50 protein-coding genes (2 of these 50 cut by a window edge) are annotated in these 57,671 nt (G+C 44.6%); 29 read left to right on the top strand and 21 right to left on the bottom strand.

Features of this window, described 5'->3' with window-relative positions; genetic code table 11:
* The 4 genes from ACFQ21_RS09985 to ACFQ21_RS10000 form a co-directional block, all read left to right on the top strand.
* Positions 1-429: the end of an eCIS core domain-containing protein gene (locus tag ACFQ21_RS09985; protein WP_377578495.1), read on the top strand. The gene continues 1,248 nt to the left of window position 1, outside the view; 429 of the gene's 1,677 nt are visible here — the last part of the coding sequence; the start codon falls outside the window, past its left edge; its stop codon occupies positions 427-429.
* A gap of 344 nt (positions 430-773) precedes the next feature.
* Positions 774-2,879, top strand: a complete 2,106-nt coding sequence (locus ACFQ21_RS09990) for a T9SS type A sorting domain-containing protein (protein WP_377578497.1) — start codon at positions 774-776, stop codon at positions 2,877-2,879.
* A 196-nt stretch (positions 2,880-3,075) separates the two neighbouring features.
* Complete coding sequence (locus tag ACFQ21_RS09995) at positions 3,076-3,537, top strand: (2Fe-2S)-binding protein (protein ID WP_377578499.1); 462 nt, start codon at positions 3,076-3,078, stop codon at positions 3,535-3,537.
* A gap of 2 nt (positions 3,538-3,539) precedes the next feature.
* The gene (locus tag ACFQ21_RS10000; protein WP_377578501.1) at positions 3,540-5,705 is read left to right on the top strand and encodes a xanthine dehydrogenase family protein molybdopterin-binding subunit; all 2,166 of its coding nucleotides are present in this window, start codon (positions 3,540-3,542) and stop codon (positions 5,703-5,705) included.
* A 104-nt stretch (positions 5,706-5,809) separates the two neighbouring features.
* On the opposite strand, the gene ACFQ21_RS10005 is transcribed toward ACFQ21_RS10000, so the two are convergent.
* The 3 genes from ACFQ21_RS10005 to ACFQ21_RS10015 form a co-directional block, all read right to left on the bottom strand.
* A complete protein-coding gene (locus ACFQ21_RS10005) occupies positions 5,810-6,292 on the bottom strand; it encodes a YHS domain-containing (seleno)protein (RefSeq protein WP_377578503.1) in 483 nt (160 codons plus the stop codon).
* A 267-nt stretch (positions 6,293-6,559) separates the two neighbouring features.
* Positions 6,560-7,828, bottom strand: coding sequence for a M57 family metalloprotease (locus tag ACFQ21_RS10010; protein WP_377578505.1), 1,269 nt, complete (start codon positions 7,826-7,828; stop codon positions 6,560-6,562).
* Positions 7,829-8,048: 220 nt separating this feature from the next.
* On the bottom strand, positions 8,049-8,501 hold the full coding sequence (locus ACFQ21_RS10015; RefSeq protein ID WP_377578507.1) for an SRPBCC family protein: 453 nt from the start codon (positions 8,499-8,501) through the stop codon (positions 8,049-8,051).
* 257 nt (positions 8,502-8,758) lie between these two features.
* On the opposite strand from ACFQ21_RS10015, the gene ACFQ21_RS10020 reads away from it, so the two are divergent.
* The 4 genes from ACFQ21_RS10020 (at position 8,759) to ACFQ21_RS10035 (ending at position 15,991) form a co-directional block, all read left to right on the top strand.
* The gene (locus tag ACFQ21_RS10020; RefSeq protein WP_377578509.1) at positions 8,759-11,215 is read left to right on the top strand and encodes a carboxylesterase family protein; all 2,457 of its coding nucleotides are present in this window, start codon (positions 8,759-8,761) and stop codon (positions 11,213-11,215) included.
* A 347-nt stretch (positions 11,216-11,562) separates the two neighbouring features.
* Positions 11,563-14,127, top strand: coding sequence for an XrtN system VIT domain-containing protein (locus tag ACFQ21_RS10025; RefSeq protein WP_377578511.1), 2,565 nt, complete (start codon positions 11,563-11,565; stop codon positions 14,125-14,127).
* Positions 14,124-15,482 (top strand): exosortase N, encoded by a 1,359-nt coding sequence (gene xrtN, locus ACFQ21_RS10030; RefSeq protein WP_377578513.1) that lies wholly within the window; start codon positions 14,124-14,126, stop codon positions 15,480-15,482. Before ACFQ21_RS10025 ends, xrtN begins: the two co-directional genes overlap by 4 nt.
* A gap of 5 nt (positions 15,483-15,487) precedes the next feature.
* Positions 15,488-15,991 (top strand): hypothetical protein, encoded by a 504-nt coding sequence (locus ACFQ21_RS10035; RefSeq protein ID WP_377578515.1) that lies wholly within the window; start codon positions 15,488-15,490, stop codon positions 15,989-15,991.
* Between the two features lie 3 nt (positions 15,992-15,994).
* On the opposite strand, the gene ACFQ21_RS10040 is transcribed toward ACFQ21_RS10035, so the two are convergent.
* On the bottom strand, positions 15,995-16,594 hold the full coding sequence (locus ACFQ21_RS10040; RefSeq protein WP_377578517.1) for a hypothetical protein: 600 nt from the start codon (positions 16,592-16,594) through the stop codon (positions 15,995-15,997).
* A gap of 358 nt (positions 16,595-16,952) precedes the next feature.
* Here ACFQ21_RS10040 and ACFQ21_RS10045 point away from each other — a divergent pair, with 358 nt between their 5' ends.
* The 3 genes from ACFQ21_RS10045 (at position 16,953) to ACFQ21_RS10055 (ending at position 20,426) form a co-directional block, all read left to right on the top strand.
* A complete protein-coding gene (locus ACFQ21_RS10045; RefSeq protein WP_377578519.1) occupies positions 16,953-19,622 on the top strand; it encodes an alpha-L-rhamnosidase in 2,670 nt (889 codons plus the stop codon).
* Positions 19,623-19,773: 151 nt separating this feature from the next.
* Entirely contained in the window at positions 19,774-20,226 is a 453-nt protein-coding gene (locus tag ACFQ21_RS10050; protein ID WP_377578521.1) for a DUF6934 family protein, read from the top strand.
* A 32-nt stretch (positions 20,227-20,258) separates the two neighbouring features.
* Positions 20,259-20,426 (top strand): hypothetical protein, encoded by a 168-nt coding sequence (locus ACFQ21_RS10055; protein WP_377578523.1) that lies wholly within the window; start codon positions 20,259-20,261, stop codon positions 20,424-20,426.
* A 276-nt stretch (positions 20,427-20,702) separates the two neighbouring features.
* Here the strand turns inward: ACFQ21_RS10055 and ACFQ21_RS10060 are convergent, their stop codons facing one another.
* Both ACFQ21_RS10060 and ACFQ21_RS10065 read right to left on the bottom strand, forming a co-directional pair.
* Entirely contained in the window at positions 20,703-21,911 is a 1,209-nt protein-coding gene (locus tag ACFQ21_RS10060) for an IPT/TIG domain-containing protein (protein ID WP_377578525.1), read from the bottom strand.
* A gap of 689 nt (positions 21,912-22,600) precedes the next feature.
* The gene (locus tag ACFQ21_RS10065; RefSeq protein WP_377578527.1) at positions 22,601-22,810 is read right to left on the bottom strand and encodes a Sec-independent protein translocase subunit TatA/TatB; all 210 of its coding nucleotides are present in this window, start codon (positions 22,808-22,810) and stop codon (positions 22,601-22,603) included.
* Positions 22,811-23,152: 342 nt separating this feature from the next.
* Between ACFQ21_RS10065 and ACFQ21_RS10070 the strand changes: the two genes are divergently transcribed.
* The gene (locus ACFQ21_RS10070; RefSeq protein ID WP_377578529.1) at positions 23,153-24,415 is read left to right on the top strand and encodes a hypothetical protein; all 1,263 of its coding nucleotides are present in this window, start codon (positions 23,153-23,155) and stop codon (positions 24,413-24,415) included.
* On the opposite strand, the gene ACFQ21_RS10075 is transcribed toward ACFQ21_RS10070, so the two are convergent.
* From ACFQ21_RS10075 to ACFQ21_RS10090, 4 genes are all read right to left on the bottom strand, one after another.
* Entirely contained in the window at positions 24,416-26,053 is a 1,638-nt protein-coding gene (locus ACFQ21_RS10075; RefSeq protein ID WP_377578531.1) for an ABC-F family ATP-binding cassette domain-containing protein, read from the bottom strand.
* 157 nt (positions 26,054-26,210) lie between these two features.
* On the bottom strand, positions 26,211-27,242 hold the full coding sequence (locus ACFQ21_RS10080; protein ID WP_377578533.1) for an LLM class flavin-dependent oxidoreductase: 1,032 nt from the start codon (positions 27,240-27,242) through the stop codon (positions 26,211-26,213).
* A 93-nt stretch (positions 27,243-27,335) separates the two neighbouring features.
* Positions 27,336-29,321 (bottom strand): ATP-binding protein, encoded by a 1,986-nt coding sequence (locus ACFQ21_RS10085; protein WP_377578535.1) that lies wholly within the window; start codon positions 29,319-29,321, stop codon positions 27,336-27,338.
* Between the two features lie 204 nt (positions 29,322-29,525).
* Positions 29,526-29,915, bottom strand: coding sequence for a hypothetical protein (locus ACFQ21_RS10090; protein WP_377578537.1), 390 nt, complete (start codon positions 29,913-29,915; stop codon positions 29,526-29,528).
* A gap of 138 nt (positions 29,916-30,053) precedes the next feature.
* On the opposite strand from ACFQ21_RS10090, the gene ACFQ21_RS10095 reads away from it, so the two are divergent.
* Entirely contained in the window at positions 30,054-31,031 is a 978-nt protein-coding gene (locus tag ACFQ21_RS10095; RefSeq protein ID WP_377578539.1) for an ABC transporter ATP-binding protein, read from the top strand.
* Between the two features lie 5 nt (positions 31,032-31,036).
* Here the strand turns inward: ACFQ21_RS10095 and ACFQ21_RS10100 are convergent, their stop codons facing one another.
* The 6 genes from ACFQ21_RS10100 to ACFQ21_RS10125 form a co-directional block, all read right to left on the bottom strand.
* Positions 31,037-32,170 (bottom strand): hypothetical protein, encoded by a 1,134-nt coding sequence (locus ACFQ21_RS10100; RefSeq protein ID WP_377578541.1) that lies wholly within the window; start codon positions 32,168-32,170, stop codon positions 31,037-31,039.
* The gene (locus ACFQ21_RS10105; protein ID WP_377578543.1) at positions 32,167-32,796 is read right to left on the bottom strand and encodes an ABC transporter ATP-binding protein; all 630 of its coding nucleotides are present in this window, start codon (positions 32,794-32,796) and stop codon (positions 32,167-32,169) included. Before ACFQ21_RS10105 ends, ACFQ21_RS10100 begins: the two co-directional genes overlap by 4 nt.
* A gap of 82 nt (positions 32,797-32,878) precedes the next feature.
* Positions 32,879-33,697: a DUF6597 domain-containing transcriptional factor gene (locus tag ACFQ21_RS10110; protein WP_377578545.1), complete on the bottom strand. Its 819-nt coding sequence runs from the start codon at positions 33,695-33,697 to the stop codon at positions 32,879-32,881.
* Between the two features lie 129 nt (positions 33,698-33,826).
* Positions 33,827-34,450 carry an NAD(P)-dependent oxidoreductase gene (locus ACFQ21_RS10115; protein WP_377578547.1) on the bottom strand — a complete coding sequence of 208 codons (624 nt, stop codon included), beginning with the start codon at positions 34,448-34,450 and terminating at the stop codon, positions 33,827-33,829.
* Positions 34,451-34,533: 83 nt separating this feature from the next.
* On the bottom strand, positions 34,534-35,034 hold the full coding sequence (locus tag ACFQ21_RS10120) for an anthrone oxygenase family protein (RefSeq protein WP_377578549.1): 501 nt from the start codon (positions 35,032-35,034) through the stop codon (positions 34,534-34,536).
* Between the two features lie 53 nt (positions 35,035-35,087).
* Positions 35,088-35,402: a c-type cytochrome gene (locus tag ACFQ21_RS10125; protein ID WP_377578551.1), complete on the bottom strand. Its 315-nt coding sequence runs from the start codon at positions 35,400-35,402 to the stop codon at positions 35,088-35,090.
* Positions 35,403-35,601: 199 nt separating this feature from the next.
* On the opposite strand from ACFQ21_RS10125, the gene ACFQ21_RS10130 reads away from it, so the two are divergent.
* From ACFQ21_RS10130 to ACFQ21_RS10155, 6 genes are all read left to right on the top strand, one after another.
* A complete protein-coding gene (locus ACFQ21_RS10130) occupies positions 35,602-36,261 on the top strand; it encodes a BON domain-containing protein (RefSeq protein ID WP_377578553.1) in 660 nt (219 codons plus the stop codon).
* 116 nt (positions 36,262-36,377) lie between these two features.
* Positions 36,378-36,794, top strand: a complete 417-nt coding sequence (locus ACFQ21_RS10135) for a DUF1801 domain-containing protein (RefSeq protein WP_377578555.1) — start codon at positions 36,378-36,380, stop codon at positions 36,792-36,794.
* A gap of 164 nt (positions 36,795-36,958) precedes the next feature.
* Positions 36,959-37,774 carry an AraC family transcriptional regulator gene (locus ACFQ21_RS10140; RefSeq protein ID WP_377578557.1) on the top strand — a complete coding sequence of 272 codons (816 nt, stop codon included), beginning with the start codon at positions 36,959-36,961 and terminating at the stop codon, positions 37,772-37,774.
* Between the two features lie 87 nt (positions 37,775-37,861).
* Positions 37,862-38,341, top strand: coding sequence for a VOC family protein (locus tag ACFQ21_RS10145; RefSeq protein WP_377578559.1), 480 nt, complete (start codon positions 37,862-37,864; stop codon positions 38,339-38,341).
* Between the two features lie 184 nt (positions 38,342-38,525).
* Positions 38,526-40,370 carry an Ig-like domain-containing protein gene (locus ACFQ21_RS10150; RefSeq protein WP_377578561.1) on the top strand — a complete coding sequence of 615 codons (1,845 nt, stop codon included), beginning with the start codon at positions 38,526-38,528 and terminating at the stop codon, positions 40,368-40,370.
* Positions 40,371-40,418: 48 nt separating this feature from the next.
* Positions 40,419-40,865, top strand: coding sequence for a DUF1579 family protein (locus ACFQ21_RS10155; protein ID WP_377578563.1), 447 nt, complete (start codon positions 40,419-40,421; stop codon positions 40,863-40,865).
* Between the two features lie 247 nt (positions 40,866-41,112).
* Here the strand turns inward: ACFQ21_RS10155 and ACFQ21_RS10160 are convergent, their stop codons facing one another.
* Positions 41,113-43,407, bottom strand: coding sequence for an ABC transporter permease (locus tag ACFQ21_RS10160; RefSeq protein ID WP_377578565.1), 2,295 nt, complete (start codon positions 43,405-43,407; stop codon positions 41,113-41,115).
* A 333-nt stretch (positions 43,408-43,740) separates the two neighbouring features.
* On the opposite strand from ACFQ21_RS10160, the gene ACFQ21_RS10165 reads away from it, so the two are divergent.
* From ACFQ21_RS10165 to ACFQ21_RS10180, 4 genes are all read left to right on the top strand, one after another.
* Positions 43,741-44,325, top strand: a complete 585-nt coding sequence (locus tag ACFQ21_RS10165; protein ID WP_377578567.1) for a DinB family protein — start codon at positions 43,741-43,743, stop codon at positions 44,323-44,325.
* A gap of 257 nt (positions 44,326-44,582) precedes the next feature.
* Positions 44,583-44,912, top strand: coding sequence for a PadR family transcriptional regulator (locus tag ACFQ21_RS10170; protein ID WP_377578569.1), 330 nt, complete (start codon positions 44,583-44,585; stop codon positions 44,910-44,912).
* Positions 44,909-47,557, top strand: coding sequence for an ABC transporter permease (locus ACFQ21_RS10175; RefSeq protein WP_377578571.1), 2,649 nt, complete (start codon positions 44,909-44,911; stop codon positions 47,555-47,557). Before ACFQ21_RS10170 ends, ACFQ21_RS10175 begins: the two co-directional genes overlap by 4 nt.
* A gap of 32 nt (positions 47,558-47,589) precedes the next feature.
* Complete coding sequence (locus ACFQ21_RS10180; RefSeq protein ID WP_377578573.1) at positions 47,590-48,057, top strand: hypothetical protein; 468 nt, start codon at positions 47,590-47,592, stop codon at positions 48,055-48,057.
* Positions 48,058-48,069: 12 nt separating this feature from the next.
* On the opposite strand, the gene ACFQ21_RS10185 is transcribed toward ACFQ21_RS10180, so the two are convergent.
* Positions 48,070-49,095, bottom strand: coding sequence for a phosphotriesterase family protein (locus ACFQ21_RS10185; protein ID WP_377578575.1), 1,026 nt, complete (start codon positions 49,093-49,095; stop codon positions 48,070-48,072).
* Between the two features lie 185 nt (positions 49,096-49,280).
* Between ACFQ21_RS10185 and ACFQ21_RS10190 the strand changes: the two genes are divergently transcribed.
* From ACFQ21_RS10190 to ACFQ21_RS10215, 6 genes are all read left to right on the top strand, one after another.
* Positions 49,281-49,586 (top strand): ArsR/SmtB family transcription factor, encoded by a 306-nt coding sequence (locus ACFQ21_RS10190; protein ID WP_377578577.1) that lies wholly within the window; start codon positions 49,281-49,283, stop codon positions 49,584-49,586.
* A gap of 19 nt (positions 49,587-49,605) precedes the next feature.
* Positions 49,606-50,097 (top strand): SRPBCC family protein, encoded by a 492-nt coding sequence (locus ACFQ21_RS10195; RefSeq protein ID WP_377578579.1) that lies wholly within the window; start codon positions 49,606-49,608, stop codon positions 50,095-50,097.
* A gap of 169 nt (positions 50,098-50,266) precedes the next feature.
* Complete coding sequence (lgt, locus tag ACFQ21_RS10200; protein WP_377578581.1) at positions 50,267-51,103, top strand: prolipoprotein diacylglyceryl transferase; 837 nt, start codon at positions 50,267-50,269, stop codon at positions 51,101-51,103.
* A 50-nt stretch (positions 51,104-51,153) separates the two neighbouring features.
* Entirely contained in the window at positions 51,154-51,654 is a 501-nt protein-coding gene (locus ACFQ21_RS10205; protein WP_377578583.1) for a hypothetical protein, read from the top strand.
* A gap of 153 nt (positions 51,655-51,807) precedes the next feature.
* Positions 51,808-52,356, top strand: coding sequence for a hypothetical protein (locus ACFQ21_RS10210; RefSeq protein ID WP_377578585.1), 549 nt, complete (start codon positions 51,808-51,810; stop codon positions 52,354-52,356).
* A gap of 220 nt (positions 52,357-52,576) precedes the next feature.
* Positions 52,577-54,796 carry an FG-GAP-like repeat-containing protein gene (locus ACFQ21_RS10215; RefSeq protein ID WP_377578587.1) on the top strand — a complete coding sequence of 740 codons (2,220 nt, stop codon included), beginning with the start codon at positions 52,577-52,579 and terminating at the stop codon, positions 54,794-54,796.
* Between the two features lie 71 nt (positions 54,797-54,867).
* Here ACFQ21_RS10215 and ACFQ21_RS10220 read toward each other — a convergent pair whose 3' ends face one another.
* The 3 genes from ACFQ21_RS10220 to ACFQ21_RS10230 form a co-directional block, all read right to left on the bottom strand.
* Positions 54,868-55,674 carry a hypothetical protein gene (locus ACFQ21_RS10220; RefSeq protein WP_377578589.1) on the bottom strand — a complete coding sequence of 269 codons (807 nt, stop codon included), beginning with the start codon at positions 55,672-55,674 and terminating at the stop codon, positions 54,868-54,870.
* Between the two features lie 67 nt (positions 55,675-55,741).
* A complete protein-coding gene (locus ACFQ21_RS10225; protein ID WP_377578591.1) occupies positions 55,742-56,263 on the bottom strand; it encodes a DinB family protein in 522 nt (173 codons plus the stop codon).
* Between the two features lie 937 nt (positions 56,264-57,200).
* Positions 57,201-57,671: the 3' portion of a hypothetical protein gene (locus tag ACFQ21_RS10230; protein WP_377578593.1), read on the bottom strand. 378 nt of this gene lie beyond the right edge of the window; the window shows 471 of its 849 coding nt (coding positions 379-849); its start codon lies off the right edge, out of view; its stop codon occupies positions 57,201-57,203.

Genomic DNA, 57,671 nt, shown 5'->3' on the forward strand with positions numbered 1-57,671 from the left:
GACACAGACCGTGCCCTTGCACTTGAAATGGCCCGCCTTGCACAAAGCCGTGGTGCAGCTGTCAGTGGTAATCGTTTAGGTTCGCAAAATGAAAACACCACGTATGCCCTGGATCCTCCTATTGCTCAGGCAGGGCAGAGACAGACGCGAAGCAGAGGACAAGCATCTACAGATCATCGCGGTGAAGGCGTTAGCCTGGGAGGGTGGGGCAGTACAGCCGTATGCGATGCAGCGCATCCCGAAAGAAACCGTTCTGCTATGCGGATCATCACCATAGAAATGCCACGCGGTCAGCGCTCGCAAGACATGCAGACGCAGGCACAACGTGATGCCAGACGTGTTGTTGTACAAGCCCATGTTGATGCTATACGTGAAATATTTCTGGGACCTCACCAGGTTGAGACAAATACTCCGCCCCGGTGTCCATAGGTATATAGTATTATAATTCAACTACACTGTCCCAAGGCAACCCATATAATAATGAATACTATAATAGTACCAAGGCATCCACCGCCAAGCTTTTTTGCTCCATAACCAGCTATCATTGCACGGAAAAAATTGTTCATAGAATTTAAGATAAAATGTTCAAAGACTTTTACGCATAGTGTATCTAAATTTTAATGCCAGACGTAAGTATGCAGTACTTGTTGTATTCTAAAAATATTGTGTGTAATTGATTTATGTATTCATCCTGCTTTATAAAGCATACTGTCCTATAGGTATAGGGCGTATCGTTGTGATTAACTCTGTATTATTTAATAAACCCCTCTTTTATGAAAATCAAATTTTATGTATCCCTCGCTGTGGTGGCATGCCTCAGCGTACATGTTGCCCTGGCGCAAATTGACATCGTTCCTGTTTCTGACCCTATGTCGGATCGCAAGTTCAAAAGTGTTGTATACGACTCAAAACTATACGTCTCTGAAAATGGTATCTCATTTCTCCGATCGTATAATGGCACCACAGTAAACAACTACGCTTACCCGGTTGTTGGCAGCTATCAGCTAACCGTGAATCGTCACGATCAGTTAAAACAACCGTTCACCGTTTTTAATAATAATCTTTACGCGGTATTGTCTCATTATGCTATAGATAACTATCTGTATAAGTTTAACGGCTCTGTATATACGAACATACCGTTGCCTCATCAACCTGTATCAAATCCCGTGGTATACAATGGACAACTACACGTGCTGACCAAAACACCAACCGGCCTCGAACTGCTCCGGTATGATGGCACTACGGTCAGTGCTGCACTTCCTATTGCAGCGACAGTCATCGATTCAGAATATGAACTGTTTGTCGCAGGAGAGTATCTTTATATACTCTTCGCAGCTGATACACCGGATGGCGCCAACGCAAGAATCGTTCGGTATGATGGAAGTAGTTCCGTTACACTTCCGGATATTCTCCTGTGGGACGTCAATGACATTGTGGGAATGCCTGGTACGCCTAATGTCCTGATTGTACAGGACGCGTACATGGTATATCATTTTGACGGAACTACGCTTACAACCCTGGACAGCGAATATGGCTATCAGACCACTGGTATACTAACGTGGCAAAATGCATTTTACTACCAGCGAAGTTATGAACCTGTATTGTCCGGAACAGTATATAAATATAAAGATGGCGTGCTGTCTGTCGTTTCTCTACCTGGAGCACAACCCATGTTCGATGGTGAAATGGTTGTTTACAACGATGAGCTATATATACCCGCCAGTGCCAATGACGGCACCATCACGATATATAAATACAATGGCACTTCTGCTACATTGTTCTATTACTTCGCCGGGTTGATTGAAGAGATTTCGCCTGCCACCTGGCTGGGTGTCCGGAACGGAAATTTATTGATTATTCCCTATACGAAAAAGCATGATTATGCATTTGAATATAACGGCTCTACATTCACGTTACTTCAGACAACCGGAGGAGAACACATCACAAAGTATATAACCACGATTGGATGTCAGCATATGTGGGCGCTTAACCAGTATTCTCCTTCGACTAGCTATCAGTATCAGATTGGAATTGAAGATGCCGTAAGCTGCGGCATGCCGATCATCCCGGTAAAGCTGTGGGAGTATGAACGTTTCCGCATCGCTACCTATACGAATAACCGTAAATGGAGCTGGGCAGGTATAGATCTTGATTTCGCTATTGATACATTGTGTGCTTTTCCTCCGTTATGTCCTGATCCGAAGATGCAAGTATCTCTTTACGACAAACCGGGAAGTTCTGTATGGCAAAAAATATTTGATGCTCCGTTCAGTGAAAAATTCCCTGTAGCGGACAAGCCGTATACGTTAATCACCGGTATCGATAATTTTAATACTGATTTTCAAAATATAGTTTCACTGGATGGTTCGCTGGTGCCGAAAGGTGTTGAAGAAGTGATCATCGATATAAAACCGGATCAGCGCTATTTTAATCTGAATGTAAAGACGAAGCATAATAAGAAAGTTTCGTTTTCTATATCACTGCTGAACGCGAAAGGAAAAACGATATGGAGCGAAAATCTGATGGCACCGGTTAGCAAACAACTCAACGGTATCGTTCGCGAACCGGGGGCATCGCTTCATATAGCACCTGTGTCACGCTCCTGCAAGCATTTTCTCGCTCACAATATTCGTTATTATCCGAATCCCGTACGAGGCAAACTCAGCATCGATATCGATCGGGAAGATGAAAGCACAGACCGACTCAGCACACCGGTACAAATTACAATTACTGATTTCAAAGGATCCCGAATTGTATCGGAGCAATATGAAGATGCCGGTACCAAACAACTCGATCTGGCAGGCCATAAATCAGGCCTATATATTCTTACGATTACTACCGGTGATGAAATCCGTAAGGAACTCATCCAGGTAAAATAACAATAAAGTAATTTTGAATTTTGTATAGCCTGTGCATCGCAGTACAGGCTATATTTTTTTTCCTGTTCCGATGCGTTTTTCATCGGGTACAATTCAACGCCTGGTGGACGTATATTACCATCCATCCAAATGCACTTCGTGTTGCTACTTCCAGCGAAGATATTTTCCTACCTTCAACATCTAAATTCATACACGAATGGCTCATTACAAATTGCAAATTAACGGACGGAGTTACGAGACGGATGCTGATGCCGATACTCCGTTGCTGTGGGTGTTGCGCGATAATCTTGGCATGGTAGGAACGAAGTATGGCTGTGGCATTGCGCAGTGTGGTGCGTGCACGGTACATCTCAATGGAAATGCAGTGCGTTCCTGTTCATTGCCGGTGTCGGCTGTAGGAACAAAAGCCGTTACTACCATTGAAGGACTTTCTGCGCAAGGCGATCACCCGGTGCAGCAGGCGTGGCATGAAGTGGACGTAGCACAATGTGGATATTGTCAGGCAGGACAGATCATGTCTGCAGCAGCATTGCTTGCTAAAACTCCCAGGCCAACCGAAGAGCAAATATATACTGCCATGAACGGTAACATCTGCCGTTGTGGAACCTACCATCGTATTCGCGAAGCAGTTATACTGGCATCATCAAAAACCAAATAGTCATGTCTATACTACCGAAAACAAACAGACGCGATTTCATCAAGCTGGCAGCAACAGCAGGCGGTGGTCTTTTACTTGGCTTTCACTGGAGCAGTGCTGCTCCGGCATCTGCAGGTGTAATCAGCCATGTATCCGATCTGCCTGCCGGTACAATTGATTTCAATAGTTATCTCTCGATAGCACCCGATGGTGTTATTACGATTCTGTCTCCGAATCCGGAACTCGGACAAAATATAAAAACTTCATTTCCCATGATCGTAGCGGAAGAGCTTGACGCTGATTGGACAAAAGTGAAAGTAATTCAGGCAGCACTCGACACAAAAAAATTCGAGCGACAAGTAACGGGGGGAAGTGGGGCGATTCCCCATTCATGGGAGCGTCTGCGCAAAGCGGGTGCTACAGCGCGACAGATGCTAGTAGAAGCTGCTGCGAAACGATGGAATATACCGGCAACTTCATTAACAACGGATAAAGGTTATGTACTGGATTCCGGCAACGGACGCAAACTTACTTATGGAGAACTTGCTACGGAAGCTTCTGCTATACCTGTACCGGCTGATGTAAAATTAAAGTCGATCAAGGATTTCAAACTTATCGGTACGGCTATACGCAATGTCGATAACCAGGAGATGATCACGGGTAAACCGCTCTATGGTTTGGATTTCTATCGTGAAGGAATGTTGTTTGCCATGATACAACGGCCGCAGTCCTTTGGTACAAAGATAAAATCAGTCGATGCTGCTGCAGCCAAAGCAATGCCCGGTATCGTGGATGTGGTTACGTTCAAGAATAATGTCGCGATCGTAGGCAAGTCTACCTGGCAGGTAAACAAGGCACGTAAAGCTTTGAAAGTTGAATATGAAGCAGACGGTGCTATCGAAAGTACAGCAGATCATGATCGTATACTCAAGACATTACTGGATAGTAAAGAGACTACCATAAAACGTAAAGACGGTGATGTTGATGCTGCATTCAAGTCAGCAGCGAAAGTAATTACACGTGAGTATCAGTGTCCTTTCCTCTCGCATACACCTATGGAGCCGATGAACTTTTTTGCGCACGTACGCGCGGATGGAGCTGAGTTGATCGGTCCGACACAAACTCCGGAGATGGCACGCAATGAGACAGCCAAACTATTGGGACTCGCACCCGAGCAAGTTACTGTTGAGCTGACAAGACTTGGTGGCGGATTCGGTCGCAGACTGAAAGCTGACTATGTATTGGAGGCTGCTGAACTTTCGAGTATCATCAAAGCGCCTGTAAAAGTAATCTGGACACGTGAAGATGATATGACCGGGGGAAGCTATCGTCCTGCCGTGCGCTATAGATTTGACGCAGCACTAGATGCCCAGGGAAATCTCATCGGGTATAAATTACGCGGTGTAGGTATAAATGCAGGTAACACAACACGTGAGGATAATTTCCCTTCGGGTGCTGTTGATAATTTACTGATTGAGACAATCGAACATAAATCACCGGTTACTACCGGGGCCTGGCGTGCACCGATCACAAACTTTTTAGCATTTGCCGAGCAGGCTTTCCTCGATGAAGTAGCATCAGCTTCCGGACAGGATCCCGTTGCGTTCCGACTTAACCTCCTGAACAAAGCGAAGCAATCACCGGTAGGTGCTATCAAATATGATATCGACCGGATGAAAGGTGTGATTGAGTTGGCCGCTGAAAAATCACAATGGGGTAAGAAGAAAAATATAGCACAAGGCTTTAGTGTATATTTCTCACATCGTTCGTATGTAGCACAAGTAGCAGAAGTTGCCATGAAGAAGGGAACTCCAGTGCTGCAAAAGATACATGCTGCGGCAGACTGTGGTGTAGTGGTAAACCTGAGTGGTGCGAACCAGCAGGTGAGGGGCGGTATAGTAGATGGATTAGGACACGCGTTCTATAGCAATCTCACTTTCAAAGACGGGGCAGCGGAACAAAAGAACTTCAATACGTATCGGTTGATCCGAATGAAAGAGATTCCTGAAATTGATGTACACTTTGTGAAGAATGAAATCAGTCCAACAGGACTCGGTGAGCCTGCATTGCCACCAACGGGTGGAGCAGTAGCCAATGCGTTGTTCAAGGCAACCGGCAAGCGTCTCTACAATCAACCCTTTATCAAACAGGAAGAATTGAAAGGCGTAAACCTGGGTGAGCGCATGTAATACTTGATAACGAGGTTATAGTTTAGTTTCTTACTGAAGACACAGCTGTTCAGACCATTGTCCGAATGCTGTGTCTTTCAGTTAAAAAAAGTTGCTGCTATATCTTAGCGCATTTTCTGTACCCAGAGTTTATCGGCTTTCTCTTTGTTTTTCTTTTCATCGGTATTCCAGGCGCGCAAGTGATTCTTGCCGTTGAAATTATAGAAGAGATATACTTTGCCATTAATGATCTTGTACGTAGAAGGATCAACTTTTACACGTTGTCCATCAACCGCCATTGAATACGCATCCCATCCTCCATACGCAGGCTCGTATTTGGCAGGAGATTTTTTAAACTCTTCAAGATTTTCGTTGTTCACAAAATAGTAGGTGAGTCCTTTGTGTGTATAGGCGAAGTCTTCGGTGCCTTTGGCAGCTTTTCCTTTGAAGTAACTTACCGGGTCAAAGTCTTTTATGGCAATGCCGTTGTCGTTATTATAGTTTCGCAGGCGCGTGGCATTTTCAGTTTGCGCCATAGCTCCAATCGATACGAAAAGTGCAAAAATGGTCAGGTATAGTTTCATGATGTTAGAGATTATTCCTGCCATCAAAGATAAAATGATGATGCCTGACTCAATTGAGACTTTGGCGACTAATCAGGCAGCATGCCGTGGAAAAATCTTTCCCGGATTATTTTCCCGCAGAGGGCGCTGATTTACGCAGAGCAATTCCGGTGAAGCGAAATCTATACCTTTAAGAAAATGATTCTGCGATTTCTGCGGGCTTGATTTTTTTACGGACATAAAAAAACTTCAAGCCACGGTAACTAGTACCGAGCCTGAAGTTTAGCAATCAACACTACTATATCTTATCTGTTAAGGATATCCATAGAAGCCTACACCTTCATAGGTATAGCCGCCACCACCTGCACCAAGCTCTGCCCAGTTCGTTGTGTAGAAGTGATCTCCGTTACCTCCGTTGTAATAACGATATACCGGTGCCGTGCCGCTTGCCTGTGTAGTAAAGGCATAGAAAGCTACACCTTCATACACGTAGCCACCACCACCGCCACCTAATTCACTCCAGCTTGTTGTATAGAAGTGATCGCCATTGCCACTGTTGTAATAACGATATACCGGAACAGTGCCCGATGCCTGCGTGGTATTGGCAAATATAGCTATACCTTCCAACACATATCCGCCACGGCCACCACCGAGTTCGCCCCAGTTGGTTGTATAGAAATGATCGCCATTGCCGCTGTTGTAATAACGATACACAGCAGATGTTCCTGCTGGTATAGTGCGACTTGGATATACTGTTGTAAGCGCTGTTACATCTGCACTGGTAAAAGGACGATCTGTTCCGTTGGAACATGCGAGCATCCATGAGTTAGCAGACGGTGTAGTAGGAGTGCCGGGAATGTGATTGGCGCCAACACCTGCATCACCTTCGTTGCCACCACTGCCGCAGCTAAATGCACGGTTCATATAGTCGGTGTGACGGAAGCCGATCGCATGACCAATTTCGTGTGCTATAACGGTAGTAGCATCAGCACGGTTGGATGAATTGTTATAGTAGTACGTGTTCAGCCTGATAGGACTTGCCGGGTTTCCGTTTGACGGGAAGCCTGCGCTATATCCGAGCGTGTTACTTACTTCATAGAAAGAAAGTATACTGATATCTGCTGCAGAAGAATTGGTTGTACGTTGAAACGTGAGACCAAGTCCCTGCGCATTGTAGCGTGCCAGCGCTGCGTCAAAGGAGCTCTGCATATAGGAGCCAAATCCGGCATCCATATATACCTGCAATACACGTGGCGTGGCAATAACCAACTGATTGGTTCGGTAGTGTTCTTCTCTGCCGGAAGCCAACGGTGGTTGTGATGCTTCAACGAGTTCATCAATCTGCGCCTCCGTTAAAAACATATCGTATTCTACCAGGTATCCGTTTTCAAATTTTCGGAATCCTTCGCTTGTATCAAATCCTGCTTCCTTCAGCTTGAGGGCAACCCGATTAAGCGCTTCATCCTCAGAGGATGTTTCTACTTTCTCGTTTTCGCAGGAAGCAACGAATAATACCATACACATTGCAAACAGGCATGACAGTAACGTACTCCTCCCGGGAGTTCTTCTTTTTAAATTCATAATAACGTGTGGTTTAAAGGTTGAAAAAACAATAACTAACAATGATTACAATAACGATGCAATGATAGGTAGAAAGATCTGTACTTTTCCAAACGGATGTGAAATAAATTTTATAAAGTAAATATATACCTGAAATATCCGGTATAGTATACTATATCAGCGCTGTATACATATATATAGTATATAAATGTTACAACGGCACAGCGCTGATATACCTATATTATTGTTTCTCAACAAGGTCTTTGATCTGTTCCAGTATACCGGCCCAGCCGCCTTCCTGTTGCGCATCCTGGAATCGTTTTTCTCCATCGGCAACTTTTGCAAAATCTCCCTGTGTTACAGCGAAGTGAGTTTTTCCATTTTCTTCTTTTAAACTATACGTAACGGTTGCGTAGTTCTCGGGTATATCTTCGGTTGTCGAGTTCGGATCGAATGTCGTATAGGCCAGATATTTACCTTCCTGTATGGCAACAATGTTACCCTTCACGGCAACCAGTTCCTTGCCATCAAAGACTCCTTTCCATAGCATCGGACTTCCAGGTTTCCAATCTGTTACCGGTTCACAACCAAACATATATTTTTTGGTTTGTAGCGGATTGGTGAGCGCATTCCACACCACAGATGCCGGAGCGTTAATCGTGATGTCGTTTTTAATGATGAGTTGTTTGTCCATGACCATAGGTGTTTGTTGTTTTAATTCAATAATTTCAAGTCCACGAATCAAATCATCGGTATTGACAATAGTATGTCAGCAGCGGATCGGGCACCTCAAATTATTGAGACGAAAGTATACGAAAACAACGGTGCACGACAAACGGAAAACGATATGCCTGTCGGAACGTTTTTATTCCATCAGTATAAATCCACCATGAACTTCCTGCATTTGGTAGGAATTTCGTGATCCATGTTTAATCATCTAACCCGGAATTAATGTATAAGCATTTTACACTCACTGTTTTAATCTGTTTCTGCTTCGCAGCTTCCTTCGCGCAGGAAACCTACCGCTTCACCAAAGGTCTGGTGGCAGGGCCCGTGCATCAGTATGGTCGCGAAGCTCTCGTAAAAGACCTGTTAGCCCACCAGTTGTACACCGGTGCATTTAAAACTCCAGTAGCCGGTCAGACATTACTGACTGACGACAAAGGACAGGCCATCACCTGGAAGTCACTGGAAGTTGATACAGCAGGTCTCTTTAAAAATGAATTACTGTCCAATGGATATTTATACCTTACCTATGAGGCGAAACAGGAACAGTCTGCACTGCTTCATGTGAAAGGACATAACATGGTGTTTGTAAACGGAGCACCACATGCCGGAGATATATACTGGCATGGCTACCTGTATATACCTGTAAAGTTGAAGAAGGGCACGAACGAATTCTTGATCCGCTGCTCACGCTGGGCACGGTGGCAAGGCGTAAACACCACGTTGTTGTTCCCTGGCAAACCGGCTACCATCAGCACAGACGATCCTACCTTGCCGCACGTTGTGTTGAATAATACATCCGAAGAACTTTGGGGCGCGGTAGTCGTGATCAATACAACGGACAAAGCATTGACCAATCTGTCTATCAAAAGCACACTGGAAGGTAAAGAGTATACCACCAATCTGCCTGCAGTACCGCCATTGACATCCCGTAAGGTTGGCTTCCGGATAAATGCTACCGGTGTCTCACAAAAGAACAGTTATACCTGTGCCCTGAAGCTATCACAGAAGGGAAATATACTTGATGAAAAATCCGTTACGATTGATGCGGTGAATGCCGATGAACATCACAGCAAAACGTTTATCAGTGCTATTGACGGAAGCGTTCAGTATTATGGTGTAGCTCCACAAAGTAAACCGGATGGCAAACAACCTGCATTGTTCCTGTCGGTACACGGAGCAGGTGTTGAAGCGATAGGACAAGCACGTGCTTATCAACCGAAAGAATGGGGTGTATTGGTAGCCCCCACCAACAGACGTCCGCGTGGTTTTAACTGGGAAGATTGGGGAAGGCTCGATGCCCTTGAAGTGTTAACCATCGCGAAGAAAAACTATAACCCGGATCCGCAGCATATATACCTTACGGGACACTCGATGGGTGGACACGGTACATGGTACCTCGGTGCAACCTACCCGGGCAAATGGGCAGCGATAGCACCCTGCGCAGGATACCCGACCTTGACCGGATATGGTTCTGCTGATGGAAAAATTCCGGGACAAGGCGCATCACCTGCAGAGAACATGTTATTGCAGGCGAGCAACCCGAGCAACATTATTGAACTGGCTCAAAACTACAAGACTGCCGGTATATATATACATCATGGCGACAGCGACCGCGTTGTATCGGTTGACTATGCACGACAGATGCGTGAACTGTTAGGAAAATTCCACAAGGACTTCAGTTACTATGAATATCCCGGAGGTTCACACTGGTTCGGAAATGAAAGTGTGGATTGGAAACCGATCTTCGATTATTTTAAGTGGCATACAATCCCTGCGGATAGTTCTATGAATGTGGTTGATTTTTCTAGCGCCAGTACTTCGATTTCTTCCCAGTTTCATTGGGTATCAGTACTGCAGCAACAGCAGTCCTATAAATATAGCCGCATACAACTGAAACGCGATAAGAAGAACGGACGCATTACCGGAACTACCGATAATATAGCAGCACTGGCGTTTTCGCTGAAAGACTTTGCTCCGAATACAACGGTACAGATTTCACTGGATAAACTTGAATCCATAAAGTATACTGTTAAATCCGCTGATGATATAGTTTATCTTTATAAGGATACCAATTGGAAAGTAGGGCAGAAGCCTTCCGTAAAACAAAAAGGTGTGAATCGCAATGGTTCATTCAAAGAAGCCTTTAACTACAGAATGGTGTTTGTATATAGCACCGCAGGCACAAAAGCCGAGAACGAATGGTCTTACAACAAAGCACGCTACGATGCAGAAGTGTGGTACTACCGTGGAAACGGAGCCGTTGATATTATCGCTGATAAAGACTTTACTCCGGGCGCATACCGCGACCGTGGTGTGATCATCTATGGTAACGCTACAACCAACACAGCCTGGAAGAAAGTATTGGCAGATTGTCCAATCAACGTTCAACGCGGAAGTATAAAAGCGGGGGCAAAGACGTATACCGGTGACAACCTCGCTGCCTATTTTACATGGCCGCGTGCTGACAGCGATATAGCATCGGTCGGTGTGATCAGCGGAACTGGCTTACCGGGACTTCAGGCTACCGAAGCCAATCAATACTTTGCTGCCGGCAGTGGTTTCCCTGATTACCTCATCTTTACAACCGACATGTTAAGGGATGGAGCCAAAGCCATCAAACTCACCGGCTTTTACGGCAACGACTGGACACTCGAAAAAGGACAACAGGTAGGAAATTAAAGTATTGCTTCCCTATAACTGCACGCTCGAAGTAACGTTAGCACCGTCATTTCGAGCGTGTTGCATTTCCTGTAAAATGCACATTACCCACGAGAAAACTCTAAAGCCATAATTTTCAATTTAATGTGATGCTTCGATAACGTTGCTCCGACAAGGGGGCTTCTCGCAGGTGAATAAGAAGACATGACCCTCAATTCGCACGTTCGAAGTGACGCTAACGCTGGTCGGTAACTCCACAAACTTTTAAATACAACCACTTTTAACAACAACCAAAATTAACCGGGTCCGTACAAGGCTATAAATAAACTTTGAATTGCAAAGTACTTTTAAATAACAGAAGCCAAACTATGGAAACCCTGCAGGAGCCTTACGTGCGAACGAACCACATTCACAATGCCTCAACAGAACGGCCACAATTACTTACGTATACAATCGGCTATGCTTTACTGGCGCTGTCATGTGTACTATATACTCTTTTCACGGCGCTTGAACTTGATGGAGGGGAGGCATTTACCTCGTTTATCGTTCAGTACATGCTGGCATTTTTATATACCGTCATACTCATTGTAGATGGCTCCTACGGCATTCGAAAAAGCTGGCGCAAGGCAAACATCCACAAGACCATAATCCTGCTCAACCTGTTTCTGATCAGTGCGTACTCACTCAACCGGAATTTAGCAGTGTTCCAGGATTCCACCAACTGGCTTTGTGTATACCTGGCTGTTACTTCACTGACTACGCTCAGCTATCGTTTCTATCCTAAACTTCCGGCATGGGTCAACAAACTGCAGCATATTATCCTTGGAAGCGCTATCGTGCTATATCTATACCTGGCACTATATGTAGCCCATCTTTACGCCATGGGCACTGTCGGCATACTGTTCTTTGGCATTGGTATGCATATCTTTGTTCCGCTTACGCTATTGATTGCCTGCATCTTTCTATTAGTACACACCTGCGGCAGAAACAAATCACTGTATTACCCGGTAATTGTAGGCGCATTGGCTACTGTAGCCTACGCAGCAAGCTTCGCCATTGAATGGAGTAACCGCAATGCGAAAATCGAGCGGATCGTGAATCAGTCCGTTATATATAACGATGTAGAATTACCGGCATGGGTAACGATCGCACAGTCTGTGGAGAGCGATTGGATAACCGAACGTATCTTAAAATCTGATCTTGTCTATACTACACCAAACATAGGAGGCGATTGGGACTTCATGCCTAACGGGGTTTCCTGGAGTGAAGTCAAGAAGCATGATCCCCTGGTATATATTGCCAGTCGATTTTCGAAAAATTCTTTATCCAAAGAAGATCGTGTAAAAATTCTTCAGTCATTCTTCCGTGGCAGACACCAGGCACAGGAGCGTTTATGGTCTGGTGACAATCTCTCGACATCTTACGTTGTGTCTGATGTCGATATATATACCGGTCTTCGTATTGCTTATACTGAAAAGTATATCAACGTTCGTAACAACGCAACACCGCAGCGCTGGTGGGGTGATACGGAAGAAGCGATCTATACATTTCAATTACCGGAGGGTTCCGTGGTAACATCGCTTTCACTCTGGATCGGTGGAAAGGAAGAGAAAGGTATACTCACCTCGAAACAGAAGGCAGCAAAGGCCTATAAAACAGTTGTAGGTATAGAACAGCGCGACCCTTCAGTCATTCATTGGCAGGAAGGCAATACGGTGTCGGTGCGTGTGTTTCCCTGCAACCGCGATGAAGAACGTAAATTCAAGATCGGCATTACATCGCCATTAACCGAAACAGACGGCAAAATATACTATAACAATATAACTTTCCTCGGCCCGAATGCCTCCGATGCAACGGAGACAACCCGCGTGCGATTCATCGGCCCGCAGAAGCATATTGAACTACCGGATGGTTTCACTGTGGATAAGAAAGGAGACTATATTTCAGAGCACACGTACAATCCCGATTTTTCGTTCTCGTTTAAAGCTCTTCCGCTACAGGAAAATCATTTTACCTTCAATGGCTATACCTATTCACTGGCAAAACATCAGCCGCGACTGGAGTTGGTTACGCTGAACACACTATACCTGGATATAAACAATAGCTGGAATCGTGAAGAGCTAGATGCGCTGTCGAGACTGACGAACCGTTATAAAATATATGCCTATAACGGGCAAGAGATGGTGCAACTTAATGATGTTGACTGGAAGCCGGTTACCGATGCTTTACTGGAACAGAGATTTTCTTTGTTTCCATTTCACCAGGTTGAAAACAGTCGTACATCGCTTGTCGTTACCAAAGGAGAAGAGCTGTCGCTGCATTTGAAGGATTTCAAGGAAAGTAAATTTGCAGAAAGTATTCGTAAATATTTCGCCTCCGGAAAGAAAGTGCGTGTATTCAATCTTGGCAAGAATACGTCCACCTATATCAATACGTTTCGCGAGTTGCGCGGACTTGCCTTTACCGATGGGACTGTGGCCGGTCTGTTGGATCACCTGGCTGATCAGACTTTCCCGTTAACCGAAGAATCGGATGAAAGTATAGTCTTGCACGCAGCTGACATGACCATTACTAAAGTCAAGGCAAAGGAAGAACTTGAGAATAACGCTCCGGATCATCTCGCACGACTCTATGCATACAATAACATCATGAGAAAAGTCGGTACAGATTACTTTAACGATGACTATATAAATGAATCGCTGGTTGATGAAGCCGCTACAGCGTATGTAGTTTCACCAGTATCAAGTCTCATAGTATTGGAGACCCAAGCAGATTATGAACGTTTCGGTATTACCGAAAAAGACAATAGCTTGCTGAATGCATCCAAAGATTCTGCAGGCGCCGTACCTGAGCCGCACGAGTGGGCGTTGATCATCCTGTTTGCGTGCTTTGTAGTATATACTATATATCAATCAAAACTTCGGGTATCATGATCAACATACTGTTGATATACATCCGGATCATCTGGAGCCGCGAGCTTGGTTGGCTTATCGGCTGGGCAGGACTGGCAGTGGCGGGAGGAGCTATTGCCTTTCCGCCCGAATTTCTTGCGGGCAGCAATGTGTTGATCGGCTTCTGTCTTTTTCCGTTTGTGCTCTTCGTACACGGAAAGCAACGAGTTAACTATATATACCTGGCCGTTGTGTTTCTGTTGGGCATAACAGCCTGTGTCTATGGCGTGCGTACATTTTACTTCCTGACGCTATTCTTTTTTATCTTGTTTCTGCTGGAAATGCATTGGGGACAACTTGACGGCCTGGTGCTCTTTCTGCTTTTGTTTATGTCGCCCTTCATTCAACAGATTATTGTCATCCTTAGCTTTCCGATCCGGTTACAACTGAGTGGCTGGGCGGGATATCTGCTCGCACAAGTTGGTATGGATGTGCAGGTAGAAGGAAACGTCATGATTCTGAATGGCGGTGCGTTCAGTGTCGATCAGGCTTGCATCGGGTTGAACATGCTGGCCACATCATTGCTGATGGGTGTATTTCTTCTCGCGCATCAGTATCGTACGCGTAAGCTTTCACTTTCGTTTCCATACCTGCTGTTGTTCTTCTCCATTGTATTTATACTCAATATCGGCAGTAATCTCTTACGCATTATTATACTGGTATTGTTCCGGATAGGACCGGAGCACGCACTGCATGCATGGGCGGGTATAGCGTGCATGGTTATCTATATTGTGATGCCGCTATATTTTATAGGCAAGGGCATGGTAGGTAAATTCGGAAAGCCTTTGATCCATGATGATGCAGACGCTCCGCTGAGAATCACAATGCGGGGAAGGATCGCGCTCACCATCGTCAGTATACTCATTTTCATTGCCGGTTTTGGTATACGACAAAACAGATCAACGTCTACTTTGCCGCATATATTGTTTCACCGTGAAGGGTTTGAGACAACCCTGCTGGATGGCGGTGTCACCAAAGTGTATAACCGTAACCTGTTGCTATACTTCAAAACAATTCCCGAGTTTTTTTCTGCTGAACACACACCGCTATTTTGCTGGAGAGGTACAGGCTATACTTTCCGCGAAATCAAAAAAACGACCATACTGGGACATGAAATCTACATTGGCCGCCTGCGAAAGACAGAAGGGAATCTATACACAGCGTGGTGGTATAGCAACGGAACGCTTCATACAATCGATCAGATAACATGGCGTTTACACATGCTAACCGGCAAGCCGCGTTTTGCGCTGATCAACGTCACCGCCAGTTCAGAAAATGTATTGCTAAAGGAATTAAATACGCTTTTAAGCAGAGAGAACTTATTTGTTAACCCGTAGTTTCTATGCGAGCATCTGAATCCGATCAACTGAAAAAACGAATCCGCGTGCTGATCATCGCGTTTATGGGAGCACTGATTTTCAGCGGCATCACCGCATTTCCTATCGAATGGGAGTTGCGTATAGCCCACACGTGGATACAGCAATGCGCATGCAGCAACACGGTAACACAGTGGCTTGAAAAGGTTTATACCGGTGTATGTGATACCAATGCCCGCTACCCGTTCATTTCGTATGGTACCGACTGGCTCGCGTTTGCACACATTGTTATCGCGATTGCATTCATCGGCCCGCTGCGTGACCCCGTGCGAAACATATGGGTCATTGAATTCGGAATGATTGCGTGTGTATGCATCTTTCCATTGGCATTTATTGCTGGTGCAGTGCGTGGTATACCGGTATATTGGCGTATACTCGACTGTCTATTCGGGGTTGTAGGAGGATTGCTTTTAGCTGCCTGCTATATCCGCGTCAAACAACTCGAACGACTGCAAACTATACATTTATGACGATTAGTATTTGCGGCAGTATAATGCAACGTCCTTGATCATATTCTTCGCGAACGCATAGGAGAGTCCTTTGCCCACATACGACTTGGCAGGATCATCGAAGAAGAATGAAGCCGAGTTTGGAACATTAAAACCCCATGAGCCTGAATAGTCAAGCTTACCGGGAAGGATAAGCGCTATATGCTTGCCACCGGTTGCTGTTGTATACAAAGCGATCACGGCTTTGCTGGCGTTGGCACTTTGCTGTGCTTCATTCAAAGCTTTTTGCTCATAGGCATAACCAAGCAAAGTCCATTGATCACCATCGATCATTGACTTTGAAATTTCATAGATCTTTAAATGACGTTTCAGTTTATCAGAATAAAACGCATTTACTTTATATACCTGGGCGAGTGATTCACTGATGAAAGAACTGCATTGAGATTTGTCAGGCGATGTAGTAGCACAGTTCATAAACTCCGTCATGGAACTGGTCAGCTCCTGTTGCCAGTTCTCGTTGAGCGTTTGTCCGTATGAAGAAAATGCGCAACACACTACCGATGCTATTGCCAGGAATGTTTTTGAAAACGAGCGCGTGCGAGCCAAACTATCAGACCTATACATATTGAAAACGTTTAGTCGGCAAACAAAATAATTTTTAATGCAACCCCGAAATTCAACCGTGCTCTAGCCGCCCCGTTGTGCACACAGTGAAGTAACAATTTCACCGGATTGCCAGGCTTTACGTCATAAATACAGAAGTTATACAACAGCTTTCGCCTGATTCACACCAGGGGTCAATTGAATATCAGCCTGAAACACCTGTATTATATACCGTTCGCGATTGACCACACAGATGTAAGAATAATACTGCTTTCGAATAACGAATGCCGGTAGATGCGCGTGAACTTTATGCAAGTACAGGATACTACCTGCTGCATAAAATTCTATATTGATCCGTTATTTCATCAACCCCGGTAAAATGTACAGGTTCACCGTCATCCTGCTGTTTAGCATTATCGTTCATCCTGCTTTGGCACAGGAGCAACATTTTCGTGCTGCTGATCTGAGAACAGAATATCTTCACAATCCGCTTGGTATAGATTGCCCGCAGCCCAGGTTTACCTGGCGATTGAATGATGCGCGACACGGTGCACGACAAACCAGCTATCGCGTTATAGTGGATACCGATTCGCTTGCATTGGTTGCCGATCGTGCCGGTATATGGAGCAGTGGCTGGGTTGAATCCGGAGATACACGTGTGATATATACCGGTCCCCAACTCAATCCTTTTACACGCTACTACTGGCGTGTTGATGTAGCCGATCATGACCGCACCAAGACTGCCAAGGGAGCTATAGCGTGGTTTGAAACAGGTATGCGAACCGTTAGCAACTGGCAAGGTGCTTGGATCAGCGATGAACATAACGAACATCAAAAAGCAGCTCCGTATTTCCGGAAAGAATTCCGTGCTTCTAAAAAGATACGTTCTGCAAAAGTATATATAGCGGCTGCCGGATTGTTTGAACTCTATATGAACGGGAAGAAGATCGGTGATCATGTGCTCGATCCGATGTATACCCGTTTCGACAGAAGAATACTGTACATCACGCACGATGTAACCCGGCAAGTGCAAAACGGAGACAACGCCCTCGGTGTTTTACTCGGCAATGGCTGGTATAACCATCAGTCAACAGCCGTGTGGAATTTTCATACAGCACCGTGGCGCGCACGACCGGCCTTTTGTCTTGACCTGCGCATTACGTATGACGATGGCAGTATAGAAACCATCACCTCGGGCAAAGGATGGAAAACATCGTTGAGTCCTGTAATCTTTAACAGCATCTATACCGCGGAACATTACGATGCGCGACAGGAGCAACCCGGATGGAATGCACCCGGTTTCAACGAAAACAATTGGAAAGATGTGATTTACCGGCAGGCGCCTGCTGAACAGATTGTGTCGCAAACCATGCACCCGGTGCGGCATGTTGAAGAAATACCGGCCCGCAGTTTTCGAAAGCTGAATGATACAACTTATATCTTCGACCTGGGCCGAAATATAGCAGGAGTAACCAAGCTACGCATACACGGTGCTGCCGGCACAACGGTACGGCTAAAGCATGGCGAGCGTCTCGCTGCAAACGGACATGTCGATCAATCCAACATCGATGCCCATTATCGCCCGGTCGGAACAAGCGATCCGTTCCAGACCGATATATATACCTTGCGAGGAACTAGTGCTGAAGAAGAGTTCATGCCACGCTTCAATTACAAGGGCTTTCAATATATAGAAGTCTCCAGCCGTGTACCCATAACGTTGAACCAGCAAAGTATAACCGGTTACTTTATGCACAGTGATGTTCCCGTTGCAGGCAGGATTCGATCTTCCAACCCGGTCATTGACAAGATCTGGTATGCTACAAACAATTCGTACCTGTCCAATCTTTTCGGTTACCCTACCGATTGTCCACAACGCGAAAAGAACGGCTGGACCGGTGATGCACAAATTGCCATTGAAACCGGCCTCTATGGATTTGATGGCATTACAGTATATGAAAAATGGATGGCCGATCATCGCGATGAACAACAACCCAACGGTGTGTTGCCATCCATCATTCCCAGCAATGGTTGGGGATACGAGTGGGGCAACGGTCCGGATTGGACCAGCACCATTGCGATCATTCCCTGGAATATATACCTGTTCTATGGCGATACCCGTATCCTTGCCGATTGCTATGATAACATGACGCGGTATATCAATCATATCTCAGCCCTGTATCCAACCGGACTCACAACGTGGGGGCTAGGCGATTGGGTGCCGGTAAAATCAAAATCTCCGGTGGAACTCACATCTACCTGCTATTACTACGCGGATGCTGTGATTGCAGCCAAAGTTGCACATATACTCGGGCATAAAGAAGACCACGTGAAATATATCGCGCTCGCTGCCAAAATCCGGGATGCTTTCAATACCAAGTATCTTCATGTAAAGACCGGTATATACAACACGGGACTGCAAACAGAACTAAGCGCACCGCTTTTCTGGGGTCTTGTACCAGACTCGCTGCGGCCAATGGTAGCCGCCAATTTAGCGAAGCGTGTAGAAGCCGATCAGTTTCACCTGGATGTTGGTCTTTTGGGACAAAAAGCAATTCTCAGTGCGCTGAGTGAAAACGGTTATGCCGATATAGCATACCGGGTAGCTGCACAGGAAACCTATCCTTCGTGGGGCTGGTGGATACGCAACGGTGCCACTACACTATATGAAAACTGGAACATACAGGCCGAACACGACATCTCCCTGAATCATATTATGTTTGGTGAAATAGGAGCATGGTTATACAAAGGTATCGGTGGCATTAAACCTGATCCGGAGAAGCCGGGCTTTAAAAACATTATCCTGCAACCCAACTTTGTGAGTGGACTGAATCAGTTTGAAGCCACACACAACGGGCCACAGGGCACCATCGTATCATCCTGGAAGCGCGATGGGAAACGCATAACCTATACGGTTGTCGTGCCCGCCAACGCAGAGGCTACTGTTTATCTGCCGGAAGTAAGCAAGCGCAAGGTATATATGGACAAGCGGGAGATCACCGCATCGCCTCAGCAATTGAAAGCCGGAACGTATACCTTTCTCTGGAAGTAAATATTATGCCTTGTGCAGTGCGATAGATGCACTGAACGGAAAGAAATTGCAGGCCGTTCGGAAATATAGTATACTTACTGTACGATGATATGTGTACGAAGCTCATATCCTGTTTATCATATAGTTATCAAGTAAGTCAGAAAAGCGTTAGATGAATTCGTTGCCCTATAACCTGGAAGCCAGTCCGCATTTTCTTGATTTTGAATTCAGCAGTACAGGCCCGAAAGGAGAAATCCGCAAGATCGTGCGGTTTACCAAAATGAAGATCGCAGATGCGAGCATCGAGGTGTATAATATAGGATTTGGAGACTATAACAAGGCTGAAGACCGGATCGATGACCTCATCGTAACCGACAATAAGGATTCGGACAAAGTAATGGCTTCAGTCACTGCAGCGGTGATGGCATTTACCGATCAGCGTCCCGAAATACTCGTGTTCGCGCAGGGTAGCACAGCGGCACGTACGCGGTATTACAATATGGTTATCGCGTACCATCACACGTCAATCAATGCAGTCTTTGATATTTGGGGACATCACGCAGGCCAGTGGGAAGTATTCAAGCGAAATAAACCCTATACGGCTATCTTGGCAAAACGCAAATAAAGTCGTAATTTTGATTTACTAAACGATTGGCCATGTCTGGAAACATCCTTCAGAAAGATCAAAGCAGCAACGACCGTAAAAAAGTTGTTATCAGTAAAAAGGTAAAGAGCCATGCGAAAGATCCTTTCTTCATAAGCAAGACAAAGGCAGCTGAGGCATTCCTTAACAAACACGGACTGCCAGCCGTTTTCACTAAATAGTCGCTGATTTAATTTTCAATAGAGGAAGCCGGACGGAAGATGTCTGGCTTTTTTGCTTTGTAGCCTCGAGCCGTGAGTTACGAGCAGCGAGTTTGAGAAGCTGCTGGCTACAGGCCTCTGGCTGCAAGGTCGGTTGTTGGGCAGGCAACGTTTTTACTTAACGGAACGGTATATATATAGATCAAACTTCCTGTGGCCAGTAGCCATTCCTAACGCAAAAGCCAGCGTTGATACCGGCTTTTGCGTTGAATAAAATATACAGGTATATATACTGGACTAGGCACTTACAACGATTGTGTGGGTGAGGGCATATCCATCAGCTACGCTTCCGGTTACCGTGGCTATTTCATTGTCTATAGAATCTGTAAAAACGCTGTCGCTGGCGTTGTACGTATATCCTGACATGCCTTTGGTATAGCCGTTGGCTGTAGATGCATTTACCAGTACAACTGCACTGTTAGAGCCTTCCGGGAAACCAATCTGTGTTACCAGTAAAGATGTACCAGACGAATTATAGATGTGCACGTGAATATGTGTAGCACGGCTCTGATACCATCCCGGGAAGATGGATACAAATGAAACTTGTCCATCGCTGTTCGTTACCTGTCTTCCGCGCAGGAAGTGTACAGAAGTATAGTCAACGGTCTGCATAGACGTTCCGCCATACTCGGAGTAATATCCGTCTTTATCACAGTGCCATATATCTACGATAGCACCTTCTAAAGCAGCACAGCTGTTGTTCTTGTCTTGTAAAGTAATAGTGATCGTAAACGCAACACCGGTTCTATCAGAACGTATATCGGTCTTCACCAGCGTTGATGGATCTTTCGTAGGGAAAGGACCAGCAGTTTCTGAATCGGTTGTTGAGCAGCTTGCAGAAGCTGATGTAACGGTAAACGTTCCGGAAGATGTAGCCGTAACACCACCAACCGTTACCGTGATCACACCAGATGTAGCACCACTCGGTACAGTAACAACAAGTTGTGTTGATGTTGCTGATACTACTGTTGCCACCACACCACCTATAGTAACGGTGTTAGAAGCTGCTGTGGTACTGAAGTTTGTTCCGGTAATAACAATGGTAGAACCTTCCGAGCCACTGCTGGTAAAGCTTGTAATGGTGGGGGAAGAACCTGTTGATGTTGTAGTCACCGTGAAATCACTTGACGATGTTCCGGTTTGTCCGTTTACGGTAACAGCGATTTTACCGGTGCTCACTCCGGAAGGAACGGTTACCGTAAGTTGTGTACTGGTAGCAGCTGTAACCGTAGCCGTTGCTCCATTAAAGGTTACGGTATTGTTGGTTGTTACCGCGCTGAAGTTAAGACCTGTAATGGTTACGGTATCACCGGCCACACCACTGGTTGGTGTAAAGCTTGTGATCGAGGGCACCGGTGTAGCGTCATCATCCTTACTGCACGAAACGATCAGCGGTGCGATAAGACCACTCATTCCCAGACTTTTCAAAAATTGCTTTCTTTCCATAGGGATATAGTTTTATAAAAGTATTACGTCTGAATGTTTGTAAAAGTGCATAAGGTAATCGTGGCATCCTCTCTTCAGGGTATATTTGAGGTAAACGCTACATTTCTCAAGGCGTACAGAAAGCTACCCTGCAGCGGGTATAGATTATAGCGATAAGTGTATGAATGACGAGATATACCCCAATTGAGGGATACAGAATAGCTGCGAGCTGTGAGTTATGAGCTGCGAGGAAAGGTTGCCGGTTGCAAGAGATACAGGGGAAGTATATATTTGAAGTATATATTTGGCTTGCAGAGACAAGAGGGAGGCAGGAGTAAGAAGTAAGAAAAAATTACCTATAGCTTCTCGTAGCTCATGGCTCGTAGCTGTATTACACCTGCTGGTGCTACTTTGCAGTAAGTATATATATCGGGCTGTTCAAGTAACATATAGATCCAGACCCAGCGGCCGGCATTTATTCTCAGGGCGCGCAACTCAAAACTCACAGCTATATATACCGTAATGCTTAACTAACACGTAGCGTCACAACAAAACAAAACCAGCGATTAGCAGCTTGCAGCCAGCAGCCTTTACTCTCGATGCTCGTGGTTCAAAGCTCACAGCTATCTAAAACGACTGCGGGCTGCCATAAATACTCAACGTATCTACGCGCAGCCCGCAGCAATGACAGTCTGTGAAGACTACTATTACTAGTTCAGGTCTTTGGTAACATCGCTTTTTACATCACCAACTTCTTTCTTCACATCATCCATAGCCGACTTGAATTCTTTTACACCTTTACCAAGGCCTTTCATGAATTCAGGAATTCTTTTGGCACCGAAGAAGACCAGCACAAAAAGTCCGATCAATAAGATTTCCTGGAAACCAACCCCACTTAAAAACAAAAGAACTGTGTTCATACGAATTATGGTTTAAATACGTGTCTTGAGAAAATTGCAGCACGCCACAACTGCGGCTGTCCGGTACAAAAGTAGTTTCTAAATTTCTTTGTTGCCAATAATACAATACATAATAGGTATAGGTTCAATATGTGTCGGTAGCGATTTGGGATGGCTGGTAAAATGCCCTGACTCAGGCTGTTATGAATAATCAGGAGAAGTGTAGAAAAGAAGTCCTGGGGTGTGACCTGGTAATAATTCGTTCATCTAACATAATTTATAGCAACCCGAAGTGGTTAAACTTCCGGCAGCGTTACGCGACACATCCTTATATTGCGGCCGCAAATTTTTCTGTGTCCTGACATGATTATCAAGAAACTCGCAGTTCCGCTCATCAACGATAAAATACTTCAGCAAGCCGAGCATGGCTACATTGCTACTGCCGCGATTACGGATGCCGGGTTTGATTTTATACGCACACGACTTCCCGGTAAAACCAAACTTGATATTGTTACGGGACTCGATGGTCTTACTTCACCAGGAGTGCTGAAACGTATCTGGCGTCATTACCAGGATCGCTTCACCGTGCGCATCTATACCCGTAACATTTTCCATGCAAATGTATATATCTTCGAATTACCCTTTCGGAAATCAGTAGGCTTTACAGGCTCGGGTGCACTGACGTTAGAAGGTTTGAAAGATCATGAAGAGATCTTTAATAAAGTTACCGATGTTAAAGAAGTGGAAGCTTTACTCTCATGGTACACTACTTACTATGAATTTGCAGAACCTCTTACTGAAGAGATGATCGCGGAGTATGAGTTACTCTATCCATACTGGAAGCAACGTGAGATCGCATCGCGCGAAGAGAAGAAACAATTTATAGCACTCACCAGTCGCGCGTTCAGTTGGGATGGCATTCGTTTCAAAACGCAATACTTTAAAAAAGAAGATTACCTCGTACTGAGCAATGCGCAGGCTGACCTCGACACCGAAGCACAACAAACCGCGCGTGCAGCGTTGAAGAGTAAATTACAACAACTGCATGAATCCATTCAAAAACATGTTGCGCGCATCAGGCTGCATGCTGACAATACAGCGAACATAAGCAGTTTAAATCCGCAGGATCATGCTGATCATAAACTCACATCGATAGGGATGATGTATGGACGCAGTGAGGCTGAATTAAAACGATACGCACCAACAGCACAGCCAGGCGATTTCATAACGCTGCAGGTGATCGTGATGCAAAAAAATATAGCGATCGCATTGGTGCCAGGCAATCCTGGCAGCGGACAAGCAGATCGTGAATTCTTCCGCTTTAAAATGCAGGAGGAAGAGTATAGGAAAACGTTTCAGACTTTGCTGACGGCACTTGGCAGTGATTACTTCATTGAAGTTGCAGGAGAACAAAAGCCGGCCGACTCATTTCAACAACCTGATATACTTTGGGAATACACCAAAGCTGATCACTGGAAACATCACCGTTTTATCATTGGAAAAATATATCAACCGGGTGATGCCGCTATAGCCAATGAAACTATTGTTCAAACTGTTGAACAGGAGTTTGAGAAGCTGATGGCGCTATACCAGCATCTGAAAGATCCGAAAGGAGCAGCCGTATAATTACTTGGTACGTTCGATCTCGCGCAGGTTCTCCATCTTCTTGTTACGCAGGAAGCCTGCTATATCTTCGAAATGTTCACGGATGCGTTTGTTTCCAAACTCGAATACTTTGTTGGCAAGACCATCGAGGAAGTCACGATCGTGCGATACAAGAATCAGCGTACCATCAAATGCCTTCAACGCATCCTTGAGTATATCTTTGGTCTTGATATCAAGGTGGTTGGTAGGTTCATCGAGTATCAACAGGTTCACCGGCTGAAGCAGCAACTTGATCATGGCGAGACGTGTCTTCTCACCACCGGAGAGGTAGCGTACCTTCTTGTCAATCGTATCACCGCTGAACATGAAGGCACCAAGTATATCTTTGATCTTCGTACGAATCTCACCTTCTGCAATCTGGTCGATCGTCTGGAAGACAGTCAATTCCTCATCGAGCAGGGAAGCCTGGTTCTGAGCAAAGTATCCGATCATGCTGTTATGACCGATCTGTACTTTACCATCAAACTCCAGCTCACTCATAATCGCTTTTACCAGCGTTGATTTACCTTCACCGTTCTTGCCAACGAACGCAATCTTCTCACCGCGTGCAATGGTCAGCGATACATCCTGCAACACGGTATGGTCACCATAACGTTTGGTAAAGCCTTCGATGATAACGGGGTAGCTACCCGAACGTGGAGCAGGAGGGAACTTGAGGTTCAGGGCAGAAGTATCCACTTCGTCTACCTGGATGATCTCGATCTTCTCCAGCATCTTTACCCGCGACTGTACTTGTAAAGTCTTCGAGTAAGTACCTTTAAAACGTTCGATAAATTCCTGAATATCAGCAATCTGTTTTTGCTGATCGTCAAATTGCTTCTGCTGTTGTTCACGTCTTTCCTTACGAAGTTGCAGGTAGTGCGTGTAGTTTGTTTTATAATCGTATATGCGTCCCATCGTTACTTCGATGGTGCGGTTGGTCAGGTTATCAACGAAAGTTTTATCGTGACTGATCACGATCACTGCCTTCGCGTTGTTGATAAGAAAATCTTCAAGCCACTGAATGGATTCAATATCCATGTGGTTGGTAGGCTCATCCAATAAAATCAGGTCAGGCTTCTGTAAAAGAATTTTAGCAAGCTCGATGCGCATGCGCCAGCCACCGCTGAATTCATTGGTAGGACGTGTAAAATCAGAACGAACGAAGCCAAGTCCCATCAACGTCTTTTCAACCTCTGCATCGAAATTGATCTCTTCGATGGAATAGTATTTCTCACTTAGCTCGGACACCTGCTCAATGATCTTCGAGTATTCATCGGATTCGTAATCCGTACGTGTTTCCAACTGGCGGTTCAGCTCATCCATTTCATTCTTCATATTCAGGATGCGCGAGAAAGCCTTTGATGCTTCTTCGAACACGGTACAGTTATCTTCGGTCAGTAAATGTTGTGGCAGGTACGCGATGATGGCATCTTTCGGAGCAGACACCTTTCCGCGTGTAGGCTTGTTAACACCAGCGATGATCTTGAGCAGGGTAGATTTACCTGCACCGTTCTTGCCCATTAAGGCAATTCTATCGTTTTCATTGATGTTAAAAGTGATGTTACTAAAAAGCGCTGAACCGTTGAACTCAACACTAACCGCGTCTACTGAAATCATGATCTGAAAAATAAGAGCGCAAAGATATAATTTTTATCCCCGCAGAGAAACGTGGGGGGCCGCAGATAACACACATTTAAGCAGAAGAACCAAGTAATTAATAAGTCCGCGAATAATAAAGTTTCAGAGAAAATCCATTTCCTCTGCGGGCCAAAACCTACAGCAAAGCCCTGCGTACCGCCGGTGCTACCTGTGTGCCGAAGAGTTCGATGGAACGCATCATTTGTGCATGCGGCATGGTGCCAACACTCATCTGCGCCAGGAAGCGGGTATGTTTAAACAGCTCGTGCTCATACAGAATCTTGTCGATTACCTGCTGCGGACTTCCTACCAGTAGGGATCCCGTTGGCTCGCGCATCATCTCATAATGCTCACGATCCATAGGAGGCCATCCGCGCTCGCGACCAATGCGCGACATGGTATCGGCATACGAAGGATAAAATTCATCCGCAGCGCGTTGTGATGTGTCTGCTATATAGGTATGCGAGTTGATGCTTACCTGTAGGCTATCCATTGCGTGGCCAGCTTCTTGGGCTGTCTCGCGATAGAAATTTACATGGGGAGCAAAACGACCTGGTGTACCGCCGATTATAGCCAGTGCCATGGGTAAACCGAGCATCGCGGCACGGGCAATAGATTCGGGTGTGCCGCCAATAGCAATCCATATCGGAAGCTTGTCTTGATGCGGACGCGGATATATACCTGAGTTCTGAATGGAAGGTCTGTGCTTGCCTTGCCACGTTACTTTCTCCTGCGCGTTGATCTTCAGCAACAAGTCCAGTTTCTCGGAAAACAGCGCATCATAATCACGCAAGTCATACCCAAATAACGGAAATGATTCGATGAATGAACCTCTGCCCACCATCAACTCGGCTCGACCTCCGGATAATAAATCGATCGTTGAAAAATCCTGGAAGACGCGAACGGGATCATCGGAACTCAACACTGTAACAGCACTCGATAATTTTATTTTAGTCGTGCGCGCAGCAGCAGCCCCCAACACAACCGCCGGCGAAGAAACTATATAATCAGGACGATGATGTTCACCGACAGCAAAAACATCGAGACCAACTTGCTCAGCCAATGTAACTTCTTCCATCAAATCAATCATGCGTTGATGAGCACTTATCTTTTTTCCGGTTGCCGGGTCTGCCGTCAATTCAGCAAACGTATATATACCTAATTCCATTACAATAATTTATTTACGCATGACAATTGTGCGACCAATAAAGTTCAATTTCCAATAGGGATGATATACATAGTTGAGAGCGCGCACGGCATGCTAACCGATGCCTCCATCCGTGGTTACTTTGCGCGGCATAGAGATGAGAGTACGTTCATAGCTGGTATATTCCGGAATGCACACAATAAATTCGCTGCCTTCTCCGGGTTCACTCTTTACCGCTATATCTCCTTTATTCTCGGTGAGTAATTCTTTGCATAACGTAAGGCCGAGTCCGGTTCCTTTCTCGTTGTTGGTGCCGGGCTGGGTAACATTCTCGTTCAGCTTGAAAAGCTTTTGCTGTATCTCGTATGGAATACCAACGCCCTGATCCCTGACAGATATATAGAGTGAATCCTGATCAGTTGTAACCGAAAGAATTACCGCTGTACCTGCATGACTGAATTTTATACCGTTGGATATAAGATTTCGCACCACTGTATCTATAGCATGATAGTCACCATAGCCATATTGTACATCGGCCGGATGAAAAACCAGTTGTATACCTTTACTTTCCGCCATGGTTTGGTAGAGGGCGATGTTCTTGCGGATCAGATCGGTGGTGTTGATCTTGGTAAATGTCCACTTGCGTTTGCGTGACGATGTCATCGACCACTCCAGTATATTATTGAGAAGTTCCGTGAGATTGTCAAGTGAGTTGTCAATCTTCATGCGCATCTCGATCAGCTCTTCCGGTGTAAGCGCATCCACATGTTCTGTTATCAGATACGAGAATCCTTTCAATGAATTGAGTGGTCCGCGAAGGTCGTGCGACAGGATAGAAAAGAATCTGTCCTTTTCATTATTCAACTTCGCCAGGTCTTCACGTTGTTGCTCTATTTCTTTATTCTTTTGTGCGAGTATATTTTTCTTGCTTCGTGTTGTTTTATAGGCATAGTATAGCAATACCACTACCAGCACCAGCAATACCACACCGGCAGTAAGCGAATACGTAATCACATTTTTACTTTGTATTCTGGCTTGCTGCAGTTCCTGTTCCTTCTTCAGCAATACAATCTCTCTTTCCTTTTCATCGAGATTGAATTTAGCTTTCAGCTCCTCCAGGTTTGCTTTGTTGGTCTGGTCGTTGAGACTATCCGCCAAACGGTTATAAAGTTTCTGATAACTTAAGGACACTTTATAATTACCACGCTTCTCTTCAATGGAAGCCAGCAGTTTACTGGCACTCAGCATGGGAGAGAATGCCCGTACTTCTTCACCGCCTTTTAATCCCAGGTTAGCATACCGGATCGCTTCATTTACTTTACCCTGACTTCTTTTTACCCGTGCAATGGCTACATAGTTGTTGGCCTGCGCATGTATATCTTTTGTTTTAATGTAGATACTGTCAGCCTTCAGATAGTAGAGGAGAGCCTCATCCCATTCTTCATTATTCTCCGAGATAGAGCCGAGGTTGCTATAGCTTCGCGAAATACCATACAGATTGTTACTCTTCTCTTTGATCTTCAACGACAGTATAAAATACTTCTTCGCAGAAGCTTCATCGCCAAGCTCCTGGTATATTATACCGATATTGTTAAGGGCATACGATTCACCTTTTTCATCGCCCGTCTTTTTGAAGATCTCAAGCGCCTGCTTGAAATAGTCCAGCGACTTCTGGTAATCTTCCGAATTGGCATATACGATGCTGATATCATTTAGTGAATTCGCAATCTGGACATCATCTCCGATTTCGCGGTATAATTTCAACGCATCGAACATATCGGTTAATGCATCTGCAGCTGTGCCGTCATGATCTCTTTTCAGACGACCGATCTGAAGCAAGGCATCCGCTTTACCTTTTACATAGTGAATGGCATTTGCTTTGTCGAGACTCGTTTGCGCGAAGTACATGGCAGAATCCGGAAGGAAACTCTGATACTTCATAGACAGTTCGAACAGGATCTTTACCCGTTGCGTATCGCTTGTAGTCTTCTTCAGCTCCTGTTGAAGGCTGTCAATACTCTCCAGTTTCTGACCGTTGGCTGGAATCAGGTAAATATAGAATAGTGCACAGACAAGAATACTTACAATTTTACGATTCATTCTGGTCTGTTTAGGCGACACAAATTGGGGGCGTATCATCGTCAGCAACAAATATATAAGTTTATAGCTAAACGACTTATAACGAATAAAAAAACAACGCATACATTTCAGAAAACTTTCCGTATGTATGTTAGGCAGTGCCTTTGCGTTGTAAGTGTTCCTTCGTGTGACAACGATATCCGACAACGCCTGCTGTAAGCTATATTACGCCTGCCAGTAACTAACCACCTGCAACGCCAGTACAAACACCGATACCACTGCCATGAGACTGATGATCAGGAAAGCAATGCCTTTACCTTTAAGTTCATCATGAACCGATGACTGCTGTATCTCGAAAATCCGGAAGAGTGTTTTGGTGGATCGCCAGGAGAACACGCAGAACAAGGCCAGCGAAATAAATATACCGGCAAGACGAGCGGCTGCTACATCGGAGAAGATCAGGTAACCTATAAAAAGTGAAATGCAACCAGACATACCTCCGGAGATAAGTGCAGTCTTTGCTTTTAACCCGATGAAAATGACGGAGACTATACCGCAGATGATTAAAAACGAACCGTAGAAATACAAAAGTGTAACAACCGTGTACTGATTCATAGAAGTTATATATCGGCTATAAATATAAGACAGCCATTGGAACCTCGCGGAAAAATGACTATAAATCTTTTATACCCGGTGATGCGATAAGCGTCTATTGTAGAATAACATCATAAAAATATTCATATTTGCTTCTTCATGACATTACTGGAAGTATCAAAAATATCGAAGCGGGCCGAAACAGATTTTACACTGGAGCCGATCAGTTTTTCACAACGAAAACTTCAGAAGATTGCTATAGCGGGCGAAACCGGTTCAGGCAAAAGTACATTGATGAAAATCATTGCCGGCTTGGTTCAGCCGGATGAAGGCCAGGTTATCTTTGAAGGAAAGGCCATTGAAGGTCCGCAGGATAAATTGATACCGGGCCATCCCGGTATATCATACTTGTCGCAGCACTTTGAGTTGCCAAAGTTTTTGCGCGTGGAGCAGGTACTTGCATACTCCAATATGCTAACCGATCAGCAAGCCAATACTATATATGAAGTTTGCGAAATTACGCACTTGCTGAAGCGAAAAACCGATCAGTTATCCGGAGGAGAACGGCAACGTATAGCACTTGCCAAGTTACTGATTGCATCACCCAGACTTTTGTTACTGGATGAACCGTTCACCAACCTTGACATGATTCACAAGAATACGTTGAAGGCTGTGATCCGGAACATTGGGAAAGAACTGAAAATTACCTGCATGCTCATTTCACATGATGCTGTCGATATACTCTCGTGGGCCGATCAGATCGTAGTCATGCGCAATGGACAGATGGTACAGAAAGCTGCACCGGAGAAAATATACCGTCAGCCGGCTGATGAATATGTTGCCGGTCTCTTTGGTAAATATACCCTCATAGACCTGACGCAGTCTCCTGAATTTTCGCGGATTCTTAAAGTCAACACAAAAGGTAAACGCCTGTTTATACGTCCCGAAAATTTCAACATAGCCAAGCGGTCAAAAACAAGTATGCCAGGAAAAGTAAACAAGATCAGCTTCTGCGGAAGCTATTATGAACTGGAAGTTTCTATAGCTACGAATGTTATTATTGTAACGACTCCGACCTGTTCCCTGAAGAGCGGTGATCCGGTATATATATCCCTGGCAGACTATTTTCTTTTATAGGATGCTCAGCAGATCAGTGACGCTGCACGATAATACCTTTTATAGAGTATGAGGCAGGAGATGGGCAGATTCAGCAACGCCACCAGCTCCATCTTCCGGAATAAGATCGCCACAAAAACCATAACAGTTATAACCGTGAGACACCAGAGGTAACTCCGCATCGTAGTGGGTATAACGAGGAGAGTGCATCGAAAGAGCATCGTCATGCCGAGTGCAAAAAAAAACAGCAGCAAAGCAGTTGATAGCGGGAGTGAGGCTACCAATATTATACCCTCCGGTAAAAGCAACAAGGCATACAACAAGACCAGGTAAATATATAACCGAATACGGCTGATCGGAAAGTTTCGAATAAATGATAGATACTTCTGTTGAAAACGAAACTCCTGGAATACCAGTACCGCGTGCGCCAGACTCACCAGCAACATGACAATTCCTGCGGCACGAAGATCAGTCGCATCAGAAAAGAAATAGGACAAACTGAATATACTAAGTAAGGCGAAACCTTTTGTGAGTAGATACGTGAGTTTTTGCTGATCAATTACATGGTACAGAAATAACGTAAACAAAGGCTTTGCACGATTACGTATTATATAGAGAATGAAGTTTGATTTTACTTCAGCCAGTTGATTAACCAGTCGCATGTATATAGCCGCACTGAGTAGTATCAGCAAAACTATATATCCAAGTACAATAAAAGGAGCAAGGTGGTAACCAAAAATAACTCCTACGATAAGTGTTATCAAGGCATATACCAGTGCCGGTAATAGTATTACCGATTGAGTCAACACCCAGCTCTGAAATTGTTTCAGCCTCGGGAACGATCTTACACTATAGAATATAAAAAGGTTGCTCTCCAGTTGCAGTTGCTGTCTGACGTATTGCCAGCTTTTATAGGCATAGATGAACCACACTATAAAAACCACCATCATCATACCGGGCGAACTCAGCAATGAAAGTGTGAAGATCAAACGCTCTGTGATGCGTTGTGCCGGTTCGAGGTGCGTTTCATTTAGCGGTATAATAAATACACAATAGCATGCTACCGTACCGAAAAGCAGCGCCAGGAAACCCGCGTGCACGCGATAAAAACCGGTAGCAAATAGTTTAATCAATGTACGAGTAAGCGGTAGACGCGTCATATATAGGTTACGGTTTGCCGATCAACCAGCAGCGTACGCAATGCAGGTATAACCTGTGTCTCAAGCGGCTGATGAGACGATAGCAGAAATGTTGTCCCAGATTTGCTGTGTCGTTCGGTAATCCAGGTATATAGTATCTGTAACGATTCTGTATCCATCGTAACCAAGGGTTCGTCCAGCAAAATTATTTCGGCATTTCCCAGGAAGGCTAGTACCAGCGACAACTTCTTCAGCATGCCGCTGGAGTATATACCCAACGGTTCATTTATATAGGTCTGCATTTTCATGCTTTCAATAAAGTAAGGCGCCTGTTGTGGCGGTGCATCTTTCGCTGCTGCAAACAGACGTATCATTTCCGTGCCGGTAAGAAAACCGGGAAATATAGGGGCCGCCTCTGCAACGTTTACCAGCTTCCGGTAGACTACAGGTTGTTTCTGTATACTTACACCATTTATCCGTATATCACCGTGAAAGGGGAGTATGCCCGCAATGGCTTTGAGTAATGTACTTTTGCCAGAGCCATTTATACCTTTAATCCAATAGATGCCTTGCTCCATACGCAAGTCATCAATCTTCAATACCAGGAATTCATTGTATAATTTACGGAACTGCTCCAGGTGCAACATGCGCGAAAACTATATATACACTCAATTAGTGTAGCGCACCCCATGAGAATTACAGCCTGAAGCAAGAATAATTTTTTATTGCTTACCTGATAAGCTGCGGAAAATTAGCAACCACTTCGAGCGATTGCTTTTGATATTGATTGGGAGAGAAACCGGCAAACTCCTGGAAGGCGCGAATAAAATGAGACTGATCAGCATAACCATTCTCGAACGCTATATCCGATAGTTTGGTATACTTGTTATTTCTCAATTGATGGAGCGATGCCTGAAAGCGACAGATGCGAGCAAACAATTTAGGACTTATACCTACACTCTGGTTGAACTTCCGCTCAAGGCTACGTTCAGATATCTGAAGGCGCTGCTGAAGATCGCGTAATGAAACACTGCCGTGCGATGCAATAATCTCGCTGATCACAAATTGTATGGCCTTATCGGTTTGTACATTGTTCTTTTGTATCTGAAGAAATAAAAAGGAAGAAAGTATCTCTACCTGGTCGTGTACCGAAGATGCACTGAGTAATTTATTCGACAACGGAACGCCATGCTCTTCCGATAGTGCATTAAGATCAATGCAGGTATCCGTTAACTCGTTCGCATTAAAACCAAAGATCAACTTCAATGCATTGGGATAAAAGCTCGCACCCAAGGCCTGAAATTCTCCACCGGTACGTATCTCGCGCGGACGTGTAGTTTGTCCATATAAAAACAACGCGGGGAGATCTTCTTTTATCTCGTCATAAAAATTTCCTTTCTCCGCCTGTTGGAAAATAAATCCCGGGCAGCCATCCGCCACCGGACCGAATGTCTTCGGTACCGTGCTGTCGCACGTGCTTTCCAGTGTCCAGAAATACCGGATATAATTCTTGATATAGCCTGGGGGTTGTATCTGATGGTATTGCATCTTCCTGCATGCCTTTTGCTTCCCTGTAACGGATAAAAGGACGAATTGTATTCAAGTCCATTACAGAAAAGCAAGGTTTATGCAAGATGTCTTCTTTCAGGCAAATATACCAGTGACATGCCCGTAAATTCAGTACGACAAGCCAGGCGCTTTTCGGAGATAGCGGCTATCGTTTAATTGTTTTAACATAAAATCAGCAACATCCGCGCGCGCTATTTTCAGCGTAACATCTTTAGCAGTCGCTGAAAACCCGTGATGATATACTCCCGTGTGTGGTCCATCTGTAAAAGCAGCAGGTCGAACAATAGTCCAATCGAGATTACTTCGCATAATATAGGCCTCCTGTTTTTCGTGATCAGCATACGCTTCACGAAGAAACATGCCGAACATAATATACTTCCAGAAAAAATTCAGGTTACCGCGGCTATCGCCAGCGCCCAGTGTTGTCTCACAGATCAAACGCTTCACACCGGTTTGCTCCATAGCCTGGATAACATGCAACGTTCCTTGTGAGCGCACATTTCCTTTGCGGCCCGATCCGATGGCGCACAACACCGCATCATGTCCCTTGACAGCTTTTACAACGGAGGCAGCATCCATAAGATCGCCCTGTGCAGAATGAAGGTTGGGATGTTTGATTTGTAGTTTGGCAGGATCGCGCACAAATGCAGCGACAGTGTGTCCTGCATCAAGCGCCTGTTTTACAAGGTGGATACCTATACTTCCTGTAGATCCGAAAATAATAATCTTCATAGTGATTCAATTTTTTATCAAACCTAGGTGCCGTCCTTTTTTCAGAATAGAACAAAACCGACAGCATATATCGATTCTGAAAATTATTCCGCTGGTTTCGACATACATGCTATAATTACCAGCACAACGGATACGGTAGACGCCACCGTGCGAATCATGTTGAGTGTATTCCAGGGTTTCTCGAAAGCAAGGCGTTGTGCAGCGATTTCACCGGGCGTTGCTGTATGAAGGGCAAAAGCATCCAGTGATTCATTCAGCGGTACATTGCCAAATATAGTGACAGCAAACACACCCGCCAGGTAAACAACCGCGGCCGCTGCTAACAATATAAATCGCGTGGATACAGGCGTTGAATAAAACAGCCAGGCGCTGAGTGGCAACAATGCTACGTTGCCTGCAAAGCAGATCAGAAATACGGGATTCAATATAGCGCGGTTCATAGCCTGCATGGCTGCGATATACATCGTATCCGGAATGCGCGCGAGGCCAGGCGTGACCGAACAGGACCACGCAAAGAAAAGACCCGCTATAAGAGCCGTAACGGTAGCTGTGAGGATTAATACAAGGTTTGCTGGAGTTATCATAGATCGAGTTACTTTACTGTGTTGTTGGTTGATATACATATATAATCGATTCGTTATTCTTTTACCCGGAGACTTTTTATATACAGCATGACCTCCGAGATCTCATTTGCCGTAAGTTTTTTCCGAAACGGAGGCATAAACCCTTTTCCTTTTAGAATCTGTTGAATGATCGCTGCGTCTGTCAGTGCACTCAACTGAAGGTTTTTCGCTCCGAGAAAACCTTTGGTACCATCTTTACCATGGCAGCGCATGCAATGTTGTTCGTATAACAATTGACCATCCGATGAGGCATGATCAGTACTGCGAAAGGCCGCTGCCGTCAGGCAAACAATCAGCGTAGCAATCAATGGAAATGTTCGGGGTGCCATAGTTTAAATTTTTCAACAACATTACGGCAGCCCGCATATTGAAAATAGAACAAAACCGACAGACTTTTAATCGGGTTGCTCAAACAAAAAATCAAGTATCCTGCAGGGGAAACAATGGCATTCAATTTTATCGCAGGCATCATTTTTATACTTCTGTCAAAATAGAATTTGATGTCGTATCTGATAAACGTGATTTACTATGGGCAACAAAATGGAAGGAAGAAATTTTCCGCACACATCACAACACAAGCATGGCCGAATGGATGATGGTCGTTATGATGGTTATTATCGTCACAATGAAGCATTGAGCAACAGCCGCAACGACCTCGGTGAGCCCGGGCAAACTTTTCCGCGGTATGATGACCGGAACACAGGTAAATATGAAAATTATAGTGGCGATGGATATTACGGAAGTTACTATGGCGGATTAACCAACGCGCGCCCCGGCCGCGACTATGAACAGGATGCCGGCTATCGCGATAGCTATAACCGGTTGCCTATCGAACAATGGCCGGAGGTAGAGCAGGCCGCACGCAGTCGTGGAATGGCCCCGTGGCTGCGCGAGGATAAAACAAAAGGACTTCACAAGGGAAAAGGTCCACGATCCTATAAACGATCAGACTTCAGAATACTGGAAGATATAAATGATCTGTTGCTGGAAGATCCATACGTAGATGCCTCCGGTATAGAAGTATCCGTGCAGGATGGCGAAGTAATCTTAAGTGGACAGGTGGATGATCGTAACGTGAAGCGAAGAGTAGAAGATATAGCAGAATCCGTATCCGGAGTAAAACACCTCGAGAACAGGCTTCACACACGTCACTCCGGTGGACAGATTGTTAACGTGCGGAATCATTGATGCTTCAGGGGAAAGTATAGCACGTTGGTGGAAAGGGGAACAGAATTCTTTGTCCCGGCATTATGAGTCTCATTCGGAATATGTATACTTGTTGTATCAATTCTACCCCGGATTCCATGGCTGAACAGAAAACTAAACCTACTGAGCAATCTGTCGATAGCTTTTTGGACAACATTGCAGATGAAAGTGTCCGCGATGATTGCGCTGCACTTGTTAAACTAATGAAGAAAGTAACCGGAGCAAAACCTAAAATGTGGGGACCATCCATTGTAGGCTTTGGACAGTATCACTATAAATATGACAGCGGCCACGAAGGCGATTCGTGTTTAACGGGATTCTCTCCGCGTAAACAAAATATCACCGTATATATAATGCCTGGATTTGCGGAACAGACCGACCTGCAGCGTAAACTCGGAAAACATAAGGCGGGAAAAGGCTGCCTGTATATCAAGCACCTTGCCGATGTGGATGTAAAAGTACTTGAGAAGATGGTTGAGCATTCTGTAAAATATCTTCGGAATACGTATGGTTAATCGTTAACCGTTATTTGTACAGTCTTTATGAATAACAGCTATCGGATTAACGACTAACGATCCCAAATCCATTGCACAAAGATACAAAAGGCTCACAAAGTATATATTTTCAATGATTCTGGATTTTCGGATAATGATTAACGGATAACGTACACCAGCACAGATTGAAACTCACTAACTCCATACGACTACTGTACGCACCGGTTCAGCCATCGGTGAAACAGGCCACTTCACAGGTTGCCTATCGTGAATTCTTACCCGATGCCGGGCTCCGAAACTTTATCTATTGTTATTGGGAATTGAATACCACTGAAATGCTGGACGCGCCTTATATATACCGCGTGGTGGCCGATGGCTGTATGGATATATTCTTTGAATTGGACAATCCCCAGGAAAACTATATCATGGGATTCTCCAAAAACTACACGGAGTTTCCCATTGGTAAATCATTCCACTATATCGGTGTTCGTTTTCTGCCCGCTATGCTGCCACATCTCTTCCGGATGGATGCCGCTGAATTCAGTAATCGTGTAGAGCCACTGCGCGATGTATTGCCCGGTATCTCAGCCTTCATCACCAATACCTTTCAGCCCTTGCAGTCAACGCATAGCCTGAACGTTGTGCTGGATCAATATTTTCTGAACCATCTTTCAAAAGCAACAATAACCACCGACAACCGATTGTATAATGCCATTCACATTATCCTGCAAAAGCGCGGTGTACTCAACATCGAGACAGAACTCGATACGGGTATAAGTCCCAGGCAGTTAAGACGTCTGTTTGAATTTTACATCGGAGATTCGGCCAAGACTTTCAGCAAGATTGTGCGATTTCAAAACATACTTCACGCCAAGCCATCGGTACAGAGCCTGCGACAGAACAAGTTGTTTTTTGATAGCGGATATTACGATCAGGCACATTTTATAAAAGAGTTCAAGAGCTTCTACGGCATTACACCGGCACAAGCCTTTCCCGAGTGATTTCAGGTTGAAACGATTATGTCCGTTTTTTACAAGGATACCGGGTGGCCTGCCCGGTAATTTTGTTTCATATAAACTATATCACGTATGAGACAGATCACATTAACGGCATGTATGCTCATCACCGTTTCCGTCATGAGCGCATATTCACAAATAAAATCAGCAACATCAAACACGATCAAAATGAAAATGAATGCAGGCATCGTAACGGCTAAACTGGCCGAGAGCAAAGCTTTTTATACGCAACACCTGGGATTTGGTGTAACATTTGAAAATGAGTTTTATCTCCTGTTGCACAGTCCGAACAAACAGGCAGAGATCAGCTTTCTCTTGCCCGATCATCCCACGCAACAACCTTTGTTTCAAAAAGCCTTTCCCGGACACGGAGTATATCTTACCATCGAAGTGGATGATGTCGATAAACTATATAAGGAGATGAAACAGAGAGGAGTAGCGATCAGTATTGAATTGCGCGATGAACCCTGGGGCGATCGTCATTTCGCGATTCAGGATCCTAACGGTGTAGGCATCGATATTGTTAAATACACTCCGCAAACAACTAACTGACTAATTCAAGTTATTAAGAAAACACGAAGAGGCACTACTAATTTTTAGTATGACGGTCTCTTTGTGTTTTCAAAGTGTGGCATTTTACCCGCGATCATCAAGTCATCACCACAAAGAAACTCGTCTCCTTCGCGCTTGCTTGTTTAAACACTGTGGGTATAATTTTTTACACTGTGAAAAGTGTATGCGCTATATCTACGTATTTCTATTTCTTTCGTTGCTGGTAACTTCTGTTTGGGGACAGGGTAAAAAACCTGTTATCACAGGCCAGGATCCGGTAAGTACAAATGAAGAGCAGTCGGTAACTATTAAGCTCACCGATCTGGATGTTACGGATCGCGATGATCTGTTCTATCCGTGGGGTTTCTCGCTGACAGTATATCCGGGCGAAAATTATACTGTATCGGGTTCAACAGTTACACCCAACGCCAACTTCAACGGTATACTCACGGTTCCGGTAACGGTGAACGATGGCAAGCATGAGAGCGATAAATATAATTTCAGGATAACGGTAAATCCTGTCAACGATCCCCCGGTAATAACCGGCCAAGTAGCTTTGCAGACTTTGGAGAGCAAGGCGATCGCGATTCAACTTACGCATCTCACCGTGTCCGATCCGGACAATGCATATCCAACAGGTTTTACATTAAGTATAGCTTCCGGTTCAAACTATACCGTGAGCGGTACCTCGGTTACACCAGTCGCAGGATTTACCGGTACACTTGCTGTCAATGTCACCGTGAACGATGGTTCACTCTCCAGCAATGCCTATAGCTTAAAGATAACCGTAGCGCCCGGCAATAAAGCCCCTGTAATTACCGGACAGACTGCATTGAGTACAGCGAAGAACAAAGCAATCACGATACAACTGTCTCATTTGAAGGTTACCGATCCTGATAATACATATCCTACAGGTTTTACATTGGCCGTTTCTTCCGGCAGTAATTATACTGTATCCGGAACAACGGTTACACCAGCGCAGAACTTTGTGGGAACACTCTCTGTACCGGTTACTGTTAATGACGGCAAGGCCAGCAGTGCTCCCTTCAATGTGCAGATCAGTGTCACGGATGAGTTGCTGATCATTGGACAGAAGTCCCTGGAGATGAACGAAGGACAGTCCATTACTTTGCAATTATCGGATCTGGTTGTGAACGATCCGGATAATAAATATCCCGGCGGATTTACATTACAGGTATTGCAAGGCGAAAACTATACAGCCTCCAATCAGCAGGTAACACCTTCGGCAACCTTTACCGGCACGTTAAGCGTAAGTGTAACGGTGAGCAATGGCAGCAAAACCAGCAAGCCCTATACATTGAGTATAACGGTGAAACCCATTAACAATGCTCCTGAAATTGTTGATCTCGAAACGGATGCACTCATCTATACGGTTACCAATGATCCTGTCTCCGTCAGCAAAAGTCTTGACATCAAAGATGGAGACGACAATACGCTTGCATTAGCTGAAATCGGTTTTCTTCCGGAGGCTTACGAGAGCGGGGCAGATCAGCTCATATTTAAAAACACTTCCACCATTCGTGGGGTATACGATTCAGCCAAAGGAGTACTTTCACTTATCGGAACGGCATCGCTGGCAGAATACCGGAGTGCCATTCGCTCGGTACAGTATTACTATGGCAATGTTGATGATCCGATGCTGGCAGCTAAAACACTCACCATTCGTCTGAACGATGGCAAAGTATTCAGTACGTTATACGAACGCAAGATTACCCTGATGGAAGATATAGGCTTTGATATACCGAATGCCTTTACACCGAACAACGATGCAGCCAATGATACCTGGCGCATAAAACCGCTGAAACAGGCTGAGCGTTTTGACAAAACGATTATACGGGTATATAATAAACGCGGCTCGCTGGTGTTTGAGACCGTTGGCTTCGACAAGGAGTGGGATGGAAGGTACAATGGAGAATTACTCCCTCCGGATACGTATTACTATACCATCGACCTGAACCTTACCTATATCGGAACCAACTATAAAGGAATTGTAACCATTCTCCGGTAAGGTATATAAATATACCATAGCTGCTGTTGACGAAATATAGCACACAGAATGAACGTGAAAGGAATTGAGTACGAGCAACTAAACCGGTTTGTAGGACTCTGGAACACAACCGGTAAAATTATAGCCACCAGTATGACACCTTCCGTTGATATAAACGGAATAGACCGCTACGAATGGCTGCCGGGCGGATACTTCCTGCTGCACGAGGCAGATGTATATATCGGAAAAGAGAAAAGTCAGACGCACGAAATCATCGGGTATGATCGCGTCAAAGAAATATATACCATGCAACACTATAACAGTCTGGGCGATTCCGGTTTCATGACCGCTACTTTAATCAACAATATATGGATGTTCACAGGAGAAACACTTCGTTTCAACGGAGGCTTTAGCGCCAACGATACGATATTTTCCGGCATCTGGGAACAGAAAAATGAAACGGGAAATTGGGTCCACCTCATGGACATAAAGCTGGCCAGAAACCAATCCGTATAACCGTCATTTCGAGCGAGCTGATTTTGCTATGAAGTGCGTGTGTTCCGCGAGAAACCTCAACATCACAATCTACTTCAGAGTGATGCGCTGTAGTCGGCAATATCTAATCGAAGCGCTTGCTATAGCTATATAGCTACGGACTTAATATAAACGATAAAGTTCCTTCCAACAAGGGGGATTCCCGCGGCAAGTTTGGAGAAAGCGTCCGCTCGAAGTGCCATTACTAGTTGCAACATTATTAGCAACGTCATTCACTCTTCAACTCCTCTACGGGGTTAGTAAGTGCAGCTTTTATTGTTTGAAAGCTTAATGTAATAATCGCTATCACTAATACAAGTGCAGCTGTAATAACAAATAACATTATACTGAGCGATATCCTGTAGACGAAGTTTTCAAGCCACCCTTGCATCAGGTAGTATGCTACCGGAGCTGCGAGTATAAATGCTGCAGCAATTCGTGTTACAAACGTAACGGTAAGTAATTGCAGGATATCCTCTGTGCGGGCACCCAATACCTTGCGTATACCAATCTCTTTTGTTTTACCAGAAGCTACTGCCCATGACAAAGCAAAAAGTCCGAAGCACGATATCAGCATGCTGATCGCAGAAAAACTGACAATAGTCTTATAAAAGAATATATCAGCTTTATACTTTTGCAACAAGTCTTCCTGGATGAGCCGGTAGGAGAATACATCTGCCGGATATATAGTCTTCCAGATTGCTTCGATGCGGGGGATTAACGTTGTCCAATCAGAGCCGCTGAAGTCGACCACAAGTTTAGGTGCTGTAGCCACCGTAGCTATAATCGCTGGCGGTATTTCTTCCTTGAATGAGACACAGGTAAAATCCTTAACTACACCGCTGATACGATCCTTTGTGCCGGGGATCAATTCACCAACCGGTTGCTTCAGGTTAAAGTATTTCACCAACTTTTGATTTACCAATTTATCCGTTGAGCCTGCGGCAGGAAGTTTACCTTCTGTCAATGTCAGATCCAGCGTGCGGATATAGTCTTCATCGCCACTGAATAAATACGGAGTATAAAACTTGTCATCCTCCAGGTCGTACCGAACTATTGAATTGCCCGATATAGGATGCCCGTTGCAAAGTGCCACCTGTTGTATACCGGGTATTTGTAAAAGTTGTTGTTTCAATACAGCAGGTGTCACGGCATCATGCTTGCCAGGCGTACTTAGCAGGATGATATTCCGGTTGAATCCCAGCGGTTCATTCTCCAGGAAGTTCATTTGCCGGATAATGGTAGTAGCGCATATGGCGAGCGTAATGGAGATGACAAACTGAAGTGTGAACAATGTCTTATTGAATGATACCTGCACACGGGCGTTCTTCATTAAGCGCACCGAAGGTATACGCCACTGATGTATAGCAGACCATATCACGGCAATAACTCCCAGTATCGTTACAACCAGCGCAGCCGTGAGTAAAATTTCAAGACGTGTAAAATGAGACCATGATAATGAAGTCTCCAGTATCGTATTGAAATAGGGAAGGCCCGTCCACAGGAGAAGCAATGCGAATACAAAAGCACTCGACACATAGAGGAATATTTCAGCGAGAGCTCCGTTCAACATTTGCAGGACAGATATACCCAGTGTCTTTTTAACCCCGGCTTCTTTCGCTCTGGCCTGAATCGAAAGTAACAGCAGATTTATAAAATTGAAACTCGACATGATCATAATGAGTCCGCATACTAATGCTGTTATCGTGACAAAACTTTGCGAGCGTGTCCGCATGAAGGGCATCTTGTTCGTGGCATTGAAATAAGAATCCTGCAACGGTGCCATCGAGTATCGCATACTTCCGGGACCAAGCAGTCCGGGACAATTACTGTCTTTATTGATCTTCGCGACAAAGCTATCGGTATGACTACCCGCCGGCATAACGATATAGCTAGCACCGCCACCCCATAGGTTACTCAATACAGAATGATGCATAACAACATCGAAATGCAAATGGCTATTGCCTGGAGCATCATCAAGTATACCCGCAATTTTTAACACACGCGATGTATCACCAACCTCAAGCGTGATAAGTTTATCGAGTACATCTTCAGTGCTAAACCAGGCCTGAGCTTTCGCTTTGCTGATCACGATCTTGTCACTACCCAAGGCATGCGCTGATGAGCCGGCACGCAGAGGAAAATTGAAGACAGAGAAAAATGGGTCATCTACATTGATAGCGGTAACATCCCGAAAGCTGCCATTTGCAGTGACAAACTCAGCGTTGTTCAGTATCCCGACCTGACATATAGTTTTTGCTTCGGCAAAATTCTGTCCTATATAATCACGGGTTGAAGCCGGTATATAGGCGATCTGCCCGTTATCTCCGAACGGATCGTTGCTGAAGAGCTGATAGGTGTTATTACTATACGGATGAAAATTATCCGTCTGCGTTTCCGAGATCACAAATGTTATCAGGAAGTTGGTGCAGGCAAAGCCAAGTGCCAGGCTGGCGATGATAACAACACTATAAAGTTTACGCTTCAATAAATGACGAAGCGCCAGTCGCATGTGATACAGCATACAGTGGTGACGTTGTAAATCGAATATACAGATTTATAACTGTAAATTCTACACAGTACGAGGCTAAACTGATTTCGGATTTATACAGGATCTGAAAAAAATATAGGACAATCCATATGCAGTTATCAAAAATCCTGTTACTTTTGTTTCGTCATGAATACATCAGCATTCCATATCGCAGTCATTTGCCCGCTTCAGAATGATATGAAGCGTAAAAAAATGCGTACCCGGGAAGTAAAGATGTTTGGACAATGAAAGATAACGTCTCTACAATATATAGAAGCCCGGGCCAAACGCCTGGGCTTTTTTATTTACCCTTGATCTCTGAAAACCATGACACTTGAATATATACTTATAAATCTTAAACGCGAACTCATCCGCACGCTGGCGGTGGTGGATGAGTGGTTCGACCGCGACCCTGCATTGTTGCAGTACCGGCCCGCTTCAGGAGGCTGGACCGCCAGCGAGGTGCTTGAACACATTACGCTTACCAATCATTATCTCCTTATAGTTATTGAGAAGGGAACGGAAAAGGCATTGCGCAGAAAGCATGAACTGACGGAGCCATTGGCTATCCCTGCATCCTATACGCTTAGCAACCAGGCCTTGCTGGACATTGCACAGCCTGATGTTTTTGCATGGCAGCGCCCGGAACATCACCAGCCTACAGGAGAAAAGCCTTTGTGCGAAGTAAGACGTACGCTACGCGACCAGCTTGAACAGTGCCTGATTATACTGGAACTCCTGCCGGATGGCGAAGGTACATTGCATCATACCACCATGTCTGTAAACAATCTCGGCAAGCTGGATGTATATCAATACTTGTATTTCCTGGCACTTCATGCCCAGCGGCATATACACCAGCTTAAAAGGATAGGACAGGAGTATACGGCACCTTCGGTTGCCTGCGATGCCTAGGCAGAATTTCAAACTATATATAAGACTGTTACCACCAACCGTTATCGCGAAATCCATGCAAATACAAATTTTACATAACCGCTGATCGTAGCATTGATCTTCCGTAACTATCAAGGGCTAAGTCCCTCATATTCTGTTTATAACAACAGAATAAAAAATAAATCATTTTAGCGCGTAACGTTTCTTAAAAGTTGCAGTATTTACTTAACAAATGTGAAAATAATATCTCATGTCTTCTCGTTTGTTAAGTAAATATTATGAAAGAACATTCACTCGGTGAATTTGAAGAACTCGTATTGCTCATGGTAGCCGCGCTTCATGACGAAGCGTATGGTGTTGCCATTCTGGAGGCACTGGAGGAAAAGACCAATAAGACATTTAACATCAGTGCTATACATGTTGCGCTTAAACGGATGGAGGAAAAAGGATTCATCAAGTCGCACTACGGTGGTATAACCGAAGAGCGGGGCGGCAGACGCAAAAAGTTTTATGTGATTACCGCCTTTGGCAAGAAGGTGCTCGATCAGCAGTACGAGCTGCGCACCAGTCTATATAGTCTCATACCTAAAATATCATTCGGCCGATGAAAGCAAGACCTCCCAGACCTGTTCTGAATTTCCTGCGTTGGTTCTGCCGCGAAGATTATCTCGATGAAGTTGAAGGCGACCTGGTCGAGCTCTTCGAGAAACAACACCGTCATTCACCTGCAGCAGCACGCTGGAAGTTTGCCGGTAATGTTATCTGTTACCTGCGGCCGGAGTATATGAAAGTATTTCAATCACGACCATCATCTTATACCGCATTATCCATGACAATGATTCAAAACTACATCAAGCTTGCGTTCCGAAATCTTCGGAAGCGTACGGCATTTTCGATCATCAACATCACCGGCCTGGCGTTGGGTGTATGTACCTGTCTCATCATACTAAACTATATAGATTTCGAAACCAGCTATGATAATTTTCATACGCATGCTTCTGATCTATACCGCATCAACCGGACGCTGATCCAGAACGGTGAGCGAAAGATACCACATGTAATGACAACGTATGGATTAGGTCCGGCACTCGAAACCGATCTACCCGAAGTGAAACACTATATCCGCACACACGAAGAAGAAGCTGTACTGCAATATCAACCGGAGGCGGGCGAAGCTAAAGCATTTCACGAAAACAAGCTATTGATAGCAGACTCTACATTCTTTCAAGCGTTCACATTCAAATCGTTGGCCGGTAATTTGCCAAGCGCACTCAATGATCCCAACAGCATGGTGCTGACACAGACTGCAGCGCGAAAATATTTTGGCAGTGAAAATCCCCTGGGAAAGACGGTGACACTTTCGGGCGGCCGCATGAATGGTGACTATAGCATTACCGCGGTAATGGAAGATATACCAGGCAATTCGCATTTTGGATTTGATATACTCGTGCCGATGCACAATATCTTTTTAACCAAACAATACCAGCAGGACGATGGCTGGGGCTGGAATAACTTTACAACCTATATACAACTGAATGAAGGAGCGAGCGTTCAACGTGCTGAACAAAAGCTACCAGACTTCTGTCAACGCAGGCTTGACCCCAAGTGGAAAGACATCAATGGACGCATGGAGCTAAAGCTGCAACCGCTGCAAAATATACACCTGCAACCTGGTCTTCGTGTGAATGTTGAAACTGTGAACCCCGGCACCATATATTTCTTTGGTGTGATTGCAGGATTTATACTATTCATTGCCTGGATCAACTATATCAATTTATCTACGGCACGTGCTATGGAGCGTGCACGCGAAGTGGGCATAAAAAAGGCAATCGGTGCGTTTCGCAGCGAACTCATTGTACAGTTCTTATGCGAGTCGGTAGTTATCAATTTTATCGGTATAGTGCTGGCGGTAAGCCTTGCCGTTTTATTGTTACCATCACTCAGCAATATCACAGGTCATGAGCTTGCCTTTAACTTTGCCGATATACGGTTGTGGTTTGTGCTCGCAGGCTTATTCTTCATTGGTACATTTGCCTCGGGTATATATCCGGCCCTGGTGTTGTCGTCTTTCAAAATCACTAAAGTTATGAAAGGACAAAGCGATCGCCGTGGTTTTTCCTTGCGCAAGGCGCTGGTAGTATTTCAATTCGTAGCATCACTGATTCTGATTGCAGGCACACTCGTGGTATACCGACAGATTCACTTCATGCAAGCACAGGATAAAGGTTTACAGATGGACCAGATGCTGGTGGTGGCCGGCCCAGGCACTATCAAATGGAAGGTTGCACAACAGAAGCTTGCTATATTTAAAGAAGAAGCTTTGAAAATTAATGGAGTAAAGGAAGTGGCAACGTCCGGAGCGATACCTGGTGGCGGACACAACTGGGGCGCGGATGTACGCAAGAGTGGTGCTGCGGTTACCGAGAATAAACTTGGCAGTGTAGTATGGGTTGATCCTGATTTTATACCTACCTATAATATTCCATTTGTGGCTGGTAAGAATTTCGATTCCTCCATCAGGTCTGATATGGAAGGTGTCATCATCAACGAAGCATCGCTGGATGCGTATAATCTGGGCACGGCCGAACAGGCACTGCATGAGCAACTGGTAATGGGAGAGGACACAGCAACGATCATCGGTATACTGAAGAACTACAACTGGAGCTCGCTCAAAACAGACTACGTACCGTTTCTCTTCCGCGCGGATACGATTATACCTCCGAAAATTTCCATTCATCTGCAGGCTCAAAATATACCGGCTGCGGTTGATGCCATTGGCAAACTATATAAAGAACTGATTCCCGGTGAACCCTTCGAATATACTTTTCTTGATGACAGCTTCAATGCGCAATATAAAAGCGACCAGCAGTTCGGCAACATCTTTGGTATGTTTGCAAGTCTTGCCGTAGCGATATCATGTCTTGGACTTTGGGGACTGGCCTCCTTTACAACGGCCCAGCGCCTCAAGGAGATTGGTGTGCGTAAAGTACTGGGAGCATCTGTCAGCAGCATTGTTATTCTTTTATCAGGACAGTTTATGAGACTGGTGCTTATTGCCGCAGTTATTGCATTGCCGGTAGTGTGGTACGGAAGCGATACGTGGCTGCACAGTTTTGCATTTCGTATAGGCCTGGGGTTGGATCTGTTCCTTTTACCGGTGGTGGTACTTACACTCATTGCCCTGTTAACGGTAAGTATACAGGTTTTCAAGGGCGCTATAACCAATCCGGCAAAGGTGTTGAGGTCGGAATAGAATTATCATTAATAAGTATATATTTGGTGACCATGAAGAGATCGACATTGGGTTTGATGATTTGTCTGGTGTTATCATGTACCTCAGACAAATTTATTGATGCTGCCAAGTATGAAGGGCAGGAGCAATTACTGACGTTGAATGAATTCAATAGAGATGGATCTAAACGTCAGGCTCCTGTCATAAAAAAAATATCTCCTGATTCGGCTTCAGTGGGAAACGAATTTCTTGCAAAAATTTTCATTGCTGATTCGTCCTTAAAAATTACTGATGCATTCTATAAATGTCAGTCCGTACAAACACCGGCAGTTGATACGATAACTCATAAAGTAAGAGGATGCACCGAGCAACTTTTGGTAAAGAATGATACGATCTTTATTGGCTTCCGACCTATAGAAACTGGTTTAAAAGAGTTTCCCGTCATCACGATATTAACAACGGATCACGACAATATATTCAGAACTTATGAGTATCGCTTTCAGTACAATGTAACTCGCTGAACTATATCACCACTATAATTCCCGAACGCGTATAATAAGACTCTTCCTTGGATTATCAACCAGCAATTGCCTGATATCACGATCGGTGAAGCCTTCCCTTTTCAAAGCGGGAATAAACGTTTCGAAGAGCGCAGTATAGCTGCGAAACGTACCACCATCAGGTTCACCTACATGATACCAACCTGCATCGTGTGAGATTAAAACTTTGTTAAGGAGATTGTGTTCTTTCATGGAAACAACAAAGTCCACATGCTGCTGTAAACCTGTAGGATCAGATCCGTTTATACCATCAAACTCGATCCATGCGCCCATGCGAGCTGCCTGCAGATGAAGTTGCTTGTCTTTTTCATTCTGCGCATGCACCCAACGAAATGCATCCGGTGATACGCCTGCCTTCTGAAGTATAGTCAATTCCTGTAATGCCGCTTCTCCATTACCGGTATGAGCAGAGATAGTCAATCCTGTTTGCAAATGAGCAAGTGCCGCTGCTTCCAAGAGTTTTTCACATACAGGAGTGAGAGGTCCTGCATCGACACCCGTCTTGATAAACCCTGGATATATACCTGTTCCATCAATACCTTTACGAAACTCACCCACCCAACGTGTTGCCAGCTGTTCAGCCGTTTCTGTATAGGCGTGTGCCGGTAAATATTTTTCCTTGGCCGCACCATAGTAGCCCGTGTTCGTAATAATATTTAATCCGCTTGCCTGCGCCAGTCGTTTCAGTATCGTTACATCCCGACCTATATATGCTGGTGTGCAATCAACAAATGTAGCGCAGCCGGCTTTCTTCAACGCGATGAGATAAGGTAATACCGTTTCAACAACCGCATCAGCATGATAGCGGTGCACACCTGTTTCCGAAGCGCCTATAAAATCAACCATGGTATGCTCGTGAATCAACGTTACACCCAATGAAGACAATGAGACCGGTCCTAAAACACCTGGTATAGTATTATGCGATTGTGCTGGGCCACGTGTGAATACCAGCGAGCCCATAAGCATTACACTGTGTTGTATAAAACTTCCTCTGTCCATAACCTGAAATTATACTCTGTTTCAACGTTATCCTAACAACTCAAAGCGTAAAGCTCGCGCTGTTGTAATTTTTATCCGTTCCACCACATGTTATTCTTAAAAAAATATTTGAACCAAAAATTGCGCAACCGATCGATTGCACGTTAACTTGCAACCAATCAGTAGCAGATAATATTCTAAAAATCATGAGACGAGATGTATTTCACGCCATTTCCGATCCCACACGAAGGGCAATCCTCACACGACTTGCAACACAGCCTATGACACCGAATACTTTGGCAGAACATTTCGATTCCAGCAGGCAGGCTGTGTCAAAGCATATCAAGATTCTTACCGAGTGCCAGTTACTCACACAACAACAAACCGGAAGGGAGATATACTATCATTTCAATCCGAGAAGAATGAAGGAAGTTGTGGATTGGCTCGAATCTTTCCAGCAATTATGGGAACAACGTTTTAGCCAATTGGACCAGGTGTTAAAAAAAGTCTAAACCCAAAAAATAATCAGTTATGTTTAAAACCACATTTAAAAAAGATCTCGCGAACAACAAGATGCTTGTTACACGCGAATTTGCAGGCACCATCGAAGACGTATGGCGCGCATGGACTACGCACGAGATACTCGATCAATGGTGGGCACCACTCCCGTGGAAAGCTGTTACCAAAAGTATGAACTTCCGCGAAGGCGGCTCTTGGTTATACTATATGCAGGGACCGGAAGGCGAACGCCACTATGCCCGCATGAATTATAAGAAAATATTGGCTCCAAATTTATTTGAAGGTATAGATTCGTTCTGTGATGAGAACGGTGTTGAAAACAAGGATATGCCAGGCATGAACTGGAAAGTACAATTCAAACCATCGGCAAATGGCACGGTGGTAGAAATTAATATTACCGCTGATTCACAAAAAGATCTCGAAACGATCGTACAGATGGGCTTTGAAGAAGGCTTCAGCGCAGCACATCAGAACCTCGAGGAACTGCTTAATATACGTGTTTAGTTGTTTAGGTGTGTATGTGTGTACGTGTTGGGGCTATCAAAATAGAACACGTGCACACATCGCACACACACCAATACATAAACACGTAACAGCGTAAACACCTAGACACTTTTTAACTATCTTCACGACCTGGCAATAATGCCATGCCTGATTTTTTTAACCTTACCCCATGCTCACATACATCGCCTGGAATGTAAATCCGGATATATATACTTTTAACATTAATGGAACCGAATTACCTCTGCGCTGGTATGGAGTGTTGTTTGCTGCCGGGTTTCTTATTGCTCAGCAGATTCTATACTATATTTTCCGAAAGGATCTGAAGCCGTCCGGAGATGTCGACAAGCTTACTATCTATATTGTTGTCGGTACCATAATCGGTGCGCGCCTCGGACACTATATATTTTACGAATGGGAGCTGCTGCTTCAGGCACCCGGTACCTGGTTTATCAGTCTCATAACGCCTCCGTTTTCAGGACTTGCCAGTCATGGCGGTACCATGGCTGTATTGGTAGCTATATATCTATACTCCCGACAAAAAGATGATCAGTCATTCCTCTGGGTGGTCGACCGCATCGCCGTGGTAGCACCATTGACCGGTGCATTTATACGTTTTGGAAATCTGATGAACTCCGAGATCTACGGAGAAGCTACATCGCTGCCGTGGGCGTTTATTTTTCAACGCGAAACTGATCCATCGTTACTTCCGTTAGAACCACGTCATCCCACACAATTATATGAGATGCTGGTGTATCTCTTGTTGTTTGCCTATACATTTTACCTTTGGAAATATAAACGTGCAACTATACCGGTTGGCACCATCACTGCAGTGCTGCTGATTGTCCTCTTCACAGCACGTTTTTTAATTGAATTCCTGAAGAATAATCAGTCGGGTTTCGAAAACGAACTCTTTCTCAACATGGGGCAGTTACTCAGTATTCCTGCCGTCATCTTAGGAATTGTTATTTTAATAATAGGCTATAGAAGGAAAGAAGTAAAATTATAGTACAACACACAAAACCAACGATTAAACTATATAACCCAAATACAACTATCATGAACACTACAACCAAGTCGCACACCTGCATTACAAACCTTGCATGCATCACACTTATTGGTATAGCTGCCATTGCCTGTAACAAACCTCAGCCAAAAGCCGAAATAAAACCGGAGACATTGCCAATCGAAGGTACTTGGGAATTACTCTCTGAAACGAAGATCGAAAAGAGCGACACTACATTCACACCGGCCGCGAAGAATCAGCGCATGATCAAGATCATCAACAAAACACATTTTGCCTTTTTGCGTCACGACCTGAATGGCGGTAAAGACTCAACCAATGCTATATATGTAGCAGGAGGGGGAACATACGATTATAAAGATGGCGCGTACACCGAACACCTGGAGTTTCTTAACTTCCGTGAGTGGGAGAATCACGACTTTCATTTTACAGTAAAGATTCAAAATGATACACTCATTCAGCAGGGACAGGAAAAAATTGAAGGAACTGATATCGATCGGTATATTATTGAAAAGTATATCCGCGTGTCCAGGTAACTATATCCGGTCCTTTTTTACACCAGTGGCAAGCGCGTTTGTGCTTGCCATTTTTATTACCAGCTGATCGATTAATGACATAGGACAAAAAAGTATTGCTTCTTCACCGCTTGAATGTTCAGTTTTTTTTCGGTACTTAAGGTAACTCAAGTGGTGAAACGCATATTTGCTATACTCATGCTAATTGTTTTCCTGTTCAATGGAATAGGTTACTATGGACTGTTTTACCTTACACGCAATTACCTTCGCAGCGATATGCGCCATAAGCTGGATGCCGGTAACTATACCGACAACCAGACAGTTACGCTGAAAATACCATTTACACTTCCATATCAACTAAATACCAATTTCGAATATGAGCGCATCAACGGCAGCTTTCAGTTTCAGGGTGAGTTCTATAAACTCATTAAACAAAAGCATGTCAACGATACACTTTATATTGTATGTCTCCGCGATAGCGAGGAGAAGCACTTAAACACCGTTGTCACCGACTTTGTTAAAATTACCCATGCATTACCGGCATCTTCCAAAACGTTAAAACTCCTGCAGGGCTTCATCAAAGAATTTGAACCGGGCTACAGAACTGAAATTGAAATTCATCCGCAGTCCGTTGTTGCTATTCTGTTGCAAGCGAATAGACCCTACGTTGTGTTGCAGGCTATAGATGACAACGTAACGCCACCACCGGAATCCTTGCTGTAACCAAAGGAGTTCTGTCTCCATCCTAGACCTTACTTTACGTGTTCTACAGGCACGCATAGCTGTTCCCATGTTTATTTACCGCGTTTCTATACTGACCTGCGATCTGGTTGGTATAGAATAATAGCGTGATATAAAAATGTGCGGTAAGTATATGTGTGCTTATAGTCAGCGTACGGCATTTACCCAAGCATAACCCAACATTCCCAAAACAAAATGATGTATGAGATTACTATATGTTATCATACCAATAATAACCGCTATACTATTAGCATCGTGCACGCAGAGAAAAAACTGTCACGATGAGATGATCGCCATTCTGAAAAATGTGCGAGCTAAGGCAACAACTCCCGGTAACCAGTTTATGCCCGAAGCAAAGATCGCCTACATGGACTCACTGCTGAATCTGCCGCACAGTTCACCGGGCGAAATCGCTTTTTGTAAATACCTCAAAGCAAATGTACTTCTGGAAATAGGACAAGAAGAAGAAGCTATTGCGCTTCTTGAAAGTCTTGTCGGTAACATCAATCCATACCAGGCTGAAAAAGTAAATAAAGACCTGGCGCTGGCATACCTGCGACTGGGAGAGCGAAGCAATTGCATAACGAATCACGCGTCTGCCTCATGCCTGTTACCGATACGCGGATTAGGTGTACACCAGAATCGTTCTGGTTCCGAGCGGGCTATAGCACTCTATGAACAAATCCTGAGACACGATCCCGATGACCTCGAGTCACGCTGGCTTCTCAATATTGCCTATATGACGCTGGGGGAGTACCCTGCCAAAGTCCCGGCAGAATTTATACTTCCCAATATGGACGGTGACACTACTTATAAGGTAAATGCTTTTGAAGATATAGCGGCTGATCTGAAACTTGACATGAACACGCGAGCAGGCGGCAGCATCGCTGAGGATTTTAACAATGACGGATACCTGGACATCATTACCTGCGGATGGGGCCTGGATGATAGTATACTATATTTCATTAACAAGGCCGATGGCACTTTCCAGGATGTTTCCGCATCCGCGGGATTAAAAGGTATTTCCGGTGGACTTAACATCATGCAAACCGATTATAACAACGATGGACTGATGGATGTATTTGTACTTCGTGGCGCATGGAAAAATGAGTTTGGACTTGATCCGAATTCGTTGCTGCGTAATAACGGTGATGGTACTTTTACAGATGTAACAACCGAAAGTGGCCTGCTGTCTTTTCATCCCACGCAAACAGCAACCTGGAATGATTTCAATAACGATGGCTGGCTCGATGTATTTATAGGGAATGAGACTTCTCCGCATGGATACCAACAACCTCATTCATGCGAACTATATATCAATAACCAGGACGGTACATTTTCAGAAATGGCGGTAAAGGCGAATTGCAACATTATCAATTTTGTAAAAGGTGTTACATCCGGAGATTACGATAATGACGGATGGAAAGATATTTTTATATCGACCATGGACAACGGACGTCACTTGCTTCGAAACAAAGCGGGTGAGCTTGGAAAGGTTTTGTTTGAAGATGTATCAGCCTATGCCGGTATATCCGGAGACGAAGGAAGTAGTTTCCCGACCTGGTTCTGGGATTACGACAACGATGGCTGGCTCGATATATTTGCCTGCGATTACTCGTTCAATAAGACACTGGCATATTATGCCGCCGCGGAGAAACTTTCTATCCAGGCAGGCAATCCGCAGAAGATGTATCTATACCACAACAATCACAATGGTACATTTACTAACGTAGCCAAAGAAAAAGGTCTCGATAAGATCGTATTTGCTATGGGCGCTAACTTTGGCGACATTGATAACGATGGCTACCTCGATATGTACCTGGGCACCGGCAATCCTAATTACCAATCACTCGTGCCGAATAAAATGTTTAAGAATATAGGAGGGGAGAAGTTTGCTGATGTTACTGCATCGGCCCGTGTAGGGCATTTGCAAAAAGGACATGCAATCTCCTTTGCCGATATGGACAATGATGGCGACCAGGATATATATATCGAGATGGGGGGGGCCTATATCGGTGATTCCTATCAAAATTCATTCTTTATGAATCCGGGACAAGGCGCCAACAACTGGACGAATATTCACTTAACGGGTAAAAAGGCAAACCGTGCCGCGATCGGTTCGCGGTTAAAAATTACAATTACGGAGAATGGAAAGAAGCGAACAATCTACCGTGACGTAAATTCCGGTGGAAGCTTTGGCTCATCTCCATTACGCAGAGAAATTGGTCTTGGAACCGCTACCAAAATAGATGAGCTGGAAATCCGCTGGCATGGCAGCAATACCATCGATGTTTTTCATGATATACCCGTTAACCAGTATATCAAGATCGCAGAGGGCGACAAGACGTTCGAAACTGTTGCACTAAAAAAAATAGACTGGGTACTGCCCGAAAAAATCTGCGCACCGTTGGCTCTGAAATAAATATAGCAAGGGAGTTATAGGTATATAAAAGAAGGGGTGGTGTAAAAGCTACCCTTTCTGATTCTAAAGCGCTAAGGATTAGCGATTGTTCTTCCCAATTGCAGCCAGTCAAACCCGGTTTCAATGCGGTTATGGTGCAGGGCGGGGAGTTGCGTTGTAATCAGCAATGTAGTTGCGCCAAGGTCGGCACGATGATATTGAGGCATCAGCTGCTTGATGGCTTTTACCATTTTAAACGATACGTCTGGAAAAAATTTCTGCACGGATTGCTTGAGCCTGGTAATATTGTTCATTCCGTACATCAAAACAACGTCAGGTCTATACGCGGACATGTTTTCAAGAATATGTTGTATGCGCATATCGTAAACATGTTCTTCGTACAGCGTCCGACTTTTCAGAAAGCCCAATAGCGGCAAGTCCAGCCAGCTGTAATACCAGCCGTGATTGTGCGGACACGGCAGGGGATATAGTTTGATCAATGCCTCACGACCAGCATCCGGCAATAGAAATTGTTCCTTCTGGTAAGTCAGTATATCCGTAAGTGCTTCCTTGCGATAGCCATGCGCAAAAGCTATCAGATTTTTCCACACACCATGCAATGTGGCACTGCGATCGAATCTGTATTCATAGTGATTCGAAATTAGATTGGCTTTGGCTCCGCTTTGTCTGAAGGCAACGTGTCGGTATACTTCACGAACATCACAAAGCGTTGAGAATGTTTGGTGTCCATTATATAAATAGTTAAACTTTTCGGCTACTTCCTCCGGCAGATCTCCGCCACCTTCTTCATAGCCTATAAACCAGATCCGGGCATTCCATGTGCCATATCCGTAGAAATTGTTTATCCAATAGGCGAGTCGTTCTTCTTCGATTAACATATGTAGCTATAGCAATCGCTACACTTCAAAACCGCTCGACTCTGAAATGTAGCGATCTTTAGACAGATTATTTGCCTTCACTCCATGGAGGAGCAATTTTATTCATGCGCGCATAGGCAATCAGTTGTCCGAGGTGTTCATTGGAGTGTCCCACTACAATCAATATAGCAGACATGCTCGTGAACTCTCCCGGAAACGGAAATTCTACTTTGTTTGCCAGTGCTGCATCCGGAGTATTCTTAATAGCATTAAGAATCAGGTCGTAAGACTTTTTGAGTTCAGCGGCAATGGCATCTTTCGTCTTCAGATTTTTTTCGAGCGTCTCCATTTTAACGCCATCCGGAATTTTAGCGCCAAGCTTGGAAGCAAAAAAGTAATTGGCAGAAATAATGTGAGCACAGACTTCCGCTACGGAGCGTACACCTTTCTCCGGCGTCCAGCTATACTTGTCGGCAGGAATTGCCTGGGCAAGTTGCATCACATGTCCGGAAACAAAGGTGAGTGATCCGGCAGTCTCTTTCTGAAATTGTCCCTGGCAAAATGCCTGAGTAGAACATAGCAGCACTACAATGACTAATAGTTTTTTCATAAACGTTAGGGTTGGTGGATGATCACTAAGGTAAAAAGAAGCGCGACAGAATTTCAACGAAGAAAAAGAAGTATTCCAAACCGGAAGTTTCTGCGACCGAAGCGCAAGAATGGTAAATTGAAAAACCTGTCTCAACCTACAGTCCAGTAGCAGCGAGCTACCGGACCCTGTCTGAAGAATTTGCACCTTAGTTCGATCACTGCCGTAACCGAGTCAGCAGCCAAATCAACAGATAGGAAAGAGGATGGCTGATTTCAAAGTGACGTAACGATATTGGAACAACCAAATGCCGAATCCAGGATAGAGCTTAATTCTATTTAACATAATATAAATTATATAACTTTAGCTTGGCTAAGTTATTGACTCGCAGTTATATAATCATATTATGTTAACCATCCCAGCGGCCATGGACGCGCATGCCCCTACAATCGCTGGTCTGGCGGTTTACGGCTTCGTATTGAAGTTTTCGGTAGTCTCGCGCAGGCCAACCGCACAGTTATATAATTTGACGTTATGTGTAAATAGCCGCTCAAGGCCGCGCTCATCCGGGCCATGTACACCTCGTCCTTGAGTGTCTATTTAAACGATAAAGATTGAGCAAGAAAGTTTTTTGCCCACGCGCATGAGTGCAAACAACCGCGCCAAGCATTAGTAATGCAGGCCGCGCATGCCAGACTCAGGCCAAAGCCAGCATCACACATGCTTGATCCATCGCTCTAAGATCAATTCAATTGAGTTCTGATAAAGCTCACTGAATTAGTTTATTAGTTCGCTGAACGCTCACCAGAACTTCAAAGGTGTTCGCACTTTATTTTTCTTTTGTTCTTTTTGCCTTGATGCAAAAAGAACAAAAAAAATCAAGAGCCAAATATGCTTCCACGCGCCTTGCCATCACGCCACCCCGCATTTGGCTCGGGCCAGCGCTCGGCTACCTCAATTATCTTTTTGAGTGTTTCAAAAATTTGCGATACAGGTGGTCCGCAACCTTGCTCAGGCTTTCTTTAATTTCTGAGTCCTCTGTTTTGTCAATTAATTCGTCTAACCTTTCAATCAATTTGTTAGCAGCATCACTTGCTCCTTGTGCGTCCTTAGTTTTCAATGCTGTGGTCATTTCATCAAGAAATTCTGAATGAATCAATTGTGCTTCTATCAGGTCTAGCCCTGAGATCATCATACTCTCATCAATTTCACTTAGCTCATTCCGCTGAGACTCATTGTACAAGTCTAGGCCAACGTCATCAAAACCAAGTACTTCTTTGATTCTCTTATTTAGGCGTTCATTTATTTCGTTGTTGCATTTTGGATTCTTGTCAATTATTACTTCCCCTGACTTTGTTAACTCAACCGAGAAGCAGTGAAGCCTCTCAATGTATTTCCCTTCGTATTTTTCATAAAAAGTCTCATTTGA

The sequence above is a fragment of the Ohtaekwangia kribbensis genome, assembly GCF_042676245.1.
Lineage (GTDB): Bacteria > Bacteroidota > Bacteroidia > Cytophagales > Cyclobacteriaceae > Ohtaekwangia > Ohtaekwangia kribbensis.

Coding starts and splice junctions, on each gene's coding strand:
- ACFQ21_RS09990 (WP_377578497.1), top strand. CDS start 774: ATGAAAATCAAATTTTATGTATCCCTCGCTGTGGTGGCATGCCTCAGC.
- ACFQ21_RS09995 (WP_377578499.1), top strand. CDS start 3,076: ATGGCTCATTACAAATTGCAAATTAACGGACGGAGTTACGAGACGGAT.
- ACFQ21_RS10000 (WP_377578501.1), top strand. CDS start 3,540: ATGTCTATACTACCGAAAACAAACAGACGCGATTTCATCAAGCTGGCA.
- ACFQ21_RS10005 (WP_377578503.1), bottom strand. CDS start 6,292: ATGGCAGGAATAATCTCTAACATCATGAAACTATACCTGACCATTTTT.
- ACFQ21_RS10010 (WP_377578505.1), bottom strand. CDS start 7,828: ATGAATTTAAAAAGAAGAACTCCCGGGAGGAGTACGTTACTGTCATGC.
- ACFQ21_RS10015 (WP_377578507.1), bottom strand. CDS start 8,501: ATGGACAAACAACTCATCATTAAAAACGACATCACGATTAACGCTCCG.
- ACFQ21_RS10020 (WP_377578509.1), top strand. CDS start 8,759: ATGTATAAGCATTTTACACTCACTGTTTTAATCTGTTTCTGCTTCGCA.
- ACFQ21_RS10025 (WP_377578511.1), top strand. CDS start 11,563: ATGGAAACCCTGCAGGAGCCTTACGTGCGAACGAACCACATTCACAAT.
- xrtN (WP_377578513.1), top strand. CDS start 14,124: ATGATCAACATACTGTTGATATACATCCGGATCATCTGGAGCCGCGAG.
- ACFQ21_RS10035 (WP_377578515.1), top strand. CDS start 15,488: ATGCGAGCATCTGAATCCGATCAACTGAAAAAACGAATCCGCGTGCTG.
- ACFQ21_RS10040 (WP_377578517.1), bottom strand. CDS start 16,594: ATGTATAGGTCTGATAGTTTGGCTCGCACGCGCTCGTTTTCAAAAACA.
- ACFQ21_RS10045 (WP_377578519.1), top strand. CDS start 16,953: ATGTACAGGTTCACCGTCATCCTGCTGTTTAGCATTATCGTTCATCCT.
- ACFQ21_RS10050 (WP_377578521.1), top strand. CDS start 19,774: ATGAATTCGTTGCCCTATAACCTGGAAGCCAGTCCGCATTTTCTTGAT.
- ACFQ21_RS10055 (WP_377578523.1), top strand. CDS start 20,259: ATGTCTGGAAACATCCTTCAGAAAGATCAAAGCAGCAACGACCGTAAA.
- ACFQ21_RS10060 (WP_377578525.1), bottom strand. CDS start 21,911: ATGGAAAGAAAGCAATTTTTGAAAAGTCTGGGAATGAGTGGTCTTATC.
- ACFQ21_RS10065 (WP_377578527.1), bottom strand. CDS start 22,810: ATGAACACAGTTCTTTTGTTTTTAAGTGGGGTTGGTTTCCAGGAAATC.
- ACFQ21_RS10070 (WP_377578529.1), top strand. CDS start 23,153: ATGATTATCAAGAAACTCGCAGTTCCGCTCATCAACGATAAAATACTT.
- ACFQ21_RS10075 (WP_377578531.1), bottom strand. CDS start 26,053: ATGATTTCAGTAGACGCGGTTAGTGTTGAGTTCAACGGTTCAGCGCTT.
- ACFQ21_RS10080 (WP_377578533.1), bottom strand. CDS start 27,242: ATGGAATTAGGTATATATACGTTTGCTGAATTGACGGCAGACCCGGCA.
- ACFQ21_RS10085 (WP_377578535.1), bottom strand. CDS start 29,321: ATGAATCGTAAAATTGTAAGTATTCTTGTCTGTGCACTATTCTATATT.
- ACFQ21_RS10090 (WP_377578537.1), bottom strand. CDS start 29,915: ATGAATCAGTACACGGTTGTTACACTTTTGTATTTCTACGGTTCGTTT.
- ACFQ21_RS10095 (WP_377578539.1), top strand. CDS start 30,054: ATGACATTACTGGAAGTATCAAAAATATCGAAGCGGGCCGAAACAGAT.
- ACFQ21_RS10100 (WP_377578541.1), bottom strand. CDS start 32,170: ATGACGCGTCTACCGCTTACTCGTACATTGATTAAACTATTTGCTACC.
- ACFQ21_RS10105 (WP_377578543.1), bottom strand. CDS start 32,796: ATGTTGCACCTGGAGCAGTTCCGTAAATTATACAATGAATTCCTGGTA.
- ACFQ21_RS10110 (WP_377578545.1), bottom strand. CDS start 33,697: ATGCAATACCATCAGATACAACCCCCAGGCTATATCAAGAATTATATC.
- ACFQ21_RS10115 (WP_377578547.1), bottom strand. CDS start 34,450: ATGAAGATTATTATTTTCGGATCTACAGGAAGTATAGGTATCCACCTT.
- ACFQ21_RS10120 (WP_377578549.1), bottom strand. CDS start 35,034: ATGATAACTCCAGCAAACCTTGTATTAATCCTCACAGCTACCGTTACG.
- ACFQ21_RS10125 (WP_377578551.1), bottom strand. CDS start 35,402: ATGGCACCCCGAACATTTCCATTGATTGCTACGCTGATTGTTTGCCTG.
- ACFQ21_RS10130 (WP_377578553.1), top strand. CDS start 35,602: ATGGGCAACAAAATGGAAGGAAGAAATTTTCCGCACACATCACAACAC.
- ACFQ21_RS10135 (WP_377578555.1), top strand. CDS start 36,378: ATGGCTGAACAGAAAACTAAACCTACTGAGCAATCTGTCGATAGCTTT.
- ACFQ21_RS10145 (WP_377578559.1), top strand. CDS start 37,862: ATGAGACAGATCACATTAACGGCATGTATGCTCATCACCGTTTCCGTC.
- ACFQ21_RS10150 (WP_377578561.1), top strand. CDS start 38,526: ATGCGCTATATCTACGTATTTCTATTTCTTTCGTTGCTGGTAACTTCT.
- ACFQ21_RS10155 (WP_377578563.1), top strand. CDS start 40,419: ATGAACGTGAAAGGAATTGAGTACGAGCAACTAAACCGGTTTGTAGGA.
- ACFQ21_RS10160 (WP_377578565.1), bottom strand. CDS start 43,407: ATGCTGTATCACATGCGACTGGCGCTTCGTCATTTATTGAAGCGTAAA.
- ACFQ21_RS10165 (WP_377578567.1), top strand. CDS start 43,741: ATGACACTTGAATATATACTTATAAATCTTAAACGCGAACTCATCCGC.
- ACFQ21_RS10170 (WP_377578569.1), top strand. CDS start 44,583: ATGAAAGAACATTCACTCGGTGAATTTGAAGAACTCGTATTGCTCATG.
- ACFQ21_RS10175 (WP_377578571.1), top strand. CDS start 44,909: ATGAAAGCAAGACCTCCCAGACCTGTTCTGAATTTCCTGCGTTGGTTC.
- ACFQ21_RS10180 (WP_377578573.1), top strand. CDS start 47,590: ATGAAGAGATCGACATTGGGTTTGATGATTTGTCTGGTGTTATCATGT.
- ACFQ21_RS10185 (WP_377578575.1), bottom strand. CDS start 49,095: ATGGACAGAGGAAGTTTTATACAACACAGTGTAATGCTTATGGGCTCG.
- ACFQ21_RS10190 (WP_377578577.1), top strand. CDS start 49,281: ATGAGACGAGATGTATTTCACGCCATTTCCGATCCCACACGAAGGGCA.
- ACFQ21_RS10195 (WP_377578579.1), top strand. CDS start 49,606: ATGTTTAAAACCACATTTAAAAAAGATCTCGCGAACAACAAGATGCTT.
- lgt (WP_377578581.1), top strand. CDS start 50,267: ATGCTCACATACATCGCCTGGAATGTAAATCCGGATATATATACTTTT.
- ACFQ21_RS10205 (WP_377578583.1), top strand. CDS start 51,154: ATGAACACTACAACCAAGTCGCACACCTGCATTACAAACCTTGCATGC.
- ACFQ21_RS10215 (WP_377578587.1), top strand. CDS start 52,577: ATGAGATTACTATATGTTATCATACCAATAATAACCGCTATACTATTA.
- ACFQ21_RS10220 (WP_377578589.1), bottom strand. CDS start 55,674: ATGTTAATCGAAGAAGAACGACTCGCCTATTGGATAAACAATTTCTAC.
- ACFQ21_RS10225 (WP_377578591.1), bottom strand. CDS start 56,263: ATGAAAAAACTATTAGTCATTGTAGTGCTGCTATGTTCTACTCAGGCA.